Below are 55,928 nucleotides of genomic sequence, written 5' to 3' on the forward strand. Positions count from 1 at the left end.
GGCAGTCCGTGCACGCCCCAACCCGTTCGCTGCGATGCGACCCGGTCAGCATCGATCCGGTCACAAGCTGGATCGCGGGCACGCCGGCCGACGCCGCCCCCATCAGCTGCGCCGGCACCGTCTTGTCGCAGCCGCCGATCAGCACCACGGCGTCCATGGGCTGCGCGCGGATCATCTCCTCGGTGTCCATCGACATCAGGTTGCGCAGGTACATGCTGGTCGGCGCGGAGAAGCTCTCGTGCACCGAGATCGTCGGGAAATCCACCGGCAGACCGCCCGCGAGCATCACGCCGCGCTTGACCGCCTCTACGAGCTGCGGCGCATTGCCGTGGCAGGGGTTGTAGCTGCTGCCCGTGTTGACGATGCCGATCACCGGACGCGACAGCGCGTCGTCAGTAAAGCCCGCCCCTTTGATGAAGGCCTTGCGCAGGAACAGCGAGAAGCCTGTGTCGCCATAGTTCGTGAGGCCCTTGGCAAGTCCTTCGGTGGGGGCGGCGCCGTCCTGCGGCAGCTTGGGGTCGTCGGCGGAAGGCATCCTGCGTCTCCGATAAGATTATTGATAATCGAGACGCGAAGCTTAGCGGGGCTTGCCCACAGGCCGCAAGGGCTGCGGTGCTTGCGGCAAATTAATCTGCATTCGTGATCAGTCGATAGAAAAATTCTGATTCATCAATCAAGAGGCTCACCCTACACTTGGCCTCGATGACGAGCCGGGCGTTATCGGCAAGCGGCATGGAATCGCCGCGCTCTCCCCCCGATTCCACAAGATCCCGGCACAGGAGACTTTTCATGTCCGGCATTTCCCGCATGCCCGGCCGGGGCATTCGTGCGCCGCGCCGCGCGCTGCTGCTGTCGTCGCTGGCCTGCACCACCCTGCTGCTGGCCCCGTCGCTGGCGGCTGCCAGCGACTATCCCAACAAGCCGATCCGTCTTGTCGTGCCGTACCCGCCGGGGGGCGCCACCGACGTTATCGGCCGCACGCTGGCCCAGCATCTGTCGGCCACGCTCGGCCAGCAGGTCGTGGTCGACAACCGTGCCGGCGCCGCCGGCAATATCGGCGCGGACCTGGTCGCCAAGGCTGCGCCGGACGGCTACACGCTGCTGATGGGCGCGCTGACTAGCCATGCGATCAACGCCGCGCTGTACAAGAGCCGCGTGCCGTACGACATCGAGAAGAGCTTCGCGCCGGTGGCCATCGTGGGCACCGTGCCGCTGGTCTTCGTGGTCAATCCGTCCGTCAATGCCAGCACGCTGCCGCAACTGGTGTCGCTGGCGAGGTCGAAGCCGGGCACGATCACCTACGGCTCCGCCGGCAACGGCTCGCCGCAGCACCTGGCGGGCGAGTTGTTCAAGCGCATGGCCGGCGTGGACATGCTGCACGTGCCATACAAGGGCAGCGGCCCGGCCATGACCGATCTGATCGGCGGCCAGGTGCTGAGTATGGTGGAGACCGTGCCGGCCGCGCAGGCCTACGTGAAAGGCGGAAAGATCCGCGCGCTGGCGGTGACTTCGTCCCAGCGCGTCAGCGCCCTGCCCGACGTGCCGACGGCGGCCGAAGCGGGCCTGAAGGACTTCGAGGTCAGCTCCATGTTCGGCATCGTCGCGCCGGCGGGCACGCCGGCACCGGTAATCGACCGGCTGAGCGCCGACCTGAAGAAGATCCTGGCCGAACCGGACGTCAAGGAAGCGCTGCTCAAGCAAGGCGCCATTGCCACGTGGACCACGCCGGCGCAGACCAGCGCACGGATCAAGTCCGAGCTCGCGCGATGGAATACGGTGATCCGCGATGCAGGCGTGAAGCCTGAATAAGCGGCAGGCAAGCCGCCCGGGAAGGCAGCCGGCGGCTGCCTTCCCGCTCAGGGTGCCGCCTTCTCCAGCACCATCTCGCGCCTCGGGAAGGCCGCGGCCGGAATCGGCTCGCCGAGCAGGTAACCCTGAAGCGCGTCGCAGCCGGCCTCGGTCAGGAACTTGCGCTACGCAGGCGCTTCGACACCCTCCGCGACGACGTTGAGGTTCAGCGTCCGGCCGAGCGCGACGATAGCGGAAACAATGGCGGCGTCTTCGGTGTCATGCGCCAGGTCGCGCACAAAGCCGCGGTCGATCTTCAGTTCGCTCGCGGGGATGCGCTTCAGGTGAAGCAGGCTCAAGTAGCCCGTGCCGAAGTCGTCGATGGCGATGGGCACGCCCAGCGCGTCGAGGCTGCCGAGTATCCGCAGACTCTCGTCAACCTGATTATCCTTCATGCGGCGTTCGATACGAGCACCCCGCCGTCGGGCAGCGAAACTATGGCTGCATGCTGGCCAGCCTTTCGACCGACGTGCGCAAGCCGTTCAGGATCGCGTCTGCCACGCGCTGCGGGAATCCTGGTGGAAGCATCGCTCCCACGGTATCGATCACCGCAGGCGTGCGGGCAATCAACCGCTCGATCACCGGCTCAGCATTGGTGCCCAGGAAACATTGCGACGCCATGGCGTTGAAGTGCCGGCGCTGGATGTCGCGCAGCGCATAGTGCCGGCTCTTGCCCGCGACGGCCATGGCCAGCTTGGTGCGATGCCACGAAAACTGGTTCGGACCGTCTCCAATGACCGGCCAGACCGACATGACGTCATAGAGCGGCGTCATCCGGTAGCGCCCGCCGGCCAGCAGGCGGATGCTGAAGTTCTTCGCATGTCCGTCGGGCGCGGCAAGCAGCCAGAACAGCAGTTGGGCACTGAACAGCGTTTCCAGGTCCTGCGTGGGGGTTTCGGAATTGCGCAGCACCGTCGCGATCCGCTCCATGCCCGGACCGCCATCGGCTTCGTACTTCTGCAGCGAACTGAGCCCGAAAACCTGGCAGAAATCCTCCTGCGGGAGGCGCAGCAACCAGTTTCCCGAAGCATGCATCTGGCGGTCGAAGCGGCTCACGCTCAGCACCTTCTGCTCGCCGAACGTCAGCATTTCGCTATGCGCGACCGGCAGCCCGTAGGCGCCAAGGATATTCAGGCATAGCCATTCGTTCTCGACCGATGCGCTCAGGTCGGCGCGCCGGTTGCCGACCAGCCCCAGGGGCAGCTTCAGGATATGCGTGGTCGGCGTGGCACCGTGCGGGCGCAGCCACTGCCCCGCATGCCGCAGCAACGCCGTCTTTTCCTGCGCGCCGGCAATCGAGATGCGGAAGTCGTCGTCCTGGTCATGTCCTGGTGCCGGCGTCGACACGGTGTCGCGCAGCCATTGCTCGATCTGCTGGTCGGACAGCGGCTCTCCCTCGATGCGGTCATGGCCTGCGGGGATCTCGTCTTCACCGAGCAGCTGCACCGCGCCGACGCAATCGCGGCCGATCGCCGACAGCAGCGCGAAGGCATCGGTCGAGCCGGTCCCGAATCGCATAGCCAGCCGGCGCCGGATCGGTTCGCTGTCGGGCAACAGGTTATCGAAATAGTGATGCACCGGTTCGCCACGGATGACCTTGCGGGTACCCAATGCATAGTCGAGCGACAGCGACAGCGGCCGGCCCGTGTCCGAGTGCATCCACGCCGTGTCGTACTCGAACTCTGTCGCGGCACTTCCCGGATTGCGCCATGTTCCCACGCGCTGGCCATTGGCCCAGACCGACAGCGCTGGTGTCCGCGTCTTGCGTATGGCCATGGTCACCACCCCGCCTCGGCATCCACGCCGCCACGCTTTTCCTGCACCACCAGTTCGAGTCCGAGCACCCCGATCAAGGCCAGCAACTGGTCTACGCTGATGCTGCCGGGATTCAGCTCCATGTGGGACATACGGCTCTGGCTGATATTGAGCCTGGCCGCCGTTTCGCTCTGATTGAGGCCTGCGGCCTTGCGGGCGCCCTGAAGCACCTGCCGGACCTGCAAGGGAGTGGAAAGGACTTGTTTCATGTGGTTCGCCTTGCGCCCGCTTTTACCCATGTAGTTGGTATATCTACTTTACCTATGTCATCGGTATTTCGCAAATACCCATGACATCGTTATTCCTTAAATAATCGTGTCATGGGTATCTTGATGTCACTCAAAATGCATATTTCGCCGATCAGGTCGGCTACCAGGTGTCTCATCCCCCGTTCGGGGCATTGGCATGGGCCAGATTTCGCCCACCATGACAGGAATAGCCAGGCACGCCCTGGAGCGGCCAAAGGAATTCCCCGAGTCGGCCCCGCGGCGGCTTTCGTCCTCACACTGCGCGACGCGATCGCGCGCAGGCAGCATGCCGTGTACAGCCACCTTGCCAACCTAGAAGAAGCCTTTTCCTCGTTCGACGAGGCCATTTGCCTGGTCGGCCCGACCGGGGCCGTGATGCGCGTCTCGCCGCTGGCTCGCGAAATCTTCGCCGGGCCGATGTTCGCCGAGCGCCATGGCACTATCTGGCATGCCGACCCGCGCATGCGCGCCATGCTGCTGCAGTCCGTGGCCATGACATGCCAGACTGGAGTGCGGCAAAGCATGACGATTCCCGCCGAAACCGGCGTTACGGTCACCGTCGACATGGTGGTAGGCGGGCCGTCGCTGCGCGTGGCCGGCGAACGCTGCGTGCTGATGCGCATGCAACGCCGCAACAGCGGCGACACGCAACCGGACCCGGACCACCTTGCCGCGGTGTTCCGCATCACGCCGGCGGAGGCCCGCGTGCTGGGCGCGCTGGTGACGGGCCAGACGGCTGCGGCCTATGCCGCCTCGGCGGGCGTATCGGTCAACACCGTACGCAAGCAGATTGCCATGCTGATGGCGAAGATGCAGTGCAACCGCCAGTCGGAACTGGTCAGGAAGGCGATCCTGGGACAGGGATAGCCAGTCTTCAAGGGCTCGCGCGGCGTATACTCGGCGCCTGAGGCCACGCCTCCCCGCGCTGCGCGCTTCTGTTGCGACCGCAGGATGCGCTACATGAGCCGCCGCGCGCCACCGACATCAAACAACATCAAATCAGTTACGGAGTCGCAGCATGCGTGTCGCATTCCTCGGGCTTGGCGTCATGGGTTTCCACATGGCCGGCCACCTGGCCGCCAAGGGCCATGAAGTCACTGTCTACAACCGCACTGCAGCGAAGGCGCAGGCCTGGGTCGAGAAGTTTGGCGGCAAGGCGGCCGACACCCCGGCGCAGGCCGTCAGGCAGGCCGACGTAGTCTGCTCGTGCGTGGGCAACGACGACGACCTGCGCTCGGTGCTGACTGGTCCGGATGGCGCGTTCTTCGCCGCGCCCACGGGCTGCATCTTCGTCGACCACACCACCGCCAGCGCCAACGTGGCGCGCGAACTCTACGCGGCGGCGCGCGAGCGCGGCCTGCATTTCGTCGACGGCCCCGTGTCCGGCGGCGAAGTCGGCGCGGAGAAAGGCATCCTGACCATCATGTGCGGCGGCGACGCCGACGTCTACGCGCGCGTCGAGCCCGTGATCGCCGCGTATGCGCGCGCCGTGACGCGCATTGGCGAAGCGGGCGCAGGCCAGCTCGCGAAGATGGTCAACCAGATCAGCATCGCCGGCCTGATCCAGGGCTTGTCCGAAGCCATCGCGTTCGGCGAGCGCGCCGGCCTCGACATGAAGCTGGTGCTCGACGTCATCAGCAAGGGCGCGGCCGGTTCCTGGCAGCTCGAGAATCGCGGCCCGACCATGATCGAAAACAAGTTCGACTTCGGCTTCGCCGTGGACTGGATGCGCAAGGACCTGGGCCTGTGCCTGGACGAGGCGCGCCGCAACGGCGCGAGCCTGCCGGTCACCGCGACGGTCGACCAGTTCTATGCCGACCTGCAGCAGATGGGCTGCGGCCGCTCGGACACATCGTCGCTGATCAAGCGCCTGCGCCGGTTTTCGCAGAACTGACTGAGCGATCCGGACGGCACCTGGCCGTCCGACAAGTCCTACATGGCAATCGGCCTGCGCCCGAAAGGCTCGATATATCCGCGTGCCTAAGCTGGAAGGCATGAGCACGGATGGCCTCATCCGTGCGCGGCACAGGAGACGACCATGTGGAAAATCGCAGTCGCGCTGCTGGTCAGCGCTGGCATGGGCCTCGCCGGCTGTACCGCGGCCGGTGCAGTGGCCGGTGGCGTTGCGGGGCACGAACTGTCGCACGGCAGCACCGCGGGCACCGTCGGCGGCGCAGTGGTCGGTGGCGTGGTCGGCCATGAACTCGGCAAGTAGTCCTGAACCAGTTCTGAATCGAAGGCTCATCCGTTCCAACGCCCGCTGTTCGCGCAGCGGGCGTTTCCATGTGCGCACGCCTCTGGCGCAAACCGGCTTCAACGGTTTCGCATGCGTCCTGAATATATTTGCCAAGGCCGCACGATATGCGCGCACGCAACTGGCTATACGAATTATTCGGCTAGGATAGGCAGCAAGCCATGCCAACTCGATCCCCATGACACCCGCCACCACGCCTGATACGCGCCTGTCGGCCACCCCCGCCTCCCATGCACGTCACTGGATCGGCGGCACGCTCGCTGCCTGGCTGCTTGCCTGCGCCGCCAGCGCCGCGGCGCAGCCGCTGTGGTTCGCCAGCGGACGCCCCACGCCCGACGCCCAGCAGGCGGTGTCCGCACTGGCCAGCGCGCAGACGGATGGCCTGGTGCCGCAGGACTACGATGCCGACGGCCTGAAACGCGCGCTCGCCGAAGCCGCCACCGGCCCGCAGCCCGCGCAGGACGCCATCGACAAGCTCGACAACACGCTCAGCGACGCCATGCGGCGCTACCTGTCGGACCTGCACAGCGGCCGTGTCGATCCACGCAAGGTACACGCCAATTTCACGGCGCCGCCATCGACGGCGTTCGAGCCCGACAGTTACCTGCGCGCCGCCGTGGCTGGCCACCGGCTGCCCGAAGCCATCCGCGAGGCCGCACCCTCCTTCCCGCTATACGGCACGCTTCGCGACGCGCTTGCGCACTACCGGACGCTGGCCGCGCAACCGGGCTGGGACCGCACGCTACCGGCTCTGCCCGGCGGCAAGCTGACGAGCGGCCAGGCTTACAGCGGGCTTGCCGAAATGGCGCGGCGCCTGCAGGCGCTTGGCGACATGCCCGCCGATGCGCCGGCGCCCAAGCGCTATAGCGGTGCGGTCGTGGACGGCGTCAAGGCCTTCCAGGCACGCCACGGGCTGGAGGCGGATGGCGTGATCGGCGCCGGCACGCTGGCGCAGCTCAATACCACCCCGGCCGCGCGCGTGCGGCAGATCGAGCTGACCATGGAGCGCCTGCGCTGGACCCCGCTCACCGACAGCCCGCGCATGATCGTGGTGAATATCCCCGAGTTCATGCTGCGCGCCTATGACTACAACGGCGGCAAGCTCGATATCAAGCTCGAGATGAAAGTCATCGTCGGCAAGGCGCTCGATACGCGCACGCCGCTGTTCAAAGAGGACATGCGCTATATCGAGTTCAGTCCGTACTGGAACGTGCCGCCGTCGATCGCGCGCTCGGAGACCATCCCGAGATTGCGGCGCGATCCGGCCTATTTCACGCAGCAGGGCTTCGAGTTCGTCTCCAATGGCAAGGCCGTCACCACGCTGTCCGACGCCAACCTGGATGCCGTGCTGAACGGCCGCATGCGCATCCGCCAGCGCCCCGGCCCGATGAACGCGCTCGGCGACATCAAGTTCGTGTTCCCCAACAATCAGAACATCTACCTGCACCACACCCCCACGCCGCAACTGTTCAAGCGCGACCGGCGCGACTTCAGCCACGGCTGCATCCGTGTCGAGGAACCCGTGGCACTGGCGAAGTTCGTGCTACAGGACATGCCGGGCTGGACCGAAGAACGTATCCGGCAGGCGATGACCAAGGGGCAGTCGAACACCGTGGCGCTGCAGCAGCCGCTGCCTGTGGTGCTTGCCTACGGCACCGCGATTGCCCGCGCCGATGGCCGGGTATACTTCCTGCCTGACATTTATGGCCAGGACAAGCTGCTGGACCAGGCGCTGAGCCAGAAAACCGCGCGCCGGCCCGCCAGTGTGCCGGCATCGGCACCGGCCGCCCCTGCAACACCGGCCACCCCGGATGCCCTTGCCCGTCCGGCGCCCACGCAGAACCCGACATGAAGCACACTCGCACTCCCTCCCGCCGCCGTTTCCTGCAACACACCGGCGGCCTGGCGATCGGCGCCGGCCTGGCCGCGTTGTCGCCGCAACTGGCGCTGGCCAACGTATCCGGCGCACGCAGCCTGTCTTTCGATCACACGCATACCGGCGAACATCTACAGCTCGTGTATGCGTTAGGCGATCAGGTGCTGCCGCAGGCACAGACCACGCTCAACCATTTCCTGCGCGATCACTACTCCGGTCAGGTCGGCGTGATCGATCCTCAGCTTTTCGGGCTGCTGTTCGAACTGCGCCGCACGCTCGGCAGCGAATCGCCATTCCAGGTGATCTCGGGTTACCGCAGCCCGGTCACGAACGCGCGCCTGCGCCTCACGGGCGGTGGCGGCGTGGCGAAGCACAGCCTGCATATGGACGGCAAGGCCATCGACATCCGTCTGCCGGGTGTTGCGTTGGCCGATCTGCGCGATGCGGCCATGTCGCTCGGCGTGGGCGGCGTAGGCTTCTACGCGCGCGAGGACTTCGTCCACGTCGACACCGGCCGCGTGCGCCACTGGGGCTGACCAGGGCCCCCAGCGACGCTGCTACGGCAGAAATCGCGCGCAACTGCTGCTGTCCGCATGCCGGGGCCATCGCTAGCCTTGAGTCTGTGCCACGCCCGCAAGGCGTGGCTGGCCCAAGAGCGATGCGAGACCAGCCCCCATGTACCTCTATGACTCCACCGACCAGCAACTGGTCGACGAGCGCGTTACCCAGTTCACTGACCAGACCGCACGCTTCCTGAGCGGTGATCTCACGGAAGACGAATTCCGTATCCTGCGTCTGCAGAACGGGCTCTACATCCAGCGTCATGCGCCGATGCTGCGTGTGGCGATCCCCTACGGCATGCTGGTTTCGCGCCAACTGCGCAAGCTGGCCGAGATCTCGCGGCGCTGGGACCGCGGCTACGGCCACTTCAGCACGCGCCAGAACATGCAGTTCAACTGGCCGCGCCTGGAAGACGCGCCTGCCATCCTGGCCGAACTCGCCACGGTCCAGATGCATGCGATCCAGACCAGCGGCAACTGCATCCGCAATACGACCACGGACCACTTTGCCGGCATCGCACCCGATGAGGTGGTGAATCCGCTGGTGTGGTGCGAAATCATCCGGCAATGGTCGATGCTGCATCCGGAATTCGCGTTCCTTCCGCGCAAGTTCAAGATCGCCGTCAGTGGCGCCACCACCGACCGTGCCGCGGTAGGCGTGCACGACATCGGGCTGCAGGCGGTCGAGCGCGACGGCAAAACCGGCTTCCGCGTGTGGGTGGGCGGCGGCATGGGGCGCACGCCGATGGTCGGCAAGGAAATCAGCGGATTCGTGCACTGGTCCGACTTGCTCACCTACCTCCAGGCGATCCTGCGGGTTTACAACCTGCATGGCCGGCGCGACAACAAGTACAAGGCGCGCATCAAGATTCTCGTGAAGGACCTTACGCCGGAAGTCTTCGCTCAGCAGGTCCATGAACACTGGCAGCCTATCCGCGGCGGCCCCGATACCGTCGATGCGGATTTCGTGCGCGACATCGCCACGCGCTTCACCACGCCGGATTACGACGCTGCCGCCGCGCAGGACCACGACCCGAACCCCGCGCTGGCCGTCGCCAACCCGCGCTTTGCGCGCTGGCTGCGCAGCAACGTGCATGCGCACCGCGTGCCCGGCTATGCCGCCGTCACGGTATCGCTGAAGGCCACCGGCACGCCGCCCGGCGACATCACCGCCGACCAGATGGAAGCCGCGGCAGACCTCGCGGACCACTACGGCTTTGGCGAGCTGCGCGTCTCGCACGAACAGAACCTGATCATCGCCGACGTGCGTCGCACGCGCCTGCATGAACTGTGGCAGCAGCTGCAGACGTGGAACCTCGCCACGCCCAATATCGGCCTGCTCACCAACATCATCGCCTGCCCGGGCGGGGATTTCTGCTCGCTGGCCAATGCGGTATCGATCCCGCTGGCCGAGGCGATTCAGCAACGCTTCGACGATCTCGACTACCTCTACGAGATCGGCGAACTCGACCTGAACATCTCGGGCTGCATCAACTCTTGCGGACACCACCACGTCGGCCATATCGGCATCCTCGGCGTCGACAAGGCCGGCGAGGAGTGGTACCAGGTCACCCTTGGCGGACGCCAGGGCGGGCCATCCGGTGCCGCAATCGGCCGCATCATCGGGCCATCGTTCGCGCGCGATGAGATTCCGGAGGTGGTCGAGGAACTGATCAAGCGCTACATCGCGATGCGCGACAGTGAAGCGGAGCGCTTCATCGATGTGGTCGAGCGTGTCGGTATCGAACCGTTCAAGGTTGCGGTCTATCAGAATCCGGTGATTGCAAAGCGCCGTCTGGAAGCGGAGGCTGCCCGTGTCTGAAGCCATGGCTGCGCTGTAGCAAGATACAAAATCGGAGAATGACCGCAGCAGTGCTCGCCGACGCGCTGCCTCTGTCACCTTTAGGCGGGCCTGCTCCCTTCATGTAGTGGGAATCCAGATACCTGCCTGGTCCTGATCTTCCCAATCCATTACAGTTGACAAAACTGCCAAAAGGACAAGATCAGATGACAGGCGCCCCCCGGCCGATGACCCGCTATGAAGAACTAGCGGAGGACATTGCCCAGTCCATCCATGCCGGTGTGCTGCGCCTCGGCGATCGGCTGCCGTCGGTGCGCCAGGCCAGCACCGGCCGCGGCGTCAGCCAGTCGACCGTATTCCAGGCCTACTACCTGCTGGAGGCGCGTGGCCTGATCCGCGCGCGCGAGCGTTCCGGCTACTACGTGGCCACGGGCTCGCGCCAGCTTGCACCGGAGGCGGAAACGCCGTCGGCACCCGTGCAGGAGTCCGGTCCGGTCGATGTCAGCGAACTGGTCTTCAAGGTGCTGGAGTCCACGATGCGGCGCGACGTGGTGCCATTCGGCTCGGCATTCCCGAGCCCCTTGCTGTTCCCGATGCAGCGGCTGGCCAAGACCATGGCCACGACCGTGCAGAAGCTGGACCCATGGAGCAGTGTCGACGACCTCACGCCAGGCAATGCGAACCTGCGCCGCCAGATCGCGCTGCGCTACCTGGCGGACGGGCTGACCGTGCAGGCCGACGAGATCGTCGTCACCAACGGCGCGCTGGAGGCGCTGAACCTGTGCCTGATGGCCGTCACGCGTCCCGGCGATGCGGTGGTGATCGAAAGCCCGACGTTCTACGCGGCGCTGCAGGCACTGGAACGCTGTGGCCTGTCTGCCATCGAGGTGCCCACGCATCCGCGCGAGGGCATCGAGCTGGGCGCGCTGGAGCAGGCACTGGAGCGGCACCGCCCGAAGGCGTGCTGGCTGATGACCAACTTCCAGAACCCGCTTGGCTCGCTGATGCCCGACGCGAAGAAGCAGGCGCTCGTCGAACTGCTGGCGCGGTATGAGGTACCGCTGATCGAAGACGATGTCTATGGCGAGCTCTACTTCGGCACGCGCCGCCCCACGCCGGCCAAGGCGTTCGACAAGGCCGGGCTGGTCATGCACTGCGCATCGTTCTCGAAGTGTCTGGCGCCGGGCTATCGCGTTGGCTGGGCCGCACCCGGCCGCTTCGCGCGCGATGTCGCGCGGCTCAAGCTGACCACGACGCTGGCCGGCTCCGCGCCCGCGCAGGTGGCCATTGCGGCGTACCTGGAAAAAGGCGGTTATGACCGGCACCTGCGCCAGCTCAGGCACGCGCTCATGCTGCGGCAGGATGCCGTGGCACAGGCGGTGGCACGGCACTTCCCGCCCGGCACGCGTGCGACGCGCCCGGCGGGCGGCTATTTCCTGTGGATCGAACTGCCTGAAGACACCGACACGCTGGCGCTGCAACAGCTGGCGCTGTCGCACGGCATCAGCATCGCACCGGGGCCGATCTTCTCGGCCCGGCACAGTTTCCGCAATTGCCTGCGGCTCAACTACGGACACGAATGGGACAAGCGTGCCGAGACCGCGCTGGCCACGCTGGGCCGGCTGGCCGGCGCGGTGGCCGGCACACGGTCGTAACGGAGATCAACCCTCAGCGCGCGAGGCTGCGTAGACCTTCGGCGCAACCTGTTCTGACGGCACCGCGCCCACCGATGCGGCGCGCCGATGGTCGATGCCGCCCACCGCCAGCACGGCCACCACAGCCGGTACCGCGATCGCCAGGAAGTTCTGCTCGAGCGGCAAAGCCATGCCTACCAGCACACCGATCACGATCGGCGCAAGGATGGCCCCGGCACGTCCCACGCCCGACGCCCAGCCAATGCCCGTCGATCGCGCGGCCACCGGGTAGAACTGCCCCGCATACGCATAGGTGACGATCTGCGTGCCGATGGTCGACGCACCGGCCAGGCCCACCAGCAGGAACAGCACCGGCGTGGGCACCTTGTAACCGAGCAGCGCGATCGACACCGCGGCCAGCGCATACATGCCCATCAGCACGTACTTGATGCTGAAGCGATCAGCCAGCCAGCCGCCGCCAATGGCGCCGAGCATGCCGCCGATATTCAGCACCAGCACGAAGGTCAGCGCAGAGCCCAGGCTGTAGCCGGCCGACGCCATCAGCTTGGTCAGCCACGAACTGAGCGCGTAGACCATGAACAGGCACATGAAGAAGGCCAGCCAGAACATCAGCGTGCTGAAGCCGCGCCCTTCGCGGAACAGCTCGCCCACAGCAGCCTGGCCACCCGTGCTGGCGTCCGGCAGCACGAGGCGGTCACCATCCTTGCAAGGGTTCGCCGGATCGATGGCGCGCAGGATCTTGCGCACGGTGTCGTTTTGTCCGGTGCGCAGCAGGAATGGCATGGAGTCAGGCAGTTTGCTGAGGATCAGCGGCACCAGCAGCGCCGGTGCACCAGCGGCCAGGAACACCGACTGCCAGCCGTACTGTTCGAGCAGTTGCTTGCCGAGCAGCGCGGCCAGCATGCCGCCGACAGAGTAGCCGCTGAACATCAGCGTCACGAGCGTGCCGCGGATACGCCGTGGCGAGTACTCGGTCATCTGCGCCACCACATTGGGCATGACCCCGCCGATGCCGAGCCCGGCCAGGAAACGACTCGCGGCGAACAGCATCGGATCGCTGGTCATGCCCGCCGCGGCGGTGAACACGCTGAACAGCAGGATGCAGATGGCAATGGCCTTGCGCCGGCCGATGCGGTCGGCAATCGTGCCGAGGAAGATGGCCCCAAACATCATGCCGAACAACGCCGAGCTGACCATGAAGCCCGCGTGCGTCGCCGACACCCCCATGTCCTTCATGATTGCCGGCAAAGCGATGCCGGCCACTGCCAGGTCATAGCCGTCGAAAATGATGATCAGCGCGCACCAGAACAGCACGCCTGCATGGAAGCGGTTGAAGGTGGCGCCGTCCGCCACTGCGTACACATCGATCTGTCTCACTACCTGTCTCCAGTTGTCCAAAAGTCCCGCTTCTTGCGTCGGGATCGCCGCGACGTTGCCGGCGGCACGTCTTCTGGCGTGGAGAATAGGAGTGGCGCGGACGGCCAGTCCAACACCGAATGGGTATTTCCGGCATACCCCAGAGGTATCGGCCGTAAAGGCGCCTACAGACTGGCGCGGCTCTGGGGGTGATCACGCGTTAGCCCCTTCATTCAGGGTATACGTGGAGCAGTATGGAACGGGACCGACGGCTATCCGGGCCGCCAGCCGGTCAGGTGTTTCACTTGGCGGACGGGTCGTCCTTCGGATCCAGGTAATGGATATCCAGCGGGCCTGTGCCGTGGATCTGCACTACGGTCTCGGTCTTGCTGAACGCATAGTGATGGGCCTTGGCGGGCAGATAGTGGAAACCGCCCGTCTTCAGGGCATGAGCGTGAGCCATGTCCATCTTGTCCCCGGCTCCAAGGTAAAGCGTGCCAGAGATCACGGTCAGGTTCTCGGCCTGGGTATGCCAGTGGGCCGGTACCTTGTAGCCGGCCGGCGTCTTGAGCCGGATGACAAACGGCACGTCTTTGCCCGGATCGCCGTACAACACGGCAAGCTTCGCCCCTTTGGGCAGCGAAGCGGGCGCGTCGCCCCATTTCACCGCGTCTGGGTTGATCATCTCCATGCCTGCCGCGGCCGGTTCCTGAGCATTGGCTGGTCCGGCCGCTGCCAATAACGCCAGGATCGCTGCCGCCAGCCATGCCTGCCGCGCTGCATGCTCTGAAGAATGCGCTTTCATGATCTTCTCCTTCTTGCGTTGGCCCATGCTCGCACGCGGCCTGGCAGCCGCATCGTTACCTCCGAGGAGAGCCTGAGACCATCGTAGTGCAGGCGCACGGCGTCGGCGTTACTGGACGTCCAGCGCAAAGGCCACGGCGGAGGTGCTGGTCCGACCAACGCTTTCAGGTCGCCCGGTTCGGCGGGCGCGAGTTGCCGTCCGCGGCCGCATGCAACCGCCGCCAGAGCAGCCGTGGCAACCGCACCAGCCAGCCGGTCACCAGCCGCAGGTGCATCCACCCCAGCAGCAGGTTGTCGCGCAGATAACGGAAGTGGGACACACCGCCCGCGCGCGGATCGAAGTAGCGCACCGGCGCATCGAGGTTGACCGGCCGCACGCCGCGCCAGCACAGGCGCACTGCCACCTCGGGATCAAAGTCGAAGCGCCGCATCCAGCGGCTTTCCCGCATGACGGCCCGCAGCGGTTCGATCGGATAGACACGGAAGCCATACAGCGAATCGCCGATGCCGGCCCACAGTGTTTCGACGTCCGTCCAGAAGTTGGACACGCGGCGCCAGTACACGCGTTCGACCGGCGCGCTCGCATCGAAAATCGGGCGCCCGAGCACCATTGCGTCCGGGTCGCGCATCGACGCCGCCATGAACTGCGCGATCAGCTGGGCCGGGTGCTGGCCGTCGGAGTCCATCACCAACGCATGCGTGAAGCCCTCCGCGGCGGCGGCCTCGATGCCGTGCAGCACCGCCGCGCCCTTGCCCTGGTTTTCGGGCAGGACCAGTACGCGCAGACCGGAATCCTCGCGGGCCTGTTGCTGCAGCCATTGCGTGCTGTCGTCGGTGCTGCCATCTACCACCACCCAGACCGGACACCAGGCCTCGCGCGCGGCACGCAGCGTTTCCCGCAGCTTCGCGCCGGGGTTGTAGCTGGGGATCAGCAGCAGATGGGTCGGGGACGGCTGCGGGGCCATGGTGGGAAGACAGGTTCAGGCCATGCCGCCATTGACGGACAGTACCTGGCCGGTCACATAGGCTGCCGCATCGGAAGCCAGGTAGGCCACCATGCCGGCCACGTCATCGGGCGTGCCCGCGCGGCCGGCTGGCACGATCTGGCGGACGCGCTCCGCGGGGAACGCCAGTTCCGTCATGGGGGATTCGATCACGCCCGGCGCCACGGCATTGACCGTAACGCCGCGCGACGCCATCTCGATCGCCAGCGAGCGCGTCGCGCCGATCAGGCCCGCCTTGGCCGCGGCATAGTTGGCCTGCCCGCGGTTGCCCATCACGCCGGCCACCGAGGCCATATTGATGATGCGGCCCCAGCGCGTGCGCATCATCGGCATCAGCAAGGGCTGCGTCACATGGAAAAAGCCGTGCAGCGAGACGTCGATGACGCGGCGCCACTGGTCGCGGCTCATGCCAAGCAGCGGCGCATCGTCGTGGATGCCGGCGTTGTTGACCAGGATCTGCACCGTGCCGTGTTGAAGTACACGCTGCAGTGCAGCTTCGGTCGCGTCGGCGTCGGTCACGTCGAAGGCAATGGCGGTCGAGGCACCGCCCGCTGCGCGGATGGTGGCCGCCACGGCTTCCGCCTGCGCCAGGTTGCGATTCGCGTGGACCCACACCTCATTGCCGGCTGCGGCGAGGGCGTGACTGATAGCACTGCCGATAGCGCCGCTCGCGCCGGTGACGAGCGCCAGCCTGCGCGTAGCTTGCGGCCTGCCCTGCTGCGCCATAAGTGCTCCCTGTCCTGCTCCTGTCCGCCGGATCGGCCTTGGCCGCCGCGCTCAGCGCGTGCGGTTTGCCGCGACGTAGGCGGCCAGGCTGCCCAGCGAGGCGAAGATGGTCTTGTTGTCGGGATTGTCCGAGCGCAGTTCGACCCCGTACTTGCGCGACACCAGCAGCGCGATTTCCAGGATATCGATGGAATCGAGCCCGAAACCGTCGCCGTAAAGCGGCGTATCGGCGCTCACGTCTTCCAGTTTCAGGTCGGCGATGTCCAGTTCGCCAATGATCAGGCTAGCGAGTTCCGTGTCGAGTTCGTTCATTGTCGTGAATGTCTTCTTCCGCTCATAAGTGACGCCGGAAGACGGCGAGGCGATGCTACCAAAGCCCGGCACATCGCACTACCTGAGAGAAGTTTAGTAACAACATTGGAACGACTTTGCTGAAACATCGCTGCGTCCCCGGGGTCTTTTAAGGTATAAAGCGTTCGCCTTGACGGCGTTGCGCGCGCGAAATGCCATTCTGTGCGCCATCCGCCCGCAGGAAAAGAGTATATTGCATCACAATAATTCCGTAATGCCCTCGAGCCAACCTTCCCACCCAGTCGTCCCGTCTTCCGCCGCAACGCCGCTACTGCAGCGCGCCGGTTGGGTGGCTGCACCCGTGGGCTTTCTGGCGTACGAATCGGCACTTCACCACGCGGCGCATACGCCGGGAAGCGAAGTCCCGGCGCTGATGCTGGGACTGGCGCCATTTGTGCTGATTGCCCTCGCCGCAGCGTGGCGCGCCACTTGGCGCTTGCCCTGGCTAGTGCTTGTGACGGCTTGCGGCGTTGCGTTGTGGGTCGCGCGCATTCCCTTGGCCGCTCATTTTGGCTGGACTTACTTCCTCCAGCACTTTGGGGCGAACACGGCTCTCGCCGCCATGTTCGGCCGGACGCTGCGCGCTGGCGCGACACCGCTCTGCAGCGAGTTCGCGGCGGCGATCCACGGCCCGCTGACGCCGGACATGCAACGCTATACCCAGCGCGTGACCCAGGCCTGGACCCTGTTCTTCGGCGCGACGGCCCTGGCGTCGCTCGTGCTGTTTGCGGTCGCGCCCATGTCGACGTGGTCGACGTTTGCCAATCTCGGCACCCCCATCCTGATCGCGCTGATGTTCGTTGCCGAAGCGGCCTGCCGCCGCGCGCTGCTGCCGGCGGCCAAGGACACCGGCGTGCTCGATGCCGTGCGCGGCTATCGCACCGTGATGACCGAGCGCGCCAGCCGCGCCGGCGCGTCGCGCTGAACGCGGATTGCTTATGACGAGCACGTTCGCCCTTCTCTCTCATCCCGACCCAGACAGCGTCGTCGCGTGGCGCGGCAGCCAACCGGTCACGGCCAGCCGGTTCCTGGCGGATGTCCACGCGCTCGCGGCACGCCTGCCAGCCGGCGACCACGTCTTCAATGCGTGTGCGGATCGATACCGCTTTGCGGTCGGGCTCTGCGCGTCGCTGCTGTGCGGCAAGGTGAGCCTGCTGCCGTCGGCACAGACGCCGGAAACGGTGCGGCAACTCGCCGCGTTTGCGCCGGATGTCTTCTGCCTGCACGACGACGCGGATGGCAGCGTGGCGCTGCCCCGTTTCTTTTACGATGCATCTGAGCCCGAGCCATCCGCACCGCTGCCCGTACCGGACATTCCGGCAGAGCGGCTGATGGCCTATGTGTTCACGTCGGGCACCACCGGCCAGCCTGTCGCCCATGCCAAGACGTGGGGCGCGATGGTGCGCGGCGCGCGTGCCACGGCGCAACGCCTTGGCCTGGCGGACGGCCGCGCGTGGACGCTGGTCGGCACGCTGCCCCCGCAGCATATGTTCGGACTGGAAGCCACGGTGATGCTGGCCCTGCAAGGTAGCGCAGCGCTGGCCTCGGTGCGCGCGTTCTATCCGGCCGATATCCGCGCTGCCCTGCGCGACGTCCCGCAGCCACGCGCGCTGGTGACGTCCCCGGTGCACCTGCGCGCACTGCTGCAATCAGACAGCGACCTGCCTGCCGCCGACCTCGTGCTGTCCGCTACGGCCCCGATGAGCCGAGCCATGGCACGGCAGGCGCAGGCTGGTCTGGCGGCACCTTTGCTCGAGATCTACGGCAGCACCGAGACCGGCGCGATGGCGACGCGCAAAACCGCCGACACGGACGAATGGACGCTGTTGCCCGGCATCACCCTGGAAAGCCGCAGCGATCACGCTGGCGATGGCGAATCCGAGCCCGCGATACGGGTCCGCGGCGGCCACATCGACGAGCCAGTGGCGCTCGGCGATGCCATCGCGCCGCTCGACGCCGGGCGCTTCGTGCTCCACGGCCGCAAGGCCGACATGATCAAGATAGCCGGCAAGCGCACGTCGCTCGCCTATCTCAATCAGCAACTCACAGCCATCGACGGCGTGCAGGACGGCACCTTCTACGTGCCCGATGACGTGCATGAAGTCGAGGCCGCAGGCCGCGTGGTGCGGCTCGTGGCGCTGGCCGTAGCCCCCGGCGTGCCGGCCGCGCGCATCCTGCAGGAGCTGCGCGAGCGCATCGACGCCGCGTTCCTGCCGCGGCCGCTTTGTCTCGTCGATCGCCTGCCGCGCAATGCCGCGGGCAAGCTTCCGCGAGAAGCACTGGCGCCGCTGGTGGCCGCGCAACTGGCACAGCGCCACGCGCCAGGCTTTGTGATCGACGCGGGGCACCCGGCGATAGCGGGCCATTTTCCGGGCAATCCCGTGGTCCCCGGCGTGGTACTGCTGGACCATGCGATCCTGCAGATCGGCGCAGCGCTCGGACAACCGCTTGCCGTCGCGCAAGTTGGCACGGTCAAGTTCCTGAGCCCGGTCCGGCCCGGCGAGCGGGTCGAGGTCGCACACCAGCTGCATGGGGACCACGCCGGCACGGCGTCCATCCGCTTCACGCTGCGCGCTGGCGGGCGTGACGTGGCCAGCGGCACGCTGAGCACGCGGGCCACGCTGGCGAGCAGGGAGGCATCGCCATGCTGACCTGGCTTCGCAAGCCCCAGCCACTGGACACCGACTGGTCCAGCCGCCAGGAACGCAGCAATGTCACGCTGATGCGCGTGATGACGTGGATTTCGCTCGCGCTCGGCCGCCCTGCCGGGCGCGTGGTGCTGCGCCTGATCGCGGCGTACTTCACGCTGTTCTCGCCGACCGCGCGCCATGCCTCGCGCGCGTACATGGACCGCGCGCTCGGCCGCGAAGCCGGCTGGATGGACGGCTTCCGCCATGTCTTCACGTTCGCGTCGACCATCCACGACCGCATCTACCTGCTCAACGGCCGCTTCGACCTGTTCGACATCCGCCTGCACGGCGAAAAGCAGCTCGAACAGACGATCGCGCGCGGGCAAGGCGCGTTCCTGATGGGCGCGCACCTGGGCAGTTTCGAGGTGATCCGCGCCATGGGCCGGAAGCATCCGGACATGCGTGTCGCCATCACCATGTACGAAGAGAACGCCCACAAGCTCAACGACGTGCTGCAGTCGATCAACCCGGCCATGCGCCGCGACATGATCACGCTGGGCAAGGTCGACGCCATGCTGCGCGTGCGCGACTACCTGGACCGCGGCTACATGATCGGCATGCTGGCCGACCGCACGCTGTCGCAGCGCGCGACGGACCCGGTACAGCAGTGCGATTTCCTGGGGGCGCCGACGGGCTTCCCGACCGGTCCGCTGCGCATGGCGGCCATGCTGCGCCGGCCGGTGTTCTTCATCACCGGGCTGTACCGCGGCGGCAATCGCTACGATGTGCACTTCGTACCGCTTGCCGACTTCTCGCAAGTCGCGCGCGGACGCCGCGAGGCCGAAGTGCAGGCCGCGCTGCAACGCTACGTGGCGCTGCTCGAGCAGTTCTGCCGCAGTGCGCCGTACAACTGGTTCAATTTCTACGACTTCTGGCACGCCGGCCCGCCGCTGTCCGAACAGCCGCCGCCAGGCAACGAGCCCTGACCGATGCGTCGAATCCGCCTGATTTTGCCGGCCCTGCTGCTGGCTGCTGCAATGCTGCCCGGCATGGCCGGGCAGGCGCTCGCCGCCGACAGCGGCTCGTCCGCCTGGGGCGTCGACCAGCTCATGTCCGCACTCGCGCAGCGCAAGTCCGGCCGCGTGCAATTCACCGAGACCAAGTACCTGGCGATCCTGGATCGCCCGGTGGAATCGAGTGGCGAACTGGTGTTCACCGCGCCCGACCACCTCGAAAAACGCACCGTCACGCCCAAACCTGAAAACCTGGTGCTCGACGGCGACATGATGACGGTGGAACGCGGCGGCAAACGCTTCACCATGCCGCTGCAGAACTACCCGGAAATCGCCGCGTTCATCGAGAGCATCCGCGGCACGCTGGCGGGCAACCGCACCACGCTCGAACGCTACTACAAGCTCGGCCTCCAGGGCCGCGCGAGCCGCTGGACGCTGACGCTAACGCCGGCCGATTCGCGCATGGCGGCCATGGTCACCCAGGTGCGTATCGAGGGCGCTCATGATGGGCTCGACAGTGTGGAAATTCGCCAGGCCGACGGCGACCGTTCGGTCATGAAGATCCGCCCCGCCGGCAAGCCATGATGCCGGCGCCGCGCGGCGGTTCGCGCACAACCGCCCTGCCCTGGGCCCGGCTGGCCGTGGCGCTCTGGCTGGCGTGGTTGCTGGCCTGCGCGGCCGTGGTTGCGCGCACCGGGTTCACCGCCGACCTGTCCGCGTTCCTGCCGCGCATGCCGAGCGCCGAACAGCAATTGCTGGTGGACCAGTTGCGCGAAGGACTGGTGTCGCGCCTGATCCTGGTCGGTGTGGAAGGCGGCGACGCCGACGGGCGTGCGGCCGTATCGCGGACGATGGCGGCCAGGCTGCGCCAGGATGCGCGGTTCTCTGCGATCACCAATGGCGAGCCGGTCAACCAGGCCGCCGACCAGCGCTATGTCTACAACCACCGCTACCTGCTGAGCCCGACGGTCACGCCCGAACGGTTCTCGCAGCAGGGCCTGTCCGCGGCCGTCGGCGAAACGTTCGATCTGCTGGCGTCCCCGGCCGGACTGTTCACCAAGTCCCTGCTGCCACGCGACCCGACCGGCGAAGTGATGTCGATGATGGGCCAGCTTGACGCCCAGCAACGCGTGCCGATGCACGCGGGGACGTGGGTTTCGCATGACGGGAAGCGTGCCGTACTGCTCGCGCAGACGGCTAGCGCCGGCTCCGACACCGACGGCCAGGCCCGGGCGATCGACGCCATCCACGGGGCATTTGCCGACGCGGCCAAGGCCGGCCCGTACCGGCTCGTGATGACGGGGCCCGGCGTGTTCTCGGTCAAGGCACGCGACACCATCCGCCATGACGTGGAACGGCTGTCGGCAATCGGCATAGCGATCATCATCACGCTGCTGCTGGTGGTGTATCGCTCGGTGCCGCTGCTGGTGCTCGGGCTTGTGCCGGTGCTGTCCGGCGCGCTGGCCGGCATTGCGGCCGTGAGCCTCGGTTTCGGCGGGACCGTGCACGGGCTGACGCTCGGCTTCGGCACCACGCTGATCGGCGAAGCCGTCGACTATTCGATCTACCTTTTCGTCCAGTCGGCGCAGTACACGCGCAACGGGCAGCGAGACAACCGCGCCTGGATCGCCGGCTTCTGGCCGACCGTGCGGCTCGGCGTGCTGACTTCGGTGTGCGGGTTCGCCTCGCTGCTGCTGTCGGGCTTTCCGGGGCTGGCGCAGCTTGGGCTGTACTCGATCGCCGGGCTGGCCACCGCCGCGCTGGTCACGCGCTTCGTGCTGCCGCATCTGGTCCCTGCCAACCTGCACCTGCGCGATGTCACGCCGCTCGGCCAGCGCCTGGCGGCGCTGCTGGCGCGCGCCAGCCGGCTGCGATGGCTGGTGGCCGTGGCGGCGATTGCCGCCTGCGCTGTGCTGTGGGCGCGCCACGACTCGCTGTGGGGACGCGAGCTGTCGGCGCTGAGCCCCGTGGCGGCCTCGGAGCAGGCGCTCGACGCCTCGCTGCGCGCCGATCTTGGCGCGCCCGACGTGCGCTACCTGGTGGTCCTTTCGGGCCCGGACCAGGAATCAGTACTGCGGGATGCCGAGCGCGTAGCGCGCGAACTCGATCCTCTCGTGGCATCAGATGTCATCGGCGGCTACGAAAGCCCCGCTCGCTACCTGCCAAGCGCCGCGACCCAACGCGCGCGCCAGGCCAGCCTGCCACCGCCAGAGGAGTTGTCGCAGCGCCTGCGCACGGCCATCGCGCAACAGCCCGTGCGGCCGGAACTGTTCGCTCCGTTCCTGGCAGAGGCCAACCAGGCACGCACGGCGCCGCTGCTGCAGCGCCAGGACCTCAAGGGCACGTCGATGGCGCTTGCCATCGACGCCCTGCTGACCCAGCGCGGCGACCACTGGAATGCCACCCTGCCCTTGCGTGCGCCGGCCAATGCCAAATCCACCGACGTGCTCGACAGCCAGCCCATACGCGCGGCACTGGCGCGCGCCGGTGCCGGCCATGCGCTCTTCGTTGACCTCAAGCGCGAGTCGGACCAGCTCTATGGCGGCTATATGCGCGAGGCGCTGCACCTCTCGCTTGGTGGTGTAGTCGCCATTCTCGTGCTGCTTTCGGTAGCGCTGCGTTCGCCACGCCGCGTGCTGGCCACAGTACTGCCGCTGGCCGCGGCGGCGCTGGCTGTCATGGGCGGGCTGGCGGCGCTGGGCCAGCCGCTCACACTTTTGCATCTGGTAGGCCTGCTGCTGCTTGTGGCAGTGGGATCGAACTACGCGCTGTTTTTCAATGGCGCGGCCGGTAGCGGGCCGGCGACGGCCATTTCGGCGCATACACTGGTATCGCTGCTGTTGGCCAACTTGACCACGGTGGCGGCGTTCGGGCTACTGGCTTTGTCGGATTTGCCGCTGCTGAAGGCATTCGGCCTGACAGTCGGTCCGGGCGCGGTGCTGGCGTTGTGCTTCTCGGCCATCCTGGCGCCCACGCCAGCCAACGCTAGCGGTAGCAGCTGGAACGATGAAGACGTCTGACATGAACCCCACTGCGCAGCACGGGCCGATGCCGCCAGCGGCGCGCCGCTGGCGGCCCGGCATGCTGCTGTACGGCGCGGGCGTGGTGCACGCAGGTGCCGCCGCGGCTGTGCTCGCCAATCCGGCCACACTCGGCCTGGCTGCAGCGAGTGTCGGCGTCACGCATTCGGCGCTTGCTACAGTCGGACTGTGGCCGCGCAGCACGTGGCTCGGGCCGAACGTGCTGCGGCTGCCAGCGAACGCCGGCAACAGCGTGGCGCTGACTTTCGATGACGGCCCGCACCCGGACATGACCCCGCGCGTGCTCGACATGCTCGACCGTCATGGCGCGCGCGCCACGTTTTTCTGCATTGGCGAGCGCGCGGCGCGATATCCCGATCTCGTACGGGAGATCGCACGCCGCGGGCATACCGTGGAGAACCACAGCATGCATCACCGGCTCGATTTTTCGCTGTTCGGCCCCTGGCGCATGCGTCGCGAGATCCGCGCCGCCCAGCAGTTGCTGACCGAGATCACGGGACAGCCACCGCGCTATTTCCGCGCGCCGGCAGGACTGCGCAATCTGTTCCTCGAACCCGTGCTGTGCGCGGAGGGACTGCAGCTTGCCGCATGGACCCGGCGCGGCTACGACACGCGCAACGGCGACCATGCCGCGCGCGTCGCGCAGCGCCTCATGCGAAACCTGGCCGCTGGCGACATCCTGCTGCTGCACGACGGCAATAGCGGTGTCGATACGGCCGGCAAACCGCACTGCACGACCGTGCTGCCCAAACTGCTTGCAACAATTACCGATGCGGGCCTGCGCTGCGTGACGCTGCGTGCCGGCATGGCGGCATGGGACTTGCATGCGGCTTGATACAATGGCCGCACCCCGCGTCTCCCACTCAACACATTCCGTGTCGCCGCTCCATCTTTCGCATTTCACTGCCACCAGTTGCATCGGCACCGGGCTTGACGACACGGTGAGCGCACTGCGGGAACAGCGCGGCGGCCTCGCGCCGTGCCAGTTCGGTGATATCCGGCTCGATACCTGGGTCGGCGAAGTGCCGGGCGTCGACAGCGTCACCCTGCCGCCGGCATTGGCGGATTTTACCTGCCGCAACAATAGCCTGGCCCTGCTCGCGCTGGAACAGGATGGCTTCGCCGACCGGGTACGCGAGGCGGTGGCACGCTACGGCGCGGACCGCATCGGCGTATTCCTCGGCACCAGCACGGCGGGCGTGCTGCAGACTGAACTTGCCTACCGGCAACGCGATCCGCAAACGGGCGCGTTGCCTGCAGGCCTCAGCTATGCCGGTACCCACAGTCCGTATTCGCTGCCGGGCTTCGTACGCGCGTATTTTGGCTTGCAGGGCCCGGCCAACGCGGTGTCGTCGGCGTGTTCATCCGGCGCAAAAGTATTCACGTCGGCGCGCCGCCTGATTGAAGCCGGACTGATCGATGCAGCCGTCGTTGGCGGCGTGGACTCGTTGTGCCACACCACGCTGTATGGCTTCGGCTCGCTCGAATTGCTCTCCAACCAGCCATGCCGGCCATTCGATGCCGATCGCAACGGCATCTCGATCGGTGAGGCCGCCGCCTTTGTGCTGGTCGAGCGCACGCCCGATCCCGCACCGGACGGTGCGATCCTGCTGCTTGGCATCGGCGAGTCGAGCGACGCACACCATATGTCGGCACCGCACCCGGAAGGCCTGGGCGCCCGCATGGCCATGGAGCAGGCGCTGACCCGTGCCGGCGTGTCGCCGGAACAGGTCGATTACGTGAACCTGCACGGTACCGCCACGCGCGCCAATGACGCCACGGAAGCGCGCGCGATCTCGGCATTGCTGCCGGGCACGCCATGCAGCTCCACCAAGGGCGCCACGGGGCATACGCTTGGCGCCGCGGGCGCACTCGAAGCGGTGATCAGCGCACTGGCCCTGCGCCACGGGCTGCTGCCGGCTGGCATCAACACCACGCAGATCGATCCCGCGCTTGCGGTGGACTACTGCCTTGCAACGCGCGAACAGCCGCTGCGCCATGTGCTCAGCAATGCGTTCGGCTTCGGCGGTTCCAACTGCAGCCTGCTGCTGGGCCGCGCAACGGGCGCGCAATGACCATGCGCACACCGCTTATCGCTTTCATCGATGGCATCGGGGTGCTCGGCCCGGGGTTGAGCGGCTGGGCACAGGCCAACGAGGTGCTTGCCGGACGGCAACCCTACGAACCTGCGGCGACGGAACTCGCTCCGCCGGACATCCTGCCGCCGGCCGAACGCCGCCGCAGCGGCACGGCTGTCAGGCTCGCGCTCGGCATCGGTCAGCAAGCTGTTGCCGCCAGCGGCATGGAAGCCGCGGACCTGCCTACGGTCTTCACGTCTTCGAGTGCCGATGGGCACAACTTCCACGCCATCTGCGAAGCGCTCGCGCAGCCAGAGCCGATGATGTCGCCGACGCGCTTTCACAACTCGGTGCACAACGTCGCCGCCGGGTACTGGTCGATTGCTACGCGCGCGATGCGCCCGGCCAATGTGCTGAGCGCGCTCGACGCGAGCTTTAGTGCCGGCCTGCTGGAAGCGGCGGCGCAGGTATCGGCCGACCAGGAGCCCTGCCTGCTAATCGCCTACGACTCCGATTATCCGGAACCGCTGCGCACGCTACGGCCCATCGCGGCGCCGTTCGGTGTCGCGATGCTGCTATCGCCGCATCGTTCTGGGCGCTCGCTGGCACAGATAGAAGTGGGACTGGCGCAGGCGCCCGCGACGCCGATGGATGATGCTGCGCTGGAGCACCTGCGCCGCTCGGTACCGACCGCGCGCGCACTGCCATTGCTGCATGCCGTCGCCGTGCAGTCGACCGGCACGGTGGTGCTCGATTACCTGGAAGACCTGCAACTGCAGGTGACGGTACAGCCGCAAACGCAGCGCGGGACTGGCGAATAGCGTGCCGGCCCCGCACACGCCGCTAGACCACGCCTGGATTACAACCCGGATTCCCCATCAGGGCAGCATGTGCCTGCTCGACAGCGTGCTCGACTGGGACGCGGATTTCATTCGCTGCCAGGCCACGAGCCACCGCAGCGTCGACAACCCGCTCCGCGCGCACGGGCGGCTGGCCGCCGTGTGCGGCGTGGAATACGCGGCGCAGGCCATGGCCGTGCACGGCGCGGTGCTGCAGCAAGGCGGGGAGCGCCCGCGCATGGGCTATCTCGCCAGCGTGCGCAAGCTCGCGCTGGACGTCGAACGGCTCGACGATATAGAGGGGCCGCTGACCATCGAAGCCCATCGCGTCAGCGGCGAAGGCAGCAACGTGCTCTATGCGTTCGAGGTCAGCGGTGGCGGCAAGCGGCTGCTTTCCGGCCGGGCGGCGGTGATCCTTGACGTGGCGCCACCCGGCGCCGCCTGAACGCGCTTACGCTTTGGGCGCCGGCAGGATCTTGCCGGACACTGCGCCAAAGCCGACGACGTATCCGTCGCCCGCAGCGAAACCGCTCATCACGACTTCATCGCCGTCCTCGAGGAACGCGCGGCTGCTGCCGTCGGCGAGCTTCAACGGCTCGGCACCGTTGCGCGTGAGTTCGAGCAGGCTGCCGTAGGAATCCGGCGTGGTGCCGCTGATCGTGCCCGAGCCCATCAGGTCGCCCACGCGCACGTTGCAACCCGACACCGTGTGATGCGCGAGTTGCTGCGCCATGGTCCAGTACATCGCCTTGAAGTTGGTGCGGCAGATCGTGGTGGCCGCCGCGGCGCCTTGCGGGCGCAGCGCGACTTCGAGCGCGATGTCGTAGGCGTTCTTGCTTTGCTGCTGCAGGTACGGCAGCGGCTGCGGCGACTGCTCGGGGTTGTCGCGGCGGAACGGCTCCAGCGCTTCCATAGTCACGATCCACGGCGAAATCGAGGTACCGAAGCCCTTGGAATTGAACGGCCCGAGCGGCACATATTCCCACTGCTGGATGTCACGCGCGCTCCAGTCGTTGAGCAGCACCATGCCAAACATATAGTTCGGTGCATCAGCCGTGCTGACCGGTTCGCCCAGTGCCGATTCCTTGCCGACGATAAAGCCGACCTCAAGCTCGAAGTCGAGCTTGCGGCATGCGCTGAAAATCGGGCGCGCTTCGTTGGGCAGCTTGATCTGCCCGTTCGGGCGGCGCAGGTCGGTACCGCTCACCACCACCGAGCTCGCACGGCCGTTGTAGCCGATCGGGATTTCCAGCCAGTTCGGCAGCAGCGCGTTGTCCGGATCGCGGAACATGCGGCCGACGTTTGTGGCGTGTTCCTTCGACGAATAGAAGTCGGTGTAGCCGGGAATCTCGACGGGAAGATGCAGCATCACCTGGTCCATCGGTACGAGTGCGCGGTCACGCAGCGCGGCGTTGTCGCGCAGGGCGGCGTCGGCGCCCGACAGCAGCGCGGTCAGGCGCTGGCGCGTTTCGGACCACACCGGCTTGCCCAGTGCGATGAAGCGGTTGAGGCTGGCGGCGGCAAACGTGCCCTTCGCTGCCACGGGCAGCAGGCCGGCTTCATCGAGCGCAGCCAGATCGAGCACAGCATTGCCGATCGCAACGCCGACGCGTGCAGCCTGGCCCTTCACGGAAAAGATGCCGTACGGCAGGTTCTGCAGGGGAAAATGGGTCTTGCCGTCGTTGGCGGATTCAATCCAGCTGGTGATCGGGGCGGTCATGTGGGACTCCGGAAAATGTCTGTGGCACGCGGATATTGCCGCGTGCCGTTTGTTTGTTTTATGTGGCGTCTGCCGTGCTTAGCGCACGTCCGGGTTGAAATGCTTCTTCAGCCCTTGCCAGCAGGTGTAGTAGTCCTGCTGCAGCGATGCCGAGCGCGCTGCGTACGGCGTGGGCCGGATCACGCCCGGCGTCTCGAACATGAAGGCCATGGTGTCGGTGATGTGGTGCGGCGTCGATGTGTCGGCCGAGGTCGCCTTGGCAAACGTATCGGCATCGGGACCGTGGCCGCTCATGCAGTTGTGCAGGCTCGCGCCGCCCGGGGCGAAGCCGTCGGCCTTAGCGTCGTACACGCCGGTGATCAGGCCCATGAACTCGCTGGCGATATTGCGGTGGAACCAGGGCGGGCGGAACGAGTTTTCCATGGCCAGCCAGCGCGGTCCGAAAATGACGAAGTCGATGGTGTCCACGCCCGGCGTGTCCGACGGCGACTGCAGTACCAGGAAGATCGACGGGTCCGGGTGGTCGAAGCTGATCGAGCCAATGGTGTTGAAGCGGCGCAGGTCGTACTTGTACGGCGCGAAGTTGCCGTGCCAGGCCACCACATCGAGCGGCGAATGGCCGATATCGGCGCGCCACAGATTGCCCTGGAACTTGGCCACCAGCTCGAAATCGCCTTCCCGGTCCTCGTACGCGGCAACCGGGGTCATGAAATCGCGCGGGTTAGCCAGGCCATTGGAGCCGATCACGCCGAGGTCGGGCAGCTTGAACAGCGCACCATAGTTCTCGCAGATATAGCCACGCGCCTCACCATCAGGCAGTTCCACGCGGAAACGCACGCCGCGCGGAATCACCACGATCTCCTGCGGCTCCACGTCGAGCCGGCCCATTTCCGTCACGAAACGCACGCGACCCTGTTGCGGCACGATCAGCATTTCGCCGTCGGCGTTGTAGAAGAAGCGGTCCTGCATCGACTGGTTGGCCAGATACAGATGGATACCGCAACCGGTCATGGCGTCCGGACCCCCGTTGCCTGCCATGGTGACGATGCCGTCGATGAAATCCGTTGGCGTAGTGGGCATGGCCGGCGGGCTCCAGCGCATCTGGTTCGGCGATGGCGGCACCTCGTCGAAGCGGCTCAGGAACCGCGACTGCTCCACCAGCGTGAACGGCTTGTGCACGGCGCCCGGGCGGATGCGGTACAGCCACGAACGGCGGTTGTGGGCTCGCGGCGCGGTGAAAGCCGTGCCTGACAACTGCTCGGCGTACAGGCCGTACGGCGCGCGCTGCGGTGAGTTCTGGCCAACCGGCAGTGCGCCAGGAAGCGCCTCAGTGGCGAACTCGTTGGCAAAGCCGGACATGTAGCCATGTTCGGCCAGTTGGGTGTGCGTAAGGTTCATGGTCGGATCAGCGTCGGGGGTCAGGAGCTTTCGATCGGATGACGAAATGCGAAGTGCGAATGTCGAATTACGAATTGCGTAATGCATTTACCATATCGTAATCATCAGCAATGGACGTGTCAAACCGTTGCCGGGACGCGCGCGGGAAAACGCACATCACAGACGTTGTAGGCGGGAAACGAGGGAAACGCGGAGAGACTCGCGGGAAAAAAGCGCGGGAGGGTTCCGGCCGGGAAAAATATGCCGGCCACGCAGCCGACAGACCGAGGAAAAGCGATGCTTGGACGACAACAACCGGCACAGCGCATGGCACTGTGCCGGTTGCTGCGGTACCTGTCCGGCAGGTGACTGCCTGTGCCGGCCCGTCTGGAACGTGGCCGGTCAGGCAGCCCTGGAAAGCCGAGGCTAGTGGCCCTCGCCCGTACCGGAGCCGAAGCTGCCGGTAGCCGGGCTGGCCGCGGTCGCCGGCGCACTCGGGGCCGCTTGGCCGGCCATCGAGGCTGCCGTGACGCCGCCATTGCGGCTGGCAATAAATGCGTTTACGTCGGCAGCAAGATGCTGCGGCGCCAGGACCACTTCTAGCCCCAGGGCTTCGCATGCGGCCAGGAAGGTCGACATGCGGGGATCGGCTTGGCCAGACTCTGCACGCAGGTAGGCTTCTCGCGAGATTCCCGCCTTGCGGGCAACGTCTTCCTGCTTCAGCTTGCGCGCTCGACGCAACGCCCGCAGTTGCCGGAACGGTTCGCTAGCGCCTCTTGGCACGGCTGTACTGTTCATGTCGGTCTCCAGTCACCAGTGAAAAAAAAGTGCGCGGACGTGCATTCGAGTATAGAGCACGCGAAGCATTCCGTATGTAACTGCCCAAACACTTTGTGCAGATTTCTTGCAACGAAGGTTTTGGAGGCCAAAGCAGGCTGCCGAGGGGCCGAATACTGCACAGAATCGTCGTACCGCCCTGACAGTAACGAGAATGTCGCAATTGCGTTGACGTACAAGGCACACGACGTGACTTGCCCCCGCTTTAGCCGCGGCAACTTCATTGACAAACCGACCGGTCGTGCTATTCTCAATTCCATGCAAAAAGGCCAACTGACGCGTAACGCTATCATCGAACAAGCACTCGACACCGCCGCCAAGGTTGGTTTCGAACAGCTTTCGCTGGCGAGCCTGGCGGCGGACACCAATATGTCCAAGAGTGGCCTGTACGCCCACTTCAAGTCGAAAGAGGCGCTGCAGCAAGCTGTCCTGGAACTGGCGACGGACCGCTTTGCGACCATGGTCGTCCGCCCCGCCATGCGGCAGCCGCGCGGCGTTGCACGCATGGAGGCGCTGTTCGAAGGCTACCTGGAATGGCTGGGCGGCACCGTGACGCAGGGACGTTGCCTGTTCATGGCGCTTGGGCAGGAGTATCGCGACAAGCCCGGCGCGATTCGCGACCAGGTGGTGCAGTCGCTCAAGGACTGGCACAGCACCATTGCGCGCGTGGTCGCGGACGGTATCGAAGAGGGCGAGTTTGCGCCGGACGTCGATGCGCGCCAGTTCGCCTTCGACATGGTGGGTATCGGCATGTCGTTCCAGCAGTCATTCAAGCTGCTGGGCCGCGCCGACGCCGAAACCATGGCCAGGCGCGCATTTGCCGGCCTGCTCAACCGCGCTCGCCAGCGCGCAGCGGCAAACTGAAACCGCCCGAAAGGATTCCGGACGACAGCGTACAGCTATCCAAAAAAAGCACGACTGGTCGTTCTTTATAACAGCGTGGACATTCCGTAACCGCTTTGGTCGGTCCGATCTGCGCACCCCATCAGTTGGAGGTGTTGGTTGTGAGGCAAGGACTTTCATCATCTTCTCCTGGCACCGCCGTGAAACGCACGGCGCCTGCCCTGGGAGCGCTCGCCGCCCTGGCTCGCTTGCGCTGGCAGGCGGGCAGCCTGATCAACCCGGCGGGCACGGCGCGAGCGCTGGAACGGCTCTGGTTCGGACCGCCGCGTGGGACACCGAACGGCGCCGCGCTGCGGCTGCTTGATCGCGCGCGTGCCGACTGGGCGCTCGTTGTTGGCCATGGACCGAGCCGGCGGGTTCGCGTGTACCGGTGGGGCAACAGTGGTCCGGTGGTGTTGCTGGCCCACGGCTGGGGCGGCCATGCCGGCCAGTGGCATGCAGTGGTCGATGGATTGCTCGCGGCGGGTATGCGCGTGGTGGCGTTCGATGCCCTGTCGCATGGCGCGTCGGATGCCGGCGTGCGCGGCAGCACACAGACCTCGGTGCTGGAGATGTCGCGCTCATTGCTGGCGACGGCTTGGCATGCCGGGCCGGTGCACGCAGTGGTGGCGCACTCGCTGGGCAGTGCCGCCACCGCACTCGCGATCCGCGAGGGCCTGCCCGCGCGGGCCGCGGTGATGATTGGCCCGCCGGCCGACATGCACGCCGCGTGCGCCACGATGGCATGGAACCTCGGCATCGGTCCGCGCGTGCTGGCACGCATGCAGCGCGACAGCGAGCAGTGGCTGGGCATGCCGTGGTCCGCGTTCAACGTGCCCGATGTGGGCCGCGCGCGCCCCGTGCCGCCGACGCTCGTCATCCATGACCGGCACGACCGCGAGGTGCGTTGGGAAGACGGCGCCGCCATCGCGGGCGCGTGGCCGCAGGCGCAGTTGCTGACCACCGAAGGCCTTGGCCACCGGCGCATCCTGCAGGACGCCGGCGTGATCGCGCGAATCGCCGATTTCATCGGACCGGCGGCCGCGCGGCCCTTGCCCGGGCTCGCGCTGCCAGACATGGCCTTGCAGTAAGAGCGGGAGAACCGACATGTTCCTGGTCAGCAATGACATGACAGCCACACTGCCCGCACGCACCTCCTTGCGCGTCGTGGCGGACCCTGGCGAGCGCGTCGCCGTGCGCTGCACAGATGGCGAGCTGTGGCTGATCCGCGACGGCGATCCGAAGGACACGTCGTTGGCCGCCAGCGAAAGCTTCACGTTGGCCGAGGCCAGCCGCGTCGAACTGTACGCGGTCACCGCGGCGACACTACGGGTCACCCGCTGCCGCTCCGGCGGCGCCACCATCAGAGGCTGGCGCGGCTGGTACAGGCGCGCCCTCAACCTGGTCTATCCCATGCAATCCAGCGGCTGAAAGCCGCCTTGTTGGCGGGCGACGCAAAGCGTCGTCCCGCTTCATAAGGTGTGGAATTTGCCTGTCAGTTAATTGCTTAATTTACCTCTCGGCAGCCTGTTCCCGAAGCATTTCCCGCAGCCTGAACTTCTGGATCTTGCCGGCCGGCGTCGCCGGCAAGGCGTCCTGCACGATCAGCCGTTCGGGGATGTACTGCAGCGCCACCTTCTGCGCCTTCAGGAAATCCACCATCGCCGGCTTGTCGAAGCCCTGCCCTTGCCTGGGCACGACCACGGCACACGCACGCTCGCCCAGCCGCTCATCGGGATACGCGACGATGGCGACCTGCGCTACGGCAGGATGCCGGTACAGCAGCGTCTCGATCTCGACCACCGGGATGTTCTCGCCACCGCGGATGATCACGTCCTTGCTGCGCCCGGCGATGCGCACGTAGCCCTCTGCGTCGAGCTTCGCCAGATCGCCGGTATCGAACCATCCCTCGGCATCCGTCGCGTTCAGTTGTGGCCGCTTCAGGTAACCGCCGAAGTTCGAGCACGCACGCACGAGCAGGCGTCCAACCTCGCCCGCCAGCACGGAAGCATCCTGCGCATCCACCACCTTCACCTCTACGCCGGGCAACGGCAAGCCGTCCGTCGTCGAGGCACGCTCCTCGCTGTCATCGGGCAACGTTGTCGTTACCGCGCCGTTCTCGCTCATCCCCCAGGCCGAAACGATGCTCGCGCCCAGCGCGGTGCGCGCTCGCTCCACGAGCGCTCCGGGAATCGGCGCACCCGCGCACAGGAACGTACGCAGGCTCGGCACAGGCTGGCCGGACTCCTCCACCGTGCGCGCAAGATCGGTGAGGAATGGCGTCGACCCCATCGTGAACGTGACGCCGGTCTCGCGGATCAGCCTGGCCGCCTGTACCGGATTCCAGATGTCCTGAAGCACCGCATGCGCGCCGAGCACCACGGGCATCATCAGCCCGTACATGAAACCGGTCTGGTGCGCCATGGGCGAGGCCATCAGCACCACATCGCCGGCACCAAGGCGCAGCCGCTCGGCATAGGGAAGGATGTTGGACAGCAGCGTGTTCGCGGTATGCATCACGCCCTTGGGCTCGCCCGTCGTGCCCGAGGTATAGATGAGCTGGGTGACGTCATCGGGGCTGGGGCGGTCGCGCCTCAGGATGGCGGCAGCATCCGGGTCGCTGTCGCGATCGGCGCCGCACAGCATGGCCTCAAACCCGTCGGGACCATCGCTTCCGGTGATCACGACATGACGCAGCGCCGGCAACGAATCGCGCAAGCCTGCCAGCATCCCCGCATGATCAAACCCACGGAACCGCTGCGGCACGACCACGACTTTGCTGTCCGCGTGCGCCAGCATGAACGACAGCTCGCGCTCGCGGAAGATCGGCATCAGCGGATTGAGCACCGCGCCGATGCGCGCGCAGGCCAGATACAGAGCCGTGACCTCCCAGCCATTGGGAAGCTGGCACGACACCACGTCATTGCGTTCGATGCCGAGCCGGCGCAGCCCGACAGCAATGCGCGTGACCATAGCATCGAGCTGACGCCACGTGAAATGCCGCACCGCCCCGCTTTCCACCTGCAGCGACGTGAGCGCCGGGCCGTCGGGCGCACGCGCCACAGTGGCGTCGAAATAATCGTTGATGGTGCGGTCACGCCACAGCCCTGCCGCCACGCTCGCCGCGCGGCGCGGCGCAATCAGTACCGCGTCGAAATCCATGGCTTGTCTCCTGTGTTCTTATGTCGATGGCCCGGCTTGTGCGCGGCCTCAGGCCGGCACCGCAGCGCGCCCGGCACGGTGGCGCGCGATGATGGTCTTCATGATCTGGGCCGTGCCGTCGCCGATCTGGAAGCCCAGCACATCGCGCAGTCGCTGCTCCATCACGCCGCGGTCATAGCCGCCATGCCCGAAGGACAGCAGGCACTGGTGCACCACGTCGTACGCCAGCTTCGGTGCCCACCACTTGCACATGGCAGCCTCGGACGTATGCGGCAGGCCGTGGTCCTTGAGCCAGAGCGTCTGCAGGCAAAGCAGGCGCGCTGCGGTGACCTGCGTCTCGAAATCCGCAAGCGGATGCGATACGCCCTGGAACGCCGACAGCGGCTTGCCGAATGCCTGGCGTTCGGCCACGTATTCCCACGTCTCATCGAGCGCTGCCTGCGCCACCGCCAGGACCTGCAACCCGATCAGCGCACGTGAGAAATCGAAACCCTGCATCACCTGCACAAAGCCCTGACCTTCCGTGCCCAGCAGATGGTCCGCCGGCACGCGCACGTTCTCGAAGAAGATCGAGCCGCGCCCGATCGCGCGCTGGCCGTGGCAATCAAAGCGGTTGCGCGTCACGCCGGGCAGATCCATCGGCACCAGCACGGCGGAAATGCCGCGCGCGCCGTCCTCGACGCTTCCCGTACGCGCAAACACGACCGCGGCGTCGGCCTGGTCGGCTGCCGAAATCGACGTCTTCTCGCCGTTGAGCACGTAACTGTCGCCGACGCGTTCCATGCGCAGCCGCAGGCTGCCCGCGTCCGATCCGCCGCGCGGCTCGGTCAGCGCAATTGCGAACAGCGCCTCGCCCCGGGTGAGGCGCTGCAGCCACGGCCTCCCCACTTCAGGCAAGGCATGCTGCGCGAGGATCTGACCGTTCAGCGACGCCAGCAGGTTGACATACGACATGCTCAGGTCCGCACGCGCAACCGCTTCATGGATCACGCCGGCGGCCAGGCAACCCATGCCCTGCCCGCCGTACGCTTCGGGCAGCTCGGGGCCGATGAAGCCCATCTCGCCCATCTGCCGCATCAGCGAGCGGTCCAGCACGCGCGTCTTGTCGCGCTCCAGGAAACCGGGTGCGATGCACGCATCGGCAAACCGGCGCGCATGCTCGGCCAGCGCCTGCAGGTCTTCGTTGAGGTAGGGATTCATGATGTTTCCTCGATCTGCCTGTCGGCGCCTTACTTCGCGTACTTGCGGAATTCGGGCTTGCGCTTTTCCTGGAATGCCTTGACGCCTTCGCGTGATTCCTCGGTGTCGTAATAGAGCTTCAGCGCATACATGCCCATGCCGGCGATGCCACTCTGGTGAGCGGTGTCCATGTTGAACGAGCGCTTGGCGATGGCGACCGCGGTCGGGCTCTTCTCAAGAATCTCGTCGCACCACTTCTGCACCTCGGCATCGAGCTGCTCGTGCGGCACCACGGCGTTGACGAGGCCCATCGCCAGCGCTTCGGCTGCCGGATAGCGGCGGCACAGGTACCAGATTTCGCGCGCTTTCTTTTCGCCGACGACGCGGGCCAGATAGGCCGTGCCATAGCCGGGATCGACCGAGCCGACCTTCGGCCCGACCTGCCCGAACACGGCCTTTTCGGAGGCGATGGTGAAATCGCAGATCGTGCACAGCACATTGCCGCCCCCGATGGCATAGCCCTGTACTCGCGCAATGACCGGTTTGGGCACGTCGCGAATGGCGTTGTGCAGTTCTTCCATCGGCAGGCCGATGGTGCCCCGCCCGTCGTACTGCCCTTCATGCGCGGACTGGTCGCCGCCGGTGCAGAACGCCTTGTCGCCAGCGCCGGCCAACACGATTGTGCCGATCTCGCGGTCATAGCCCGCGCGATTGATCGCGTGGATCAGTTCGTCGCACGTGCGGCCGCGGAAGGCATTCATCTTCTCCGCGCGATTGATGGTGATCCAGGCCGCGCCGTTGCGGACTTCATAGAGGATGTCTTCGTATTGCATGGTGATCTGTCTCCTGTGTATTGCCGATTAGGATGGCGAGCGCCGGGCTCAGCCGTTCATGGTCAGGCCGCCGGACACGCTGAGCACCTGCCCGGTGATGAATGCCGCGTCGTCGCTGGCAAAGAAGGTAATGGCGCCCGGCAGGTCGTCGGGCTGGCCGATGCGGCCAAGCGGGATCGAACGCGTGAACGCTTCCATGAGCTTTTCGGGGTTGCCCGCGCCCTGCTTGTAGTCTTCGAACAGCGCGGTCTGCGTCGGCCCCGGGCACACCACGTTGACGGTGATGCCGTGGCGCGCATGTTCGCGTGCGATGGTCTTCGAGAACGACACCAGCCCGCCCTTGCACGCGGCATAGACGGCTTCGCCGGACGAGCCCACGCGCGCCGCGTCGGACGCGATATTGACGATGCGGCCCTGCTTGCGCTCCACCATGCCGGGCAACACCGCGTGATGCATATGCAGCGCGCCGGTCAGGTTGATGGCGATCAGGCGCTCCCATTGCGCCGGCTCCGTCTTGGTGAAGGGCCGGAACACGTCCCAACCCGCGTTATTGACGAGGACATCGACGGGCCCCAGCCCTTCCCGCACTGCGGCGACGGCCAGGTCCACGCTGGCGCGGTCCGTGATGTCGCAAGCGATTGCCAGCGCCTTGCCGCCAGTTTCGGCAATACGGTCCGCCACCTTCCGCGCCGCCTCCGCACTGAGGTCGAGCACTGCCACCGCCGCGCCTTCGCGCGCAAAGCGCAAACATGTTGCGCCGCCGATACCACCACCACCGCCAGTCACGATGACCGTTTTGCCTTTCAATCCCTGCATGGCTATCTCCGAGAAGGTCTCCGGTGCTATCGTGCCGCCATTGCGTCACGCGCCGCCACCGAATTAGGTAAATATATTGACCTATACTAGGCTGAGTAGCGTTGTCACGCAAGGCTCTTACACAGTGGATCGGATCATGGTTAACCCGGAATTTGGCGACGATATCGCCCCAAACGCGCGGATGGAACTGGCAAACCGGCTGTTCTTCCGCCTCTATCAATGCGCAAACATGTTGCATAAGACTGGTTCGCGCGCCGTGGAAGCGGAAGGCCTGACCACGCAGCAATGGGCGGTACTGGGTGCGCTGTCGCGGCCAGAGGCAGCCAACGGCATGAGCGTGGGAGATCTGGCGCACTACCTGATGGTGAGCCGCCAGAACCTGTCGGGTCTGGTCAGCCGCATGGAGCGGGACGGCCACGTGAGCCTGGCGCCGGATGCGCGCGACCGTCGTTCGAGGCTCGTGCGGATGAGCGAAACGGGGCGTGAGGTTTGGCTGCACCAGGCGCAGCCGAAGATCCGCGACTACTACGAGCGCGCGCTGGAAGGCTTCTCCACGAACGACCTCACGCACACGCTGCACTACCTGCTCAAGCTGCTGGACAATATGCGCGCGCTCGATACCGGCGCGGCGGACTCCGAAAGCGACTGACCGGCCGTATCACGTTTGCAACGGCGCGCACGATCGGCCGCGCCATCCGCCAGCGCCGCTGACCGGGAAGCCGCCTGAAACGGCCAATGGCGCGCAACTTGCGTAAGCACAGGTTTGCTCAGACGCAAGGGCGCCTTTCTCTCGAGGCGCGAGCGCTTTACCGCGCGACGTCCCGCGGCGAAGACCCTGGCACAGGCTGCCCGGGCAACGCCAACAACGCTCCGAAGCCCTGAACCACCGTCCGCGCGCGCCGCGCCGACGGCGCCTATCCATTCCGCCGGAGACTCACTATGACCCGATACCTCGTGCTGGCCAACTTCACCGACCAGGGCATCCGCAGCGTGAAGGACACGACCAAGCGTGCCGCCGCGGTGCGTGAAATGGGCGCCCAGCTAGGCGTGCAGATGAAGGAGATCTACTGGACGCTCGGCGCTTATGACCTCGCACTGGTCGTGGAAGCACAGGATGATGATGCGATGACAGCCTTCGGCTTGACGGTCGGGGCCCTGGGCAATGTGCGCACACAAACGCTGCGCGCGTTCAATGCCGATGAAATGCAGGGGATTCTCGGCAAGATGCGTTGATGCACTAATCAACGCGAAAAGCGCCTGACCGCTCAATATGCGGCCGGCGCTTTTCGTCTTTCGGGTACGCTCTCGGACCGGGTCAGAACCCTTCCAGCACCAGCTTGCCGATGGTCTTGCCGCCCTCCAGCATCGCATGGGCGCGGCGCAGGTTGGCCGCGTTGATGGCGCCGAGATGTTCGCCTACCGTGGTCTGCAGTCGCCCGGCATCCACCAATCGCGCCACCTCGTTGAGCAGCCGGTGCTGCGCGATCATGTCGGGCGTGCCGAACATCGCGCGCGTGAACATGAATTCCCACACAAACGCCGCGCTTTTGCTCTTGAGCCGTTCCACCGGCAGCGGCGCCGCGTTCTCGACGATCGTGCAGATCTTGCCCTGCGGTGCGATCAGGTCCGCCATGACCGGGAAATGGCCATCGGTATCGTTGAAGCACAGGATGTAGTCGACCTGCGCAAACCCGAGCGCCTTCAATTGCGCAGCCATGTCGCTGCGATGGTCCACGGTATGGTCCGCGCCCAGCCGACGGCACCACGCCTGCGACTCTGGACGCGCCGCCGTGGCAATCACCGTCAGCCCCGCCAGCGTCTTGGCAAGCTGGATGCCGATGGACCCCACGCCGCCCGCACCGCCAATGATCAGCACCGACTTGCCCGCATCGTCGCCCTTGGGCGACACGCCGAGCCGGTCGAACAGCGCTTCCCACGCGGTGATGGCCGTCAGCGGCAACGCGGCGGCGTGCGCGAAATCGAGCGAGGCCGGCTTGTGCCCGGCAATGCGCTCATCCACGAGGTGGTATTCCGCATTGGCGCCGGGACGGGTGATGCTGCCCGCGTAGTAGACAGGATCGCCAACCTTGAACAGGCTGACATCCGGCCCCACGGCGACAACCGTGCCGGCTGCATCCCAGCCCAGCACGCGCGGGTTCGGCTCGACCTGCGGCTTCGGTGCGCGGACCTTGGTGTCGACCGGATTGACGGCGATGGCCTCGACCTTGACCAGCAGGTCGTGGCCCGACGCAGCAGGCGTTTCAAGTTCGATGTCGACCAGAGAATCGGGGTCGGAAATGGGCAAGTAGCGGGTCAGGCCGATGGCTTTCATGGTCACAGTCCGGTGGTTCGTGCCGGCCCGCAGGTGTGCCCGCAAGCCGGTTCAGGGAGATGGACTGTAGCGTAGCCGCAATTGACTTGTTTGATTAGCGGGATTATCCGGCAATCACTTTCCTGCAATACAGGAAAATAGCGCCCACAATACCCTCAGTGAGGTTTCCGCGCCGGGCTCCTGGCCGGGTCTTCGTCGTAGAAACCGGGCGGATAGATCGGATACCGCACAGCCGCGTACACCACCACGGCCGCGCCGATCGCGGTGATCCAGTCGAGCAGATTCGTCATGGAGACTCCTTGCAAAGCGCCGGCCACTATTGCTCCGGCCTTTGCTGAAGTCTACGAAGGTTCCGCCCGCGGTCCAACGATCTATTTCGACTTAGGTTGCTCGGGCTGTGACTTTCGCTGCGCCAGCAACTTCTGGATGGCGGCTTCGGTCTCGGCGTAGCGCCCTTCGCCGTAGTGCTGGTAGACGATCCGCCCGTCGGCATCGATCAGGTAGGTAGCCGGCCAGTAGCGGTTATGGAAGGCCGACCACGTGCCGTAGGCGTTGTCCTGCGCGACCGGATAGCGGATATCGAAGCGCCGGATCGCCTCCTGCACATTGGCGGTCGATTTCTCGTACGGAAACTCCGGCGTATGCACGCCGACGACAACCAGCCCCTGGTCCTTGTACTTCTCGTGCCACTGCTTCACGTACGGCAGCGTGTTGATGCAGTTGATGCAAGAGTAAGTCCAGAAGTCGATCAGCACGACCTTGCCGCGCAGCGACTGCATCGTCAGTGGCGGCGAGTTCAGCCAGTGGTCGATCTCCGTGAACTCGGGAGCCTTGCCCTGGTCGCCGACGGCCGGGCTGGAATAGGCACTGAAGCCGGTGCCGAAGAGGTAGACGGTGACGAGAAGGGCCGCGGCAAGGGCGGCGCGAAATAGTGTGCGCATGGTCAGGGCTGGTCGTTGGGCAGTGGGCGCGGCAGCCGCGTCGCTCGGATAGAACGCGCTGCCACGCTTGCTTGCATTTAAGGCGACCGATGTATCGCGCCCTTAGCGCGTGAAGGCTGCGCTTGCGTGTTTACGTATCGTTGCGGGCGCGCGATACAAACGCATACAAAGTGCCGTGGCTCAGGGCCATCAGCCCAAGCGGACTTCGGCCGCGAGCCCGCCCCCTTCGCGATTGCGCAGCCTGAGCGAGCCGCCCATGGCTACCGCGAGCTGCTGGGCGATCGCCAGGCCCAGCCCGGTGCCGCCGGTCTCCCGGCTGCGCGAGTTTTCAAGCCGCACGAACGGCTGCAGCACCGATTCGAGCTTGTCCTCCGGGATGCCGGCACCGCGGTCCAGCACTTCGATGACCACGGCGTCCTGATCGCGCCGCACGTTCAGTTCCGCCGCGCCGCCGAACTTGATCGCGTTGTCGATCAGGTTCGTCAGGATGCGGCGCAGTGCCTGCGGGCGCGTCTCGATCGCACAGCCCACGCTCTGCTGCACGGTGACGTCCTTGCCGGTGTCCTGATAGTCATACACCAGGCTTTCCACAAACGAACACAGGTCGATCCGTGACATCTTCTCGCCACCGCCGTGCGCCGAGCGCGCATACGCCAGCCCTTCCTTCACCAGCGTCTCGATCTCAGCGAGGTCGTTGACCATCTTGCGCTTCTCCTCGGAGTCGTCGGCCATCTCGGCACGCAGCTTCATGCGCGTGATCGGCGTCTGCAGATCATGGGAAATCGCGGCGAGGATCTGCACGCGCTCCTCCACAAACCGGGCGATGCGCTCGCGCATGGCATTGAACGCACGGGCCGCGCGCGCCAGTTCGGTGGGACCGTTCTCCTCAAGCGGCGGCGTCTTCGCGTTCGGGTCGAGCGCATCGGCGGCATCGGCAAGCTTCACCAGCGGGCGGATGGCCAGCCGCACGGCGAACCAGCAACACACCACCAGCAGCAGCAACTGGATCACCAGCACATAGGGCAGCCATTGCGCGATCGGCGTCATGCGCGGGTGCACATCGATGGTCAGCGGGCTGCCGTCGCTGAGCGTCAGGTGCGCCTGCAATCGCTTGCCATCGCCCGGGATGGATTCCACGCGGACTGCGAAGCGGCCTCCGCCCGCGCCCATGATCCGGTCGGCAATGTCCTGGCCCCGCTGCGTCATCTCCGGCACACCGGGCAGGCCCGGCCCAAGGATGTACTGATAGTTGCCACGATTCAGGCGCGGCAGCCACTGCGGCCGCTCGCTGGCCGGTAACCGATCAAGGATCGCCACCGAGGTGGCGACATCGGTTTCCAGCGTGCCCAGCATCACCTGGCGCGCCGAGATGTAACGCTCGGCGAACAGCACGCCAAACGACAAGCCGTGCGCGACAACCAGGCCGGCGAGCAGGATCAGGAACAGCCGCGCGCCGAGCGTGCGGGGCCACTCCCAGCGCGGCAAGGTCAAGGTCACTGGCGTGCCTCCCGGATTTCCACGGGCATCGAGAACACGTAGCCCTCGTTGCGCACGGTCTTGATATGTTTGGGTTCGCGCGCATCGTCGTTGAGGCGCTGGCGCAGGCGGCTGACCAGCAAGTCGACCGAGCGCTCGAACATCTCGGCCTCGCGGCCCTGCGTGAGGTTGAGCAGCTGGTCGCGGTTCAGCACGCGCTGCGGATGATCGACGAACACGCGCAGCAGCCGGTACTCGGCGCCGCTCAACGCGACGATCGTGCCGTCGCGGTCGATCAGGTGCCGCGCGGTGGTATCGAGCTCCCAGTCCCCGAATGCCAGGACCTGCGCGGCTTCAGTGATCTGCAGGTTCGGCGGCAGCATCCGCGTGCGACGCAACACGGCCTTGATGCGCGCCAGCAATTCGCGCGCCGCAAACGGCTTGGCCAGGTAGTCGTCGGCGCCCATCTCGAGTCCGATGATGCGGTCGGTCTCGTCGTCGCGTGCGGTCAGCATCAGGATCGGCGTAGCCTTGTGCTTGCCCGCGCGCAGTTCGCGGCACAGCACCAGGCCGTCGTCGCCGGGCATCATCACGTCGAGCACGATCAGGTCCACGGTATTGGCTTCCAGGAACGCGCGCATGTGCCGCCCATCGGGCGCCACCGTGGTGCGCAGGCCATTCTTGGTGAGATAGGTGGAGACCAGTTCGCGGATTTCCCGGTCGTCATCGACGATCAGGATGTGGTCGACGTGTGCGTCCATCGTTGTTGCCTCGGCAAAGAGAAAGTGAACGGGCAGCCTGCTTTGCCAGCATTGTATGGGGGTCGGCCGGCGCGCGTGTATCGCCATGTATCTGGCGGCCAGGGCTGCACAAAGCGGTACAAAACCGCCGGTTGGCGACACATGCCGGCCACGCGAAGGCAGTCTGATTGGGCCAAGCCAACAAACGGACCGCATCATGACCTTGCTGATCCTCGCCTACCTGGGCGGTGCCCTGACCATCCTGAGTCCATGCATCCTGCCCGTCTTGCCCTTTGTCCTGAGCCGCACGGGGCAGCCGTTCCTGCGCGGCCGGCTGCCGATGCTGGCCGGGATGGCGCTGACCTTTGCCGTAGTCGCGTCGCTGGCGTCCGCCGGCGGCGCCTGGGCCGTGCGCGCCAATGCCTACGGCCGCATCGGTGCGCTGGCGCTGCTGGCCTTGTTCGGGCTCTCGCTGCTCTTGCCCAAGATGGCGGACACGCTCGCCCGCCCGGCCGTGGCGCTCGGCAACCGGCTGGCAGGCCGCGCCGGGCCGAATGGCGAGGCATCGGCTTCACCGTGGGGCTCGCTGCTGCTTGGCATCGCCACCGGCATGCTGTGGGCGCCTTGCGCGGGGCCGATCCTGGGTCTCGTGCTCACTGGCGCCGCGCTGAACGGCGCCAGCGTATCAACGTCGCTGGCGCTCGCGGCCTATGCCGCCGGTGCGGCGACGTCGCTCGCGGCCGCGCTTGGCCTGGGCGGCCGGGTTTTCGCGGCCATGAAGCGGAGCCTGGGCGCCAGCGAATGGCTGCGCCGCGGTCTGGGCGCAGGCGTGCTCGGGAGCGTGGTGATCATCGGGCTGGGCGCCGACACCGGCCTGCTGGCGCGATGGTCCGCCAGCGGCCCGGCGCGTCTTGAGCAGGCACTGGTTGACGCGCTGCACAAGGACCGCCCGGCGCCGCAGGCGGCCAATGAAGTACCGGCTCCCGGCAACGGCATGCTGCTGGCCGCCAACGACACGCGCGTCGGTTTCCCGACTCCCCTGCCGGCCCTCCCTGTAGAAGGCCGGTTACCCGCCCTCGACGGCGCGGTGCAATGGCTCAACTCGCCGCCGCTGTCGCGCGAGCAGCTGCAGGGCAAGGTCACGCTGGTCTACTTCTGGACCTATTCCTGCATCAACTGCATTCGTACCCTGCCCTACCTTCGTGCGTGGGCGGACAAGTACAAGGATCAGGGCCTGACCGTCGTCGGTGTGCATACGCCCGAGTTCGCGTTCGAAAGATCGACGGATAACGTCCGGCGCGCGGTGGCGGACTTCCGCATTGGCTTTCCCGTGGCCGTCGACAGCGACTACCGCCTCTGGCGCGCGTTCCACAACAGCTACTGGCCCGCCGCGTACTTTGTCGATGCGCGCGGCAATATCCGCCACCACCAGTTCGGCGAGGGCGATTACGCGAAATCCGAACGCGTCATCCAGACGCTGCTGACGGAAGCCGGTAGCCGTACGGTGGCCGGCGATGTCGTCTCCCCCGATGCCGCCGGTGCACAGGCGGCGCCGGACCTGCACAACGTGCGCTCCGAAGAAACCTATATCGGCTACAGCCAGGCAACGAACTTCGCCTCGCCGGGCGAGGTGCGGCCCGACGCTTCTCGGCAGTACACCGTTGGCAAGCTGCTCCTGAACGAGTGGGGCTTGTCGGGCCAATGGACGGTCGGCCCCGAGCAGGCGACGCTGGATCGGGCCGACGGCACCATCCGCTACCGCTTCCATGCACGCGACCTGCATCTGGTACTAGGGCCGGCAGCCAATGGCCAGGCCGTCCGCTTCGTCGTGACGATCGACGGCAAGCCGCCGGGCAAGAGCCATGGTGCCGACACGGACGCCGGCGGCAATGGCGCCGTCACGCAGACGCGGCTCTACCAGCTTGTGCGGCAGGCTGGCGAAGTCGGGGAGCATACGTTCGAGATCCGCTTCGTGGACGCTGGCGCGCAGGCCTACGCCTTCACTTTCGGCTAGCCGCCGGGCCGCTCAGCAGCTGATTCGCCAACGGAATCCACGCAATCCGCAGCCACGAATCGCCGCTTCGGTGCCGACCTGCAACGGTCTGGCCACGAAAGCGGCGAAATCGCACGCGCGGAAGTGTAAACTGCTGGATTTTTCGCTCTGGCGACATGCTTCAAGCACCACGGCGCGCAGGGTTCAGCGGTCCCACGCTGATCCGCCTGCTGGTTCGCCTGACCGGCGACGACGCCCCCGAATCCGGACAATCGCTTTCCGACCAGCTCGGCCAATGGCTTGGCTGGACGGACGCGATCGCCTTGTCCGCCGCGCTGAACGGCAACCCGCCGGCGGCGGCCGGCGCACGCGCGGGCGGCACCGAACAGGCTGACTGCGCCCGCATCAGGGCTGCCCTGACGGCAGCCATTGCGGACGACAAGGCGGGCAGCAACCGACAGCGCGGACGGCCGCGCCCGGCCGCGCCGGAGCCGGCGGAAGCCGTCGTGGACTATGCGGCGTTCCGCCAACGGTACGTCACATTGCAGCAGACCATGGAAACGGAAATCGGCAGCCTGCGCGGCCGCCTGCGGACAACGCTGGCGGCACGCGGCGCTGGCATGACGCGCCTGTCCATGGTCGATGCCGTCATGGAACGCGTGCTCGGCGCGCGCGAACAGGCGCTCCTGGCCACCGTGCCGGGGATGCTCGAAGCGCATTTCACGCGCCTGCGCCAGGCCGAGGAAGCCGCACTGGCGAATGCCCAGACGGCGGGCAAGCCGGCACCCGTGTCGTCCGGTGCCTGGCTGACCGTCTTTCAGAACGATATGCAAAGCGTGTTGCGCGCCGAGCTGGACATCCGCTTCCAGCCCGTCGAAGCATTGCTCGCGGCGCTGCGTGACAGCTAACCCAACCATCATGACCCGACCCATTACTCATATCGTCGTCTTCCTGGCAGGCCTGGCCGTCGTGGGCTGGATCGGTGCCGGCTACGCGGGCACTAATGCGCTGGCCCTGGCCGTCACGCTGCTGATCGGCGGCTTCTACCTTGCAGGGGCGTTCGAACTGAAGCGCTACCGTCAGGCCACGTCCTCGCTGGCGCAGGCCATCGCGGGGCTGACCGAGTCGCCCGCGGGCCTTGCCGGCTGGATTGAACCGCTGCATCCGAGCCTGCGCAATGCCGTGCGCCTGCGCGTCGAAGGCGAGCGCACGGCCCTGCCCGGCCCGGCGATGACGCCGTATCTGGTCGGCCTGCTGGTGCTGCTCGGCATGTTCGGCACGTTCCTGGGCATGGTGGCAACACTGCGCGGCACCGGGATCGCGCTCGAAGGCGCCGCGGACCTCGACGCCATCCGTGCGTCGCTGGCCGCTCCGGTCAAGGGGCTGGGCTTCGCGTTCGGCACGTCGGTCGCCGGCGTCGCCACCTCGGCCATGCTGGGCCTGCTTTCGGCGCTGTGCCGGCGCGAGCGCATCGAGACCGCGCAGGCGCTCGACGCTCGCATCGCCACCACGCTGCGCCCGTTCTCGCGCGCGCACCAGCGCGACGAGGCGTTCCAGCTGCTGCAGCGGCAGGCCGACGTGATGCCCACGCTGGTCGACCGCCTGCAGGCCATGATGACCACCATGGAGCAGCAACACCAGGCCATGTCCGACCGGCTGGCCGCCAGCCAGGCTGCGTTCCATGACCGCACCGACGCGGCATACGGCCGGCTCGCCGACGCCGTGCAGCAGTCGCTGACGCAAAGCATCGCCGACAGCACGCGCACCGTCAGCGCGGCGATCCAGCCGGCTGTCGAGGCCACCATGGCAGGCATCGCACGCGAAACCGCGGCGCTGCACACCACCGTCACGGACGCAGTGAAGCAGCAGCTCGATGGCCTGTCGACCCGTTTCGAGGCCACCACGGCCACGGTCGCAGACCTTTGGCAACAGGCACTGGCCGGGCACCAGCGCACCAGCGAGGCACAGGCCAGCGACCTGCGCGCCACGCTCGATGGTTTCGCGCAGACGTTCGATCAGCGCTCGGCCGGCCTGCTCGAAAGCGTGGCCACGCGCCTGGATGCCACGGCGGCCAGTGCAGCTGGGGCCTGGAACGACGCGCTGGCGCGGCAGGCAAGCCTCGGCGAGAAGATGGCCGGCGACAACCGGCAGGCCGTGGCGAATGCCGCAGCCGCGTTCGAGCAGCAAGCGGCTTCGCTGGTGCAGGCCGTGGCCCGCACCCATGCGGACCTGAAGCAGGAACTGTCCGCGCAGGACGCCCAGCGCCTGCAGACGTGGGCAGACACGCTCGGCGCGGTTGCGGCGACCCTGCGCAGCGAACTGGAACAGGCCAGCGCCCGCAGCGCGAGCCACCAGCAGGAAACCGCCGCTACGCTGGCGCAAACCGCGCGAGATATCTCCGCCGAGGCTCGCACGCACGCCAGCAGCACCATTGCCGAGATCGACCGTCTAGTGCAGGCCGCAGAACATGCTCCGAAAGCCGCTGTCGCGCTGCAGGAAGAACTGGCCTCTCGCGATCAGCAGCGCCTGACCGCGTGGACCGAGGCGCTGGCAGGCATGGCCGCGACGCTGCGCGCGCAGATGGAACAGGCAGGTACGAACGCCGCTGAGCAGCAGCAAAGGATCACCGAAACGCTGGCGCAGACCGCACGCGATATGTCGGCCGAGGCCCGCACGCACGCCAGCACTACCATCGCCGAGATCGACCGTCTAGTGCAGGCAGCAGAGCTGGCCCCGAAGGCCGCTGTCGCGCTGCAGGAAGAACTCGCCTCCCGCGACCAGCAGCGCTTCACCGCGTGGACCGAGGCGCTGGCCACCATGGCCGCGACGCTGCGCACGCAGATGGAGCAAGCCGGCGAGCAATCGTCCGACCGCCACCAGGCCATCACCGAAGCGCTGGCACAGACTGCCCGCGATATCTCGAACGAAGCCCGCACGCACGCGAGCAGCACGATCGCCGAGATCGACCGCCTCGTGCAGGCAGCAGAACTGGCCCCGAAGGCCGCCGTCGCGTTGCAGGCCGAGATCGTTGCGCGCGAGGAGCAGCGGATGGCCGCCTGGACCGAAACGCTCAGCGCCATGGCATCGTCGCTGCGCCAGGAATGGGAGCAGACCACCGCGCAGACCGTCAGCCGCCAGCAGGACATCTGCGACACGCTGGCGCAGACCACGCGCGACATCTCCGCACAGACGCACGCACAAGCGAGCCACACCATCGCCGAAGTCTCCCGCCTGGTGCAGGCCGCCACCGAAGCGCCCAAGGCCGCGGCCGAAGTCATCGCCGAACTGCGCCAGAAGCTCACGGACAGCATGGCGCGCGACAACGCGATGCTGGAAGAGCGCAGCCGCCTGCTTGAAACCCTGGGCACGCTGCTCGACGCCGTGAACCATGCGTCCACGGAGCAACGCGTGGCGGTCGACTCGCTGGTCACCACCACGGCTGGCCTGCTGGACCGTGTCGGCACGCGCTTCCACGAGCAGGTCGAGTCCGAGACTGGCAAGCTGGCCACCGTTGCCGCACAGGTCACGGGCAGCGCAGTCGAAGTCGCAAGCCTCGGCGAAGCGCTCGGCGTTGCCGTTCAGGTGTTCAGCGAGTCCAATGACAAGCTCATGGCCCATCTGGAGCGCATCGAGACCGCGCTCGACAAGTCCATGACGCGCAGCGATGAACAGCTTGCCTACTACGTGGCACAGGCGCGTGAAGTCGTCGACCTGAGCATGCGGTCGCAGAAGCAGGTGCTTGAGGACCTGCAGCAACTCGCCGGGCAGCAGGCATCCAACGCAGAGGCCGCATGAGAGACGACATCGACGCCGGCGTCGAGCCGTCGGTACCCGCATGGGCCGTATTTGGCGACCTGATGACGGTGGTGCTCGGCGCGTTCGTGCTGATTCTGCTTGGCGTCATCGGCGCCCAGATGGAACTGACGGCCCGGCTCGAGAAAGAGGCGAAGCAGCGCCAGGAAGAAATGCAGCGCCGCGAGAGCCTGGAAAAGGCGCTGGCGGCCCCGCTGGCCGCCGGCCGCGTGACGCTGGTGAACGGCCGCATCGGCATCAATGGCAGCGTGCTGTTTGCGATCAACTCGGACCAACTCCAGCCACAAGGCCGTGACGTGCTGAAAAGCCTGGCCGGCCCGCTGTCGGCCTATCTGCGCTCGCGCGACGAGATCCTGATGGTCAGCGGCTTTACCGACGACCAGCAGGTGCGCGAACGCAACCGCCGCTTTGCCGACAACTGGGAACTGTCCGCCCAGCGCGCTTTGACCGTGACTCGCGCGCTGATCGATGCCGGCATTCCGGCCGCTTCCGTGTTCTCGGCCGCGTTCGGCGCGGAGCAGCCAGTGACATCGAATGCCGACGAAGCCGGCCGCGCCAGGAACCGGCGCGTGGAGATCGCCCCGGTGCCGCGCGTGTCGATGGGAACGGCCAAACCCCATGGCTGACGACGCCATGCAAGACACCCTGATGGCCTGGCGCGAAAGCGGCGCAGACCGCGTCGACCCCGTACGGTTTCGCCTGATCGAAGCGATGGCACGGCGCGCGGCCGCGCACAGCGGCGACGCGCGCCGGCTGCTCGATGACAGGCTTGCCGAACTGGTCAGGGCTTACGGGGATGCAGTGGGGGACGCCGAATGCCCGAGCGACACCGCGAGCGGTGCGCCTCGAACACCCCTGCCCGTGCGCGGCGCGCTGGCCGACGTCGTCGACTACATCGCGAGCCGCGTGCAGGAGCCGGACGCCATGCCCGCCCGCAGCGCCGCGACGCCGCGCAACACACCACGTGTGGAACCCGGGCTGATCGATTACTTCCGCGACACCTGGACCCGCGTCAGCGCCGGCCAGCAGTTGCAGCAGTCGCTGGAGCGCGTCCCCGAGCATGCGGGACCGCTGAATTCCAGCCATCTCGTCCACCGTTCGCTGACGCTGATGCGCGAGATGTCGCCGGAGTACTTCGAGCAGTTCCTGTCGTACGTGGATGCGCTGACGTGGCTCGAACAGATGAGCAGCGGCGGTGCCGTGGCCAGCAAGGAAGCCCCGCGCGCCGGCGTCGTGAAGAAGGCCACCAGAGCCCGGACGCGCAAGTAAGGCACCGGCACGCATGCCGTATCTGCCCTTGGTGGCAGGGAAGCCGATCTTCTAGGATAGATACGCTAGCGAAACGACCGTCCAGGCAGAGCGCCCCATATGACGCTGAAGAACCACGTGACGGTTACGAAGCCTCAGGAGGTAACAGCTATGCCTGCCACCAGGATCGAGATGTGCGACGGCGATGGCGACGGAGTCCTGGCCATCCGGGATGACGGCGCCGAATTCTCGGGCGTCGCACTGGACCTCTCCAATACGTTCGGTGAAGACGTCGTCGCGGATCTGGACAAGCATCAGTTGCTTGACTGGTGCGAGCGGGTCGCGGCGCACCTGCGGGCCCAGGGCGTTACGCCGAGCGCGGGCGCGGCGGGAAGCTACGTCAACAAAACCAGCCAAAGCCATGCGAAGGAGCAGCCCGGCGTCGACGACCTTGTGCAGTCGGCGGCATCCTGATCAAGACAAAAAAAGACGCTCGGCAGACACCGAGCGTCTTTTTTGGGCTTATCGGCCAATGGGGGACAAGCCCCCGGAACAGCAGCCCGATCAGGCAACCTTGCGCAGGAAGCCCTGCTGCCCCCCATTGCGATTGGGCGCGAAGCCGTTGGCCTGCAGCGTTTCGTCCACGGTGTCATAGAATTCACCGATCCGGCACATTTCGCGCGCTTGCCGGGCGGTTGCGATCGGGCGGCTCATCTCTTCCGAGATCCGCACCAGTTGCTCGATCTGCGCCACCGTGCCCATCTTCTTGGTACGCGTCTGGTTCCACAGCGTGTCTTCGGTGCCGCAACGGACATGCAGGCCCATCGCAATGCCCATCGTGTTCACCGGCAGCACGTTGCACACCGAGCTTTCCACCGTCAGCACGGCGCCATCGGGCACGGCGCGCACGAAGTTGGCCAGGCTGTAGACGCTCGGCGAGTCCATGCCCCCGCCAATCGCCACCCAATTCAGGACCAGCGGGCCCTTGTAGATGCCGCGGCGCATCAGGCGCTCGACGGACTCGAAGCTGTTGAGGTTGTAGCACTGGAACGCGCTCTGGATGCCAGCCGCGGTCAGACGGCGCACGTGTTCCTCGACCCAGCCCGGCTGCGCCGGCACGGTCATTTCCTTGTAGGCATTGAAGACCTCCGGGTCCTCCATGGAGCTGCCGACGATGTCGCGATGATCGAACTGCTCAAGGATGTTCATCTGCGACGTATTGACGGTGACCGTCACCTGGTCAGGCGTGGGTTCCAGTTCAGCCAGCATATGGCGCGTGTCGTCCGAAAGCCACTTGGCGGCCGCGCCTTCCGATTCGGGCGCGAAGCTGATCGATCCGCCGACCTGGATGATCATCTCCGGAACGCGGGCACGGACACCGGCGATCAGTTCATTGAACTTGGACAGGCGCTTCGAGCCCTTGCCGTCGAGTTCGCGTACATGCAGGTGCAGTACGGTGGCACCTGCGTTGTAGCAATCCACCGCTTTCTGGATCTGGTCTTCCATGGTGACCGCGATGTCCTCGGGGAAGTCCGAGGGCATCCATGAGGGCGCATAGGGTGCGGCCGTGATGATCAGCGGTTGCTGGTTTTCGGGGAACAGGTGTCCGTCAAGGAAGTTCATGGCAAGTCAGGAAAAGGATTTGGGAGGGGTTCCGGCACTCCCGAATCCAGGAAGGCCGACAAGGCTGTAGTCTAGGAATCCCGAGCCTTCCTATCTCTCTCATTTGACGACATAGGCATCTCATTTCATGACAAAATGAGTAGGACTACGGTTCTGCGCAGCGCGGAATCGGACCACACGCTGCATGGACGAGACGCGATGGGCACGTTGATGCGTACCGGGACGCTGACCAACTTTCTCAAGGTTGCGCAGCAACTGGACTTTGACCCTCAGCCGCTGCTGCGCAAGCTGGGGTTGACCAAGGAAATGCTTGCCGACCCGGAATGCCTGATTCCCGGGAGTGCTTCCGTCACCTTGCTGAAAGAGTCGGCACGCCTGACCCAATGCCCGACCTTCGGACTGCGCGTGGCCGAGCGCTGGCAGCTGTCCGACCTCGGCGTCATCAGCGTGCTGCTCACGCACCAGAGCACCCTGCGCGACGCCGTTGGCACCCTGATCCAGTATCGGCACCTGCTGAACGAGTTCCTGGTCATCCGCATGGAGGATGCCGGCAGGAAGGTGATCGTGCGCGAGGAACTCGTCGCGGATGAGGCCGGCACCTCCATACAGTCGACCGAACTGGTGCTGGGCTCGCTGTCACGCCTGTGCAGCACGCTGATGGGCGCCACGTGGCACCCGCTGAGCGTCCATTTCACCCACGATCCGCCACCTGACCTGCGGCTGCACCGCCGCGTGTTCGGCGGCAAGCTGGAATTCGCCAGCTCGTTCAATGGCATGATCTGCCGCGCGGCGGACATGGATTTCCCCAACCCCATCGCCGACCCCGTCATGGCACGCCACGCGCGGCGCTTGCTCGAGGGGCTGCCGGGTGCCAAAGAGCCGTCCATCGTGCTTGAAGTGCGAAAGGCCATCTATCTGTTGCTGCCCTTGGGGCGAGCGACCATCGAGCAGGTAGCGCAGGGCCTTGGCATGAACGTGCGAATGCTGCAGCGCCAGCTCGAAAGCGCGGGGATGGTGTTCTCGGACATGGTCAACGGCGTACGGCGCGATCTCGTCATCCACTACATGGACAACAAGAGCTACACGCTGGGGCGCATTGCCCAGTCGCTCGGATACTCGGCCTATGGCTCCTTCGTACGCTGGTTTGCCGCGCAGTTCGGCATGACGCCGACACGGTGGCAGAGCCTGCGCCAGCAAAAGGAAGACGGCCGGAGTCCGATCCAGATCCACAGTTGACGCGACCCGCGCGTCTGGGTGATGAATTCTATACATCACTTTTTGACGCCTTATAGGCTCCCCGCCCTCTCCGGCCCCGACAAAGCCTCTGCTTTCCATCGAAATATCTATACGGCCGCTACAAAAGATTCACTTCTGCTTGCCGGGCACATCGCTCAGCATCTGTTTATCTCTGGTCACGTGGCCAGGCCAGAGCCTGCGCTTCGCAAGCGCCGCCCGGCGCAAGCCCCGGCTGCCTGTATCCACTGCGTCCCCCGTACGGAGATCCAGAGAATGCTTGCTCAAATCGCTGCGATGTATCGCTACTTCATGTCGGTCGTACCGTTCCGGCTGACGCCCGCCATCATCAGCACGGTCGTGCTGGTCACCTTGCTGCTCCTTCCGGCCCCCGAAGGCCTGAAGCCCGAGGCCTGGCATCTGGTCGCCATCTTCCTGACGACGATCGTGGCCATCATTCTCAAGGTGATGCCGATCGGTGTGATGGCGATGATGGCCATCGTCATCGTCTCGCTGGCGCAGGTGACGTCGAACTCCTCGAAAGGCGCCATTGCCGACGCGCTCAGCAGCTTCGACAACCCGCTGATCTGGCTCATCGTGGTCGCGATCCTGATCTCGCGCGGCCTGAAGAAGACCGGACTTGGCAGCCGCATCGGGCTGATCTTCATCTCGCTGCTCGGCAAGCGCACGGTGGGCATCGGCTACGGGCTTGCGATCTGCGAACTGGTGCTGGCGCCGTTCACGCCCAGCAATACCGCGCGCGGCGGCGGCATCGTGCATCCGATCATGAAGTCCATCGCCGGCGCGTTCGACTCGGATCCGGCCAAGGACACGCAGGGCAAGGTCGGCACCTACCTGGCGCTGGTCAACTACCACGCGAACCCGATCACGTCGGCCATGTTCGTGACCGCCACCGCGCCGAACCCGCTGGTGGTCGACTATGTCGCCAAGGCCAGTGGCGGTGCGCTGAATCTCAGCTGGACCACCTGGGCCCTGTGCATGCTGGTGCCAGGCCTGCTCTGTCTGCTGGTGATGCCGTTGATCATCTACGTGCTGCAACCACCCGAACTGAAGGCGACGCCCAACGCCATCGACTATGCGCGCGGCGAACTGGAGCGCATGGGCCCCCTGAGCGGACAGGAGCGCGTGATGATGGGTGTCTTCGCCGTGATGCTGGTGCTGTGGGCGAACCTGCCGGCGATGATTTTCGGCCCCGGCCTGACGCTTGATCCGACCGTGGTCGCCTTCCTCGGCCTGTTTGCGCTCATCATTACCGGCACGATCGACTGGGACGACGTGCTGTCGGAAAAAAGCGCCTGGGATACGCTGATCTGGTTCGGCGCGCTGGTCATGCTCGCCGAGCAACTCAACAAACTCGGGGTCATCACCTGGTTCGCGGCGGACATGCGCGACGCCATTGAGGCCAGTGGCATGGGCTGGCTCGCAACCGCTGCCGTGCTGGTGCTTGCCTTTGTCTTTTCGCACTACCTGTTCGCGAGCACCACCGCCCACATCAGCGCCATGATGCTGGCTTTCCTGACCGTGGGCGTGCACCTGATCCCGCAGCCCTACGTGCCCGTGTTCATGCTCATGATGACGGCCGGATCTGCGATCATGATGACGCTGACCCACTACGCCACGGGCACGTCCCCGATCATTTTCGGCAGCGGCTACGTAACGCTGGGACAGTGGTGGCGGGTCGGCGCCGTCATGTGCGTGTTCGAACTGATCGTCTTCGCCGTGGTAGGCGGTATCTGGTGGAAGATCCTGGGATTCTGGTGATCCTCACCCGATGCGCCGCCGCACAAGAGGGCTGATGCAGCGCGCGCATGGGGAATGGGTTCACTCCAGCGACACCCCCGTATCCGCCGTGAGCTTCAGTACCACCGGCAGATAGGCCTTGTAGGCGGCGACCGCTTCCCCAGGCAGATTGCCCAGCGGTTCCGCGCCCATGTCCTCGATCTTCTGGCTCACAGCCGGGGTCTTGACCAGCGCACTGACTTCGCGCCCCAGCCGCTCGACCGCCGCATCCGGCGTCTTCGCCGGCGCCAGCAGGCTGACCGGGCCAACCAGCGCAAAGGGCGTGTCCTTGTAGCCGGACTCGGCAAAGGTCGGCACGTCGGGCATCGCCCGCGCGCGGCTGGGGCCCACGACCGCCAGCGCCCGCAGGCGTCCGTCGGCAATATGCTGCTTGAGTGCCGTGATCGAGCCCACCGTCAGGTTCACCTGCCCGCCGAGCAGGTCGGTGATCATCGGCCCCTCGCCGCGGTACGGCACGTGCAGCATGTCGATCCCGTACGTCTTGTCCATATACGCCTGGATCGTGTGCGGCTGCGTGCCTGGCCCCCACGACCCCATCACCAGCTTGCCCGGCTGCTTCTTCGCGTAGGCAATCAACTCGGCTACCGTCTTCACTGGCACCGACGCATTGACCGCCATCACCGTGCGCGCGACAGCGACGTCGGAGATCGGCCGCAGGTCGGTGCGCGGATCGTACGGCAGCCGCTTGTAGAGCGCGATATTGGCCGTGAGCGGGCCCGGTATCGTCATCAGCAGCGTATAGCCGTCCGGCGCCGACTTTGCGACGTAATCCGTGCCGATTCCACCGCCTGCTCCCGCACGGTTCTCGACCACTACTGGCTGGCCCAGGCGGCGCGACAGGCCGTCGGCGACCGTGCGCGCCAGTGTGTCGGTCAGTCCGCCGGGCGGATACGGTACCACCATGCGAACGGGCTTCACGGGGTAGGTCTCGGCGCTCTGACCGACGCCAGGCACCAGCGACAGCGCCAGTGCCGCGGCGCCCAGTGCGCGCATGGAAATCGACAAGGTCCAGCGCCGTGCGGCGCGGACGGGACTGTGTACGGTCATGCTGTCTCCACATAGCCGGGCAGTGCCGCCCGCAGTGCATGCCATGGCGGGTCGCCCTGTTTTAATACACCGCATTAATTCAGACACAATGTAACAGAGGCCTGGCGCCGGCCGGCATGGTGGAAACCCCAATGCCCGCGCGCGTGGTCAGCGCCTACCCTGTTTCCACGGTTTAATACGATGAATTAAAAGACTACCGGAGACTGCAGATCGCCATGAACGCTCCCCGCACCCCTGCTTCCGACCAAGCCGCGCTGCTGCGCGACGCCGTCGTCTACACCTATCCGCTGTATGAAATGGCGCGCATGCGCGCCGCCACGTGCCCGCGGCGCCGCACCGACGGAACCTTCGCTGGCGACACGCCCGACACCACGCTGCGCTGGGTCAACCAGCTGTTCCACTCGCGCGCGCTGCTCGGTCCGCAGCACCGACAGGTCGTCACGCCGAACAACGACACGCTTTACACCAACGCCTGGCTTGATCTTTCGGAAGGACCGGTGTGCATCAGCGTGCCGGACACTGCGGGGCGCTACTACGTGCTCGGGCTGCTCGATGCCTACACCAACCCGTTCGGCGGGATCGGCAGCCGGACCACCGGCACTGGCGCCGGACGCTACCTGCTGCATGGCCCGCGCTGGCAAGGCGAGATTCCATCCGGCATGCAGGCGGTGCCGTGCCCGACCCATGCAATCTGGATGATCGGCCGCTGGCTCGTCGATGGCGAAGCCGACCTGCCGGCGGTGCATCGCTTGCAGGACGCCGTCAGCCTGACCCGCCCCGACGGCACGCCAGCCGCGCACGCATTCGACGTCGGCATGCAGCCCGGTGAGCGCGCTGGCGACCCGGTACGCTTCGCCACCGTGGTCAACCGCATGTTGCGCGACAACCCCCCGCCTGCGGAACAGGCAGCACATGTCGCCCGATTTGCCGCTGTCGGCATTGGCGCAGATTGCGAT

At 66.2% G+C, this 55,928-nt stretch carries 53 protein-coding genes and 2 pseudogenes (2 of these 55 only partly in view); 31 read left to right on the forward strand and 24 right to left on the reverse strand.

Features of this window, described 5'->3' with window-relative positions; translation table 11 throughout:
• Both ACIGJG_RS29765 and ACIGJG_RS29770 read right to left on the reverse strand, forming a co-directional pair.
• Window positions 1-535, reverse strand: the start of a protein-coding gene (locus ACIGJG_RS29765; protein ID WP_483673618.1) for an IlvD/Edd family dehydratase. 1,229 nt of this gene lie to the left of the window's left edge; 535 of the gene's 1,764 nt are visible here — the first part of the coding sequence; its start codon is at window positions 533-535; its stop codon lies beyond the left edge, outside the window.
• A gap of 91 nt (window positions 536-626) precedes the next feature.
• Window positions 627-791, reverse strand: a complete 165-nt coding sequence (locus ACIGJG_RS29770; protein WP_166487069.1) for a hypothetical protein — start codon at window positions 789-791, stop codon at window positions 627-629.
• Here ACIGJG_RS29770 and ACIGJG_RS29775 point away from each other — a divergent pair.
• Window positions 790-1,809, forward strand: coding sequence for a Bug family tripartite tricarboxylate transporter substrate binding protein (locus ACIGJG_RS29775; protein ID WP_011300072.1), 1,020 nt, complete (start codon window positions 790-792; stop codon window positions 1,807-1,809). The genes ACIGJG_RS29770 and ACIGJG_RS29775 overlap by 2 nt on opposite strands.
• Window positions 1,810-1,856: 47 nt before the next feature.
• Here ACIGJG_RS29775 and ACIGJG_RS29780 read toward each other — a convergent pair.
• From ACIGJG_RS29780 to ACIGJG_RS29790, 3 genes and pseudogenes are all read right to left on the reverse strand, one after another.
• Window positions 1,857-2,225: pseudogene (locus tag ACIGJG_RS29780) on the reverse strand (EAL domain-containing protein); the annotation flags it as partial.
• Window positions 2,226-2,283: 58 nt separating this feature from the next.
• Window positions 2,284-3,624, reverse strand: coding sequence for a type II toxin-antitoxin system HipA family toxin (locus ACIGJG_RS29785; protein WP_140949290.1), 1,341 nt, complete (start codon window positions 3,622-3,624; stop codon window positions 2,284-2,286).
• 2 nt (window positions 3,625-3,626) lie between these two features.
• Window positions 3,627-3,872, reverse strand: coding sequence for a helix-turn-helix domain-containing protein (locus ACIGJG_RS29790; RefSeq protein WP_041680153.1), 246 nt, complete (start codon window positions 3,870-3,872; stop codon window positions 3,627-3,629).
• Between the two features lie 330 nt (window positions 3,873-4,202).
• On the opposite strand from ACIGJG_RS29790, the gene ACIGJG_RS29795 reads away from it, so the two are divergent.
• The 7 genes and pseudogenes from ACIGJG_RS29795 (at window position 4,203) to ACIGJG_RS29825 (ending at window position 12,057) form a co-directional block, all read left to right on the forward strand.
• Window positions 4,203-4,778 (forward strand): helix-turn-helix transcriptional regulator, encoded by a 576-nt coding sequence (locus tag ACIGJG_RS29795; protein ID WP_181184375.1) that lies wholly within the window; start codon window positions 4,203-4,205, stop codon window positions 4,776-4,778.
• 139 nt (window positions 4,779-4,917) lie between these two features.
• Window positions 4,918-5,805, forward strand: a pseudogene (locus ACIGJG_RS29800) (NAD(P)-dependent oxidoreductase); the annotation flags it as partial.
• A gap of 144 nt (window positions 5,806-5,949) precedes the next feature.
• Window positions 5,950-6,126, forward strand: coding sequence for a glycine zipper 2TM domain-containing protein (locus ACIGJG_RS29805; RefSeq protein ID WP_011300067.1), 177 nt, complete (start codon window positions 5,950-5,952; stop codon window positions 6,124-6,126).
• A gap of 217 nt (window positions 6,127-6,343) precedes the next feature.
• A complete protein-coding gene (locus tag ACIGJG_RS29810) occupies window positions 6,344-8,017 on the forward strand; it encodes a L,D-transpeptidase family protein (protein ID WP_011300066.1) in 1,674 nt (557 codons plus the stop codon).
• Window positions 8,014-8,577: a YcbK family protein gene (locus ACIGJG_RS29815; RefSeq protein ID WP_011300065.1), complete on the forward strand. Its 564-nt coding sequence runs from the start codon at window positions 8,014-8,016 to the stop codon at window positions 8,575-8,577. Before ACIGJG_RS29810 ends, ACIGJG_RS29815 begins: the two co-directional genes overlap by 4 nt.
• Before the next feature lie 139 nt (window positions 8,578-8,716).
• Window positions 8,717-10,423: a nitrite/sulfite reductase gene (locus ACIGJG_RS29820; protein WP_140949288.1), complete on the forward strand. Its 1,707-nt coding sequence runs from the start codon at window positions 8,717-8,719 to the stop codon at window positions 10,421-10,423.
• 206 nt (window positions 10,424-10,629) lie between these two features.
• Window positions 10,630-12,057 carry an aminotransferase-like domain-containing protein gene (locus ACIGJG_RS29825; protein ID WP_041680152.1) on the forward strand — a complete coding sequence of 476 codons (1,428 nt, stop codon included), beginning with the start codon at window positions 10,630-10,632 and terminating at the stop codon, window positions 12,055-12,057.
• Window positions 12,058-12,063: 6 nt separating this feature from the next.
• Here the strand turns inward: ACIGJG_RS29825 and ACIGJG_RS29830 are convergent, their stop codons facing one another.
• The 5 genes from ACIGJG_RS29830 to ACIGJG_RS29850 all read right to left on the reverse strand — a co-directional run bounded on the left by ACIGJG_RS29830 (window position 12,064) and on the right by ACIGJG_RS29850 (window position 16,259).
• Window positions 12,064-13,434, reverse strand: coding sequence for an MFS transporter (locus ACIGJG_RS29830; protein ID WP_011300062.1), 1,371 nt, complete (start codon window positions 13,432-13,434; stop codon window positions 12,064-12,066).
• Window positions 13,435-13,714: 280 nt separating this feature from the next.
• Complete coding sequence (locus ACIGJG_RS29835) at window positions 13,715-14,218, reverse strand: cupin domain-containing protein (protein WP_011300061.1); 504 nt, start codon at window positions 14,216-14,218, stop codon at window positions 13,715-13,717.
• A gap of 163 nt (window positions 14,219-14,381) precedes the next feature.
• Window positions 14,382-15,182 (reverse strand): glycosyltransferase family 2 protein, encoded by an 801-nt coding sequence (locus tag ACIGJG_RS29840; RefSeq protein ID WP_483673619.1) that lies wholly within the window; start codon window positions 15,180-15,182, stop codon window positions 14,382-14,384.
• Window positions 15,183-15,197: 15 nt separating this feature from the next.
• Window positions 15,198-15,947: a 3-oxoacyl-ACP reductase FabG gene (gene fabG, locus ACIGJG_RS29845; protein WP_140949283.1), complete on the reverse strand. Its 750-nt coding sequence runs from the start codon at window positions 15,945-15,947 to the stop codon at window positions 15,198-15,200.
• Between the two features lie 51 nt (window positions 15,948-15,998).
• Window positions 15,999-16,259 carry a phosphopantetheine-binding protein gene (locus tag ACIGJG_RS29850; RefSeq protein ID WP_041680151.1) on the reverse strand — a complete coding sequence of 87 codons (261 nt, stop codon included), beginning with the start codon at window positions 16,257-16,259 and terminating at the stop codon, window positions 15,999-16,001.
• 253 nt (window positions 16,260-16,512) lie between these two features.
• Here ACIGJG_RS29850 and ACIGJG_RS29855 point away from each other — a divergent pair, with 253 nt between their 5' ends.
• Genes ACIGJG_RS29855 through ACIGJG_RS29895 form a run of 9 tightly spaced genes read left to right on the forward strand, consistent with a single transcriptional unit; the run spans window position 16,513 to window position 26,344 of the window.
• Window positions 16,513-17,223 (forward strand): COG4648 family protein, encoded by a 711-nt coding sequence (locus tag ACIGJG_RS29855; protein ID WP_011300057.1) that lies wholly within the window; start codon window positions 16,513-16,515, stop codon window positions 17,221-17,223.
• Window positions 17,224-17,236: 13 nt separating this feature from the next.
• Window positions 17,237-18,949 (forward strand): AMP-binding protein, encoded by a 1,713-nt coding sequence (locus tag ACIGJG_RS29860; RefSeq protein WP_483673620.1) that lies wholly within the window; start codon window positions 17,237-17,239, stop codon window positions 18,947-18,949.
• Window positions 18,943-19,914: a lysophospholipid acyltransferase family protein gene (locus tag ACIGJG_RS29865; protein ID WP_011300055.1), complete on the forward strand. Its 972-nt coding sequence runs from the start codon at window positions 18,943-18,945 to the stop codon at window positions 19,912-19,914. Before ACIGJG_RS29860 ends, ACIGJG_RS29865 begins: the two co-directional genes overlap by 7 nt.
• 3 nt (window positions 19,915-19,917) lie before the next feature.
• Entirely contained in the window at window positions 19,918-20,526 is a 609-nt protein-coding gene (locus ACIGJG_RS29870; RefSeq protein WP_011300054.1) for a LolA-related protein, read from the forward strand.
• Entirely contained in the window at window positions 20,523-22,961 is a 2,439-nt protein-coding gene (locus ACIGJG_RS29875) for an MMPL family transporter (RefSeq protein ID WP_483673621.1), read from the forward strand. Before ACIGJG_RS29870 ends, ACIGJG_RS29875 begins: the two co-directional genes overlap by 4 nt.
• Window position 22,962: 1 nt before the next feature.
• Complete coding sequence (locus tag ACIGJG_RS29880; RefSeq protein WP_483674059.1) at window positions 22,963-23,817, forward strand: polysaccharide deacetylase family protein; 855 nt, start codon at window positions 22,963-22,965, stop codon at window positions 23,815-23,817.
• Between the two features lie 40 nt (window positions 23,818-23,857).
• Window positions 23,858-25,057 carry a beta-ketoacyl-[acyl-carrier-protein] synthase family protein gene (locus ACIGJG_RS29885; RefSeq protein ID WP_220630404.1) on the forward strand — a complete coding sequence of 400 codons (1,200 nt, stop codon included), beginning with the start codon at window positions 23,858-23,860 and terminating at the stop codon, window positions 25,055-25,057.
• The gene (locus ACIGJG_RS29890; protein ID WP_483673622.1) at window positions 25,054-25,881 is read left to right on the forward strand and encodes a beta-ketoacyl synthase chain length factor; all 828 of its coding nucleotides are present in this window, start codon (window positions 25,054-25,056) and stop codon (window positions 25,879-25,881) included. The genes ACIGJG_RS29885 and ACIGJG_RS29890 overlap by 4 nt, the downstream gene beginning before the upstream one ends.
• 1 nt (window position 25,882) lies before the next feature.
• Window positions 25,883-26,344, forward strand: a complete 462-nt coding sequence (locus ACIGJG_RS29895) for a hotdog family protein (protein WP_483673623.1) — start codon at window positions 25,883-25,885, stop codon at window positions 26,342-26,344.
• A gap of 6 nt (window positions 26,345-26,350) precedes the next feature.
• Here the strand turns inward: ACIGJG_RS29895 and fahA are convergent, their stop codons facing one another.
• The 3 genes from fahA to ACIGJG_RS29910 form a co-directional block, all read right to left on the reverse strand.
• The gene (fahA, locus tag ACIGJG_RS29900) at window positions 26,351-27,619 is read right to left on the reverse strand and encodes a fumarylacetoacetase (protein ID WP_011300048.1); all 1,269 of its coding nucleotides are present in this window, start codon (window positions 27,617-27,619) and stop codon (window positions 26,351-26,353) included.
• Between the two features lie 78 nt (window positions 27,620-27,697).
• Entirely contained in the window at window positions 27,698-29,017 is a 1,320-nt protein-coding gene (gene hmgA, locus ACIGJG_RS29905; RefSeq protein WP_483673624.1) for a homogentisate 1,2-dioxygenase, read from the reverse strand.
• Window positions 29,018-29,422: 405 nt separating this feature from the next.
• On the reverse strand, window positions 29,423-29,794 hold the full coding sequence (locus ACIGJG_RS29910) for a helix-turn-helix domain-containing protein (protein ID WP_084791941.1): 372 nt from the start codon (window positions 29,792-29,794) through the stop codon (window positions 29,423-29,425).
• A gap of 297 nt (window positions 29,795-30,091) precedes the next feature.
• Between ACIGJG_RS29910 and ACIGJG_RS29915 the strand changes: the two genes are divergently transcribed.
• The 3 genes from ACIGJG_RS29915 (at window position 30,092) to ACIGJG_RS29925 (ending at window position 32,146) form a co-directional block, all read left to right on the forward strand.
• Entirely contained in the window at window positions 30,092-30,697 is a 606-nt protein-coding gene (locus ACIGJG_RS29915; protein ID WP_011300045.1) for a TetR/AcrR family transcriptional regulator, read from the forward strand.
• Window positions 30,698-30,876: 179 nt separating this feature from the next.
• Window positions 30,877-31,806, forward strand: a complete 930-nt coding sequence (locus ACIGJG_RS29920; RefSeq protein WP_235679919.1) for an alpha/beta fold hydrolase — start codon at window positions 30,877-30,879, stop codon at window positions 31,804-31,806.
• 16 nt (window positions 31,807-31,822) lie between these two features.
• Window positions 31,823-32,146 carry a DUF2917 domain-containing protein gene (locus tag ACIGJG_RS29925; RefSeq protein ID WP_011300043.1) on the forward strand — a complete coding sequence of 108 codons (324 nt, stop codon included), beginning with the start codon at window positions 31,823-31,825 and terminating at the stop codon, window positions 32,144-32,146.
• Between the two features lie 81 nt (window positions 32,147-32,227).
• Here ACIGJG_RS29925 and aliA read toward each other — a convergent pair whose 3' ends face one another.
• Genes aliA through badH form a run of 4 tightly spaced genes read right to left on the reverse strand, consistent with a single transcriptional unit; the run spans window position 32,228 to window position 36,705 of the window.
• Window positions 32,228-33,877, reverse strand: coding sequence for a cyclohexanecarboxylate-CoA ligase (gene aliA, locus ACIGJG_RS29930; protein WP_011300042.1), 1,650 nt, complete (start codon window positions 33,875-33,877; stop codon window positions 32,228-32,230).
• Window positions 33,878-33,925: 48 nt separating this feature from the next.
• A complete protein-coding gene (gene aliB / locus ACIGJG_RS29935) occupies window positions 33,926-35,077 on the reverse strand; it encodes a cyclohexanecarboxyl-CoA dehydrogenase (RefSeq protein ID WP_011300041.1) in 1,152 nt (383 codons plus the stop codon).
• A gap of 29 nt (window positions 35,078-35,106) precedes the next feature.
• A complete protein-coding gene (gene badI / locus ACIGJG_RS29940) occupies window positions 35,107-35,889 on the reverse strand; it encodes a 2-ketocyclohexanecarboxyl-CoA hydrolase (protein ID WP_011300040.1) in 783 nt (260 codons plus the stop codon).
• 48 nt (window positions 35,890-35,937) lie between these two features.
• Window positions 35,938-36,705, reverse strand: a complete 768-nt coding sequence (gene badH / locus ACIGJG_RS29945; RefSeq protein ID WP_011300039.1) for a 2-hydroxycyclohexanecarboxyl-CoA dehydrogenase — start codon at window positions 36,703-36,705, stop codon at window positions 35,938-35,940.
• A 136-nt stretch (window positions 36,706-36,841) separates the two neighbouring features.
• On the opposite strand from badH, the gene ACIGJG_RS29950 reads away from it, so the two are divergent.
• Window positions 36,842-37,354: a MarR family winged helix-turn-helix transcriptional regulator gene (locus ACIGJG_RS29950; RefSeq protein WP_011300038.1), complete on the forward strand. Its 513-nt coding sequence runs from the start codon at window positions 36,842-36,844 to the stop codon at window positions 37,352-37,354.
• Between the two features lie 290 nt (window positions 37,355-37,644).
• Complete coding sequence (locus ACIGJG_RS29955; protein ID WP_011300037.1) at window positions 37,645-37,938, forward strand: GYD domain-containing protein; 294 nt, start codon at window positions 37,645-37,647, stop codon at window positions 37,936-37,938.
• A gap of 82 nt (window positions 37,939-38,020) precedes the next feature.
• On the opposite strand, the gene ACIGJG_RS29960 is transcribed toward ACIGJG_RS29955, so the two are convergent.
• From ACIGJG_RS29960 to ACIGJG_RS29980, 5 genes are all read right to left on the reverse strand, one after another.
• Window positions 38,021-39,037 carry a zinc-binding alcohol dehydrogenase family protein gene (locus ACIGJG_RS29960; protein WP_011300036.1) on the reverse strand — a complete coding sequence of 339 codons (1,017 nt, stop codon included), beginning with the start codon at window positions 39,035-39,037 and terminating at the stop codon, window positions 38,021-38,023.
• A gap of 155 nt (window positions 39,038-39,192) precedes the next feature.
• Complete coding sequence (locus ACIGJG_RS29965; RefSeq protein ID WP_272956361.1) at window positions 39,193-39,327, reverse strand: hypothetical protein; 135 nt, start codon at window positions 39,325-39,327, stop codon at window positions 39,193-39,195.
• Between the two features lie 81 nt (window positions 39,328-39,408).
• Complete coding sequence (locus ACIGJG_RS29970) at window positions 39,409-39,978, reverse strand: thioredoxin family protein (RefSeq protein WP_483673628.1); 570 nt, start codon at window positions 39,976-39,978, stop codon at window positions 39,409-39,411.
• Between the two features lie 189 nt (window positions 39,979-40,167).
• Window positions 40,168-41,475: an ATP-binding protein gene (locus ACIGJG_RS29975; RefSeq protein ID WP_140949264.1), complete on the reverse strand. Its 1,308-nt coding sequence runs from the start codon at window positions 41,473-41,475 to the stop codon at window positions 40,168-40,170.
• Window positions 41,472-42,215, reverse strand: coding sequence for a response regulator (locus ACIGJG_RS29980; protein WP_011300033.1), 744 nt, complete (start codon window positions 42,213-42,215; stop codon window positions 41,472-41,474). Before ACIGJG_RS29980 ends, ACIGJG_RS29975 begins: the two co-directional genes overlap by 4 nt.
• Before the next feature lie 196 nt (window positions 42,216-42,411).
• On the opposite strand from ACIGJG_RS29980, the gene ACIGJG_RS29985 reads away from it, so the two are divergent.
• From ACIGJG_RS29985 to ACIGJG_RS30010, 6 genes are all read left to right on the forward strand, one after another.
• Window positions 42,412-44,208, forward strand: a complete 1,797-nt coding sequence (locus ACIGJG_RS29985; RefSeq protein WP_483673631.1) for a cytochrome c biogenesis protein DipZ — start codon at window positions 42,412-42,414, stop codon at window positions 44,206-44,208.
• Between the two features lie 155 nt (window positions 44,209-44,363).
• A complete protein-coding gene (locus tag ACIGJG_RS29990) occupies window positions 44,364-45,095 on the forward strand; it encodes a DUF3348 domain-containing protein (RefSeq protein ID WP_011300031.1) in 732 nt (243 codons plus the stop codon).
• Window positions 45,096-45,105: 10 nt separating this feature from the next.
• Window positions 45,106-47,982 (forward strand): DUF802 domain-containing protein, encoded by a 2,877-nt coding sequence (locus ACIGJG_RS29995; RefSeq protein ID WP_483673633.1) that lies wholly within the window; start codon window positions 45,106-45,108, stop codon window positions 47,980-47,982.
• The gene (locus ACIGJG_RS30000; protein WP_011300029.1) at window positions 47,979-48,626 is read left to right on the forward strand and encodes an OmpA family protein; all 648 of its coding nucleotides are present in this window, start codon (window positions 47,979-47,981) and stop codon (window positions 48,624-48,626) included. The genes ACIGJG_RS29995 and ACIGJG_RS30000 overlap by 4 nt, the downstream gene beginning before the upstream one ends.
• Window positions 48,619-49,269 carry a DUF2894 domain-containing protein gene (locus ACIGJG_RS30005; RefSeq protein WP_011300028.1) on the forward strand — a complete coding sequence of 217 codons (651 nt, stop codon included), beginning with the start codon at window positions 48,619-48,621 and terminating at the stop codon, window positions 49,267-49,269. The genes ACIGJG_RS30000 and ACIGJG_RS30005 overlap by 8 nt, the downstream gene beginning before the upstream one ends.
• A gap of 99 nt (window positions 49,270-49,368) precedes the next feature.
• Complete coding sequence (locus ACIGJG_RS30010; protein WP_011300027.1) at window positions 49,369-49,722, forward strand: hypothetical protein; 354 nt, start codon at window positions 49,369-49,371, stop codon at window positions 49,720-49,722.
• A gap of 90 nt (window positions 49,723-49,812) precedes the next feature.
• On the opposite strand, the gene ACIGJG_RS30015 is transcribed toward ACIGJG_RS30010, so the two are convergent.
• On the reverse strand, window positions 49,813-50,871 hold the full coding sequence (locus tag ACIGJG_RS30015) for a beta-keto acid cleavage family enzyme (RefSeq protein ID WP_011300026.1): 1,059 nt from the start codon (window positions 50,869-50,871) through the stop codon (window positions 49,813-49,815).
• Between the two features lie 198 nt (window positions 50,872-51,069).
• On the opposite strand from ACIGJG_RS30015, the gene ACIGJG_RS30020 reads away from it, so the two are divergent.
• Together ACIGJG_RS30020 and ACIGJG_RS30025 are read left to right on the forward strand one after the other, a co-directional pair.
• Entirely contained in the window at window positions 51,070-52,107 is a 1,038-nt protein-coding gene (locus ACIGJG_RS30020) for an AraC family transcriptional regulator (protein ID WP_483673636.1), read from the forward strand.
• Window positions 52,108-52,380: 273 nt separating this feature from the next.
• Window positions 52,381-53,886, forward strand: a complete 1,506-nt coding sequence (locus ACIGJG_RS30025; RefSeq protein WP_011300024.1) for a DASS family sodium-coupled anion symporter — start codon at window positions 52,381-52,383, stop codon at window positions 53,884-53,886.
• Between the two features lie 60 nt (window positions 53,887-53,946).
• Here ACIGJG_RS30025 and ACIGJG_RS30030 read toward each other — a convergent pair whose 3' ends face one another.
• Window positions 53,947-54,972, reverse strand: coding sequence for a Bug family tripartite tricarboxylate transporter substrate binding protein (locus ACIGJG_RS30030; RefSeq protein WP_425332974.1), 1,026 nt, complete (start codon window positions 54,970-54,972; stop codon window positions 53,947-53,949).
• Between the two features lie 215 nt (window positions 54,973-55,187).
• On the opposite strand from ACIGJG_RS30030, the gene ACIGJG_RS30035 reads away from it, so the two are divergent.
• A protein-coding gene (locus ACIGJG_RS30035; protein ID WP_140949253.1) for a DUF1254 domain-containing protein crosses the window boundary here: on the forward strand, window positions 55,188-55,928 show its 5' portion. 588 nt of this gene lie beyond the right edge of the window; the window shows 741 of its 1,329 coding nt (coding positions 1-741); it begins with the start codon at window positions 55,188-55,190; the stop codon falls past the right edge of the window.

This window comes from Cupriavidus sp. C1SS-2L, from assembly GCF_057073735.1.

What these genes read in the sequence shown, in the direction of transcription:
- ACIGJG_RS29870 (WP_011300054.1), top strand. Translation starts at nt 19,918, where the DNA reads ATGCGTCGAATCCGCCTGATTTTGCCGGCCCTGCTGCTGGCTGCTGCA.
- ACIGJG_RS29880 (WP_483674059.1), top strand. Translation starts at nt 22,963, where the DNA reads ATGAACCCCACTGCGCAGCACGGGCCGATGCCGCCAGCGGCGCGCCGC.
- ACIGJG_RS29985 (WP_483673631.1), top strand. Translation starts at nt 42,412, where the DNA reads ATGACCTTGCTGATCCTCGCCTACCTGGGCGGTGCCCTGACCATCCTG.
- ACIGJG_RS29820 (WP_140949288.1), top strand. Translation starts at nt 8,717, where the DNA reads ATGTACCTCTATGACTCCACCGACCAGCAACTGGTCGACGAGCGCGTT.
- ACIGJG_RS29785 (WP_140949290.1), bottom strand. Translation starts at nt 3,624, where the DNA reads ATGGCCATACGCAAGACGCGGACACCAGCGCTGTCGGTCTGGGCCAAT.
- badH (WP_011300039.1), bottom strand. Translation starts at nt 36,705, where the DNA reads ATGCAGGGATTGAAAGGCAAAACGGTCATCGTGACTGGCGGTGGTGGT.
- ACIGJG_RS30030 (WP_425332974.1), bottom strand. Translation starts at nt 54,972, where the DNA reads ATGACCGTACACAGTCCCGTCCGCGCCGCACGGCGCTGGACCTTGTCG.
- ACIGJG_RS29865 (WP_011300055.1), top strand. Translation starts at nt 18,943, where the DNA reads ATGCTGACCTGGCTTCGCAAGCCCCAGCCACTGGACACCGACTGGTCC.
- ACIGJG_RS29850 (WP_041680151.1), bottom strand. Translation starts at nt 16,259, where the DNA reads ATGAACGAACTCGACACGGAACTCGCTAGCCTGATCATTGGCGAACTG.
- ACIGJG_RS29805 (WP_011300067.1), top strand. Translation starts at nt 5,950, where the DNA reads ATGTGGAAAATCGCAGTCGCGCTGCTGGTCAGCGCTGGCATGGGCCTC.
- ACIGJG_RS29815 (WP_011300065.1), top strand. Translation starts at nt 8,014, where the DNA reads ATGAAGCACACTCGCACTCCCTCCCGCCGCCGTTTCCTGCAACACACC.
- ACIGJG_RS29855 (WP_011300057.1), top strand. Translation starts at nt 16,513, where the DNA reads ATGCCCTCGAGCCAACCTTCCCACCCAGTCGTCCCGTCTTCCGCCGCA.
- ACIGJG_RS29995 (WP_483673633.1), top strand. Translation starts at nt 45,106, where the DNA reads ATGACCCGACCCATTACTCATATCGTCGTCTTCCTGGCAGGCCTGGCC.
- ACIGJG_RS29890 (WP_483673622.1), top strand. Translation starts at nt 25,054, where the DNA reads ATGACCATGCGCACACCGCTTATCGCTTTCATCGATGGCATCGGGGTG.
- badI (WP_011300040.1), bottom strand. Translation starts at nt 35,889, where the DNA reads ATGCAATACGAAGACATCCTCTATGAAGTCCGCAACGGCGCGGCCTGG.
- ACIGJG_RS29970 (WP_483673628.1), bottom strand. Translation starts at nt 39,978, where the DNA reads ATGCGCACACTATTTCGCGCCGCCCTTGCCGCGGCCCTTCTCGTCACC.
- fabG (WP_140949283.1), bottom strand. Translation starts at nt 15,947, where the DNA reads ATGGCGCAGCAGGGCAGGCCGCAAGCTACGCGCAGGCTGGCGCTCGTC.
- ACIGJG_RS29875 (WP_483673621.1), top strand. Translation starts at nt 20,523, where the DNA reads ATGATGCCGGCGCCGCGCGGCGGTTCGCGCACAACCGCCCTGCCCTGG.
- ACIGJG_RS29980 (WP_011300033.1), bottom strand. Translation starts at nt 42,215, where the DNA reads ATGGACGCACACGTCGACCACATCCTGATCGTCGATGACGACCGGGAA.
- ACIGJG_RS30020 (WP_483673636.1), top strand. Translation starts at nt 51,070, where the DNA reads ATGGGCACGTTGATGCGTACCGGGACGCTGACCAACTTTCTCAAGGTT.
- ACIGJG_RS30000 (WP_011300029.1), top strand. Translation starts at nt 47,979, where the DNA reads ATGAGAGACGACATCGACGCCGGCGTCGAGCCGTCGGTACCCGCATGG.
- ACIGJG_RS30010 (WP_011300027.1), top strand. Translation starts at nt 49,369, where the DNA reads ATGACGCTGAAGAACCACGTGACGGTTACGAAGCCTCAGGAGGTAACA.
- ACIGJG_RS29910 (WP_084791941.1), bottom strand. Translation starts at nt 29,794, where the DNA reads ATGAACAGTACAGCCGTGCCAAGAGGCGCTAGCGAACCGTTCCGGCAA.
- ACIGJG_RS29825 (WP_041680152.1), top strand. Translation starts at nt 10,630, where the DNA reads ATGACCCGCTATGAAGAACTAGCGGAGGACATTGCCCAGTCCATCCAT.
- ACIGJG_RS29810 (WP_011300066.1), top strand. Translation starts at nt 6,344, where the DNA reads ATGACACCCGCCACCACGCCTGATACGCGCCTGTCGGCCACCCCCGCC.
- aliA (WP_011300042.1), bottom strand. Translation starts at nt 33,877, where the DNA reads ATGGATTTCGACGCGGTACTGATTGCGCCGCGCCGCGCGGCGAGCGTG.
- ACIGJG_RS29925 (WP_011300043.1), top strand. Translation starts at nt 31,823, where the DNA reads ATGTTCCTGGTCAGCAATGACATGACAGCCACACTGCCCGCACGCACC.
- ACIGJG_RS29965 (WP_272956361.1), bottom strand. Translation starts at nt 39,327, where the DNA reads ATGACGAATCTGCTCGACTGGATCACCGCGATCGGCGCGGCCGTGGTG.
- hmgA (WP_483673624.1), bottom strand. Translation starts at nt 29,017, where the DNA reads ATGAACCTTACGCACACCCAACTGGCCGAACATGGCTACATGTCCGGC.
- ACIGJG_RS29840 (WP_483673619.1), bottom strand. Translation starts at nt 15,182, where the DNA reads ATGGCCCCGCAGCCGTCCCCGACCCATCTGCTGCTGATCCCCAGCTAC.
- ACIGJG_RS29770 (WP_166487069.1), bottom strand. Translation starts at nt 791, where the DNA reads ATGAAAAGTCTCCTGTGCCGGGATCTTGTGGAATCGGGGGGAGAGCGC.
- ACIGJG_RS30005 (WP_011300028.1), top strand. Translation starts at nt 48,619, where the DNA reads ATGGCTGACGACGCCATGCAAGACACCCTGATGGCCTGGCGCGAAAGC.
- ACIGJG_RS29775 (WP_011300072.1), top strand. Translation starts at nt 790, where the DNA reads ATGTCCGGCATTTCCCGCATGCCCGGCCGGGGCATTCGTGCGCCGCGC.
- ACIGJG_RS30025 (WP_011300024.1), top strand. Translation starts at nt 52,381, where the DNA reads ATGCTTGCTCAAATCGCTGCGATGTATCGCTACTTCATGTCGGTCGTA.
- ACIGJG_RS29950 (WP_011300038.1), top strand. Translation starts at nt 36,842, where the DNA reads ATGGTTAACCCGGAATTTGGCGACGATATCGCCCCAAACGCGCGGATG.
- ACIGJG_RS29790 (WP_041680153.1), bottom strand. Translation starts at nt 3,872, where the DNA reads ATGAAACAAGTCCTTTCCACTCCCTTGCAGGTCCGGCAGGTGCTTCAG.
- ACIGJG_RS29955 (WP_011300037.1), top strand. Translation starts at nt 37,645, where the DNA reads ATGACCCGATACCTCGTGCTGGCCAACTTCACCGACCAGGGCATCCGC.
- ACIGJG_RS29915 (WP_011300045.1), top strand. Translation starts at nt 30,092, where the DNA reads ATGCAAAAAGGCCAACTGACGCGTAACGCTATCATCGAACAAGCACTC.
- aliB (WP_011300041.1), bottom strand. Translation starts at nt 35,077, where the DNA reads ATGAATCCCTACCTCAACGAAGACCTGCAGGCGCTGGCCGAGCATGCG.
- ACIGJG_RS29860 (WP_483673620.1), top strand. Translation starts at nt 17,237, where the DNA reads ATGACGAGCACGTTCGCCCTTCTCTCTCATCCCGACCCAGACAGCGTC.
- ACIGJG_RS29835 (WP_011300061.1), bottom strand. Translation starts at nt 14,218, where the DNA reads ATGAAAGCGCATTCTTCAGAGCATGCAGCGCGGCAGGCATGGCTGGCG.
- fahA (WP_011300048.1), bottom strand. Translation starts at nt 27,619, where the DNA reads ATGACCGCCCCGATCACCAGCTGGATTGAATCCGCCAACGACGGCAAG.
- ACIGJG_RS29960 (WP_011300036.1), bottom strand. Translation starts at nt 39,037, where the DNA reads ATGAAAGCCATCGGCCTGACCCGCTACTTGCCCATTTCCGACCCCGAT.
- ACIGJG_RS29990 (WP_011300031.1), top strand. Translation starts at nt 44,364, where the DNA reads ATGCTTCAAGCACCACGGCGCGCAGGGTTCAGCGGTCCCACGCTGATC.
- ACIGJG_RS30015 (WP_011300026.1), bottom strand. Translation starts at nt 50,871, where the DNA reads ATGAACTTCCTTGACGGACACCTGTTCCCCGAAAACCAGCAACCGCTG.